Below are 55,842 nucleotides of genomic sequence, written 5' to 3' on the forward strand. Positions count from 1 at the left end.
CGATCCGCCGCGTGGCGCGCGAGCTGCCGCATGTGAGGGTGTACGCGGGTCTGGACCCGTACCGGCAGTCGTTCGCGCGGGAACGGGACTACCTGGAGCGCAAGCTGGAGGCCGGCGCGGTGGGGTTTTTCAGCCAGCCGTTCTTCGACCTGCGCCTGATGGACGCCTACGCGGACCTGATCCCGGACGGCGTGGAGATGTGGTGGGGCGCCACGTCCGTGCTGTCGGAGGGGTCCTACACCTACTGGGAGTCCCGGAACCACGCGGTGTTTCCGCGAGCGTTCCGGCCGACGCTGGAGTGGAACCGGCAGTTCGCGGCGGACCTGTTGCAGTTCGCGCGGGACCGGGGCCACCATGCGTATTTCATGCCGATCAAGACGGACGTGGTGGAGTATCTGGGCGGCATCCTCTAGCGCCCATGGCATGGAAGGCGGGCGGCGAACCTCACGATTCGCCGCCCGCACTGCTGCCCTCACTCAGGAGTTGTCGATCACCACGGTGAAGCTGCGGCTGACCTTGCCGTTCGCGGGCACGTCCACCTTCACGGTGGCGAGGGCCTGGTTCTGGGTGGCCTTGCCGGTGTCGATGGTCACGAGGCGCCCGCCGACGCGTTCGGTGATTTCGGCGCGGACCTGACGGGTCTTGCTGCTTTCCAGGGTGTACGTGACCTTGTAGGTGGTCTTCGTGACGTTGCCCTTGGCGTCCTTGGTCTGCGTGACGGTCTGCACGGCGCGGGTGTAGGCGACGTCCGGGTCGTCCCCGAGCGTGAATTCCACCTCGCCGCCCTTGCGGGTCTCGCCGATGTTCGTCTGACCCACGATGCGGTTGTCCTCGCGGACGGTGATCGGGCCGGCCGGGAGGCGGTCGTCGGCCTTGAAGCGGTAGAAGCGGTTCAGGGTGCCTTCCTGCGTGCCGGTGCTGAAGTAGGTGTTCAGGCCCACGTACCGCTCGAAGCTGGTGAGTTTCGGCGTCAGGAAGGGCAGGGTCACGACGCTGTTGGCGGGCAGCGTGAAGGGCGTGGTCAGGGCGTAGCGGTACAGGCCGCGCAGGTCCCCGGCGTTCTCGATCTTGGGGGCGGCGTCTGCGGCGCGGCCGTACGCGGATTCGGCGGTCACGGCGGCCATGGGCATGGGGGGCGGGTAGCCTCCGCCCTGGACGTTCACGTCGCCGGCGTACAGTTCGGTGTTCTTCACGTCGTACGGCAGGTCGGTGCCGTTGCGGACGTCCGCCAGGGCGCTCAGCTGCGCGCCGGCGTCGCTGGCCTTCAGGGTGTAGCGGGGCTGCCAGGTGACGCTGCGGGTCAGGTAGCTCAGGGTGCCGGTGCCCGGCGCCTTAAGGTTGAAGGTCAGGGTCTGCGAGGGGCTGAGGGGGTTGCTGGGGGGCAGCACGTCGAACTGCAGCTGCTCGTAGCGCACGCTGAAGTAGCGGCCGCTCGAGTCCTTCACGAGCAGGTCCTTGGCGCGCACCAGGGTCACGGGCTCGACCTTGCCGTCCTCCCCGCGCAGGAACACCGTCTTGCCTTCCAGGGTGCTCAGCCAGTTCGCCTCCAGTTTCTGGATGGCGCTGTTGAAGGCCAGACCTTCCAGGTCGAGGCTGCCGCCGATCACACCCGCCCAGGCTTCCTGGGGCAGGGCCACGGTCAGGGTGTTGCCGGTGCTGCTGACCGCCTCGCGCACCTCGGTGAAGCTGGGGTAAATGCGCAGGTCGGTGGCCAGGGCGGCGCTGCTGGAGAGGATGGTCAGGGCGAGCAGGCGGGCAGCGGAGGGTGTCATGGCCTCAGCTTGCGCGCGCCTGGCTGATGGAGTGTGAGAAAGGTCTGATTCTCGTGGGCGGGCTCGTCAGCTGGCGAACAGAAAAGAGCCCCGCCGGAGCGGGGCCCTGAAGTGACGCGCTTACAGGATGTCGTCGCGGATGCAGGCCTTGAAGTGGTCCGGGCCGACCTCACGCAGTTCCGGCACGATGTTCGCGCAGTCAGGAATCGCGTACCGGCAGCGGGTGCGGAACACGCAGCCGCTGGGCGGGTTGATCGGGCTGGGCACGTCCCCCTCCAGGATGATGCGCTGGCGCTTCACGCTGGGGTCCGGCACCGGCGCGGCGGACAGCAGCGCCTCGGTGTAGGGGTGCTTGGGGTTGCGGTTCAGTTCGCGGCTGGGGGCGATCTCCATGATGCGCCCGCAGTACATAACGATCATGCGGTCGCAGATGTACTCCACGACGTGCAGGTCGTGCGCAATGAACAGCACGGTCAGGCCAAGCTCCTCCTGGAGGTCCTGGATCAGGTTCACGACCTGCGCCTGGATGGAGACGTCCAGCGCGGAGACGGGCTCGTCCGCCACGATGAAGCTGGGGTCCACGGCGAGCGCGCGGGCGATCCCGATGCGCTGACGCTGACCGCCGCTGAACTCGTGCGGGTAGCGGCCCATGTGCTCGGGGCGCAGGCCCACCCGCGCGAGCAGTTCGGCGATGCGGTCGATGCGGTCCTTGCCGGGGTGCAGGTTGTGGATCTGCATGGCCTCGCCGATGATGTCCGAGACGGTCATGCGGGGGTTCAGGCTGGCGAAGGGGTCCTGGAAGATGATCTGCATCTCCCGGCGGTAGTCGCGCATCTGCGCCTTGGACAGCTTGGTGATGTCCGTGCCGTTGAAGATGACCTGCCCGCCGGTCGGTTCGATCAGGCGAAGGATGGCGCGCCCGGCGGTGGTCTTGCCGGAGCCGGACTCGCCGACCAGACCGACCACTTCGCCGCGGCCGACCTTGAAGCTGATGTCGTTGACGGCCTTGACGTTGCCGACCACGCGGGACATCAGGCCGCCGCGGATGGGGAAGAACTTCTCGAGGTGCTGCACGTCCAGCAGGGTCTCGCCGGTGGCGGCGATGCCGCTGCGGTCGCGGGCGACGGTGGGACTCATGACGGTCATACGCCCACCTCTGCGTTGGTGCGGGTCGCCTGGGGCGTCTGGGCTTCGGTGAATTCACGCCAGCGGATGCAGCGGGACATGTGGCCGCCGCCCATGTCTTCCAGGGCAGGCACGGCGTCGTTGCAGGCGGCGATGGCGAACTTGCAGCGCGGCTCGAAAGCGCAGCCGGGCGGCAGGCTCAGCGGGTTGGGCACGTTCCCGGGAATGGCTTCCAGGCGCGGCTTGGGCTGCCCGGGAATGTGCTCGTAGTCGCCGGGCTTGGGGATGCTGTTGATCAGGCCCATCGTGTAGGGGTGACGGGGGTTCTTGAAGATGGTCATCACGTCGGCCTCTTCGACCACGCGCCCGCCGTACATCACGACCACGCGGTCGGCCATCTCGGCCACGACGCCCAGGTTGTGCGTGATGAACAGAATGCTCATCCCGATGTCCTTCTGCAGCTTGCGCATCAGGTCCAGAATCTGCGCCTGGATGGTCACGTCAAGGGCCGTGGTGGGCTCGTCGGCGATCAGCAGGGCGGGGTTGCAGGAGAGCGCCATAGCGATCATGACGCGCTGGCGCATCCCGCCGGACATCTGGTGCGGGTACTCGTGCACGCGCTTTTCGGGCGCGGGAATCCCCACGAAGCGCAGCATGTCAGTGGCGACCTGCATGGCTTCCTTGCGGTTCTTGCCCTGGTGGAGCATGACCGCCTCGGCGATCTGGTCGCCGACCGTGTACACGGGGTTGAGGCTGGTCATGGGTTCCTGGAAGATCATGCTGATCTCGTTCCCGCGAATCTGGCGCATCTCCGCTTCGCTGAGGTTCACGATGTCGCGGGTCTTGCCGTCAGGGCCGGTGAACAGGATCTCCCCGCCGGCGATCTGGCCGGGCGGCATGGGAATCAGGCGCATGATGCTCAGGCTGGTGACGCTCTTGCCGGAGCCGGATTCGCCCACGACGGCGAGCGTCTCACCTTTGTTGATGCTGAAGGTCACGCCGTCGACGCTCTTCACGACGCCGTCATCGGTGTGGAAGTAGGTTTTCAGGCCGTTCACGGCCAGCATTTTTTCGCCCTGATGGGTCATGGTCTTCCCCTGTGGTGCATGAACATCATGATACAACTCCCCGTTGCTGGGGCGGCGTGGCCGGCGACAACGCCGGCCGGGGTTTGAGAGGTCACCGGCGTTTACGCGGGTCGAAGGCGTCACGCAGGCCGTCGCCAAGCAGCTGCCAGCACATCACCGTGAACACGATGCAGAAGCCGGGGATCAGCACCCAGGGCCGGTCAGTAAAGCTGGAGAAGCCCCCTTCCTGCGCCTGCGTGAGCAGGCTGCCCCAAGAAACGTACGGTTCGACCGCGCCGATGCCCAGGAAGGACAGGCCGGCCTCGGTGAGCATGGTGCCGGGGATCACCAGGCTCATGCTGGCGATCACGAAGGTCATCATGCTGGGCAGCATGTGGCGGACCATGATGCGGTTGTCGCTGGCACCCAGGCCCTTGGCGGCCGAGACGTAGTCCTGCTCCTTGACGCTGAGCAGCTGGCCGCGTGTGGCGCGCGCAATCCCGCCCCACCCGACGAATGCGAGCAGCATTAGCACCACGTACAGCGCGAAGATCGGGTTGATGTCCTGCGGGAAGATGGAGCGCAGCAGGATCAGCAGGAACAGGCCCGGAATGGCGGCGAGCACCTCGATGAGGCGCATGATCAGCACGTCCACGGTGCCGCCGAAGTAGGCGGCCATGGCGCCCATGGCCAGACCGAGGGCGAAGGTCAGCAGGGTGGCGCCCAGGCCGATGGTCAGGCTGATCTGGGACGCGTACATGATGCGGGTGAAGAGGTCGCGACCCATGGCCTCGCCGCCCACCAGGTAAACCTTGCACTCGGGGTTGCCGGTGCCGAACAGGTGAATGTTGGCCGGGATGATGCCCAGAAGTTTGTACGAGTCGCCGCGCACGCCGAAGTACACCGGGCACTTGGTGGTGGACGCCTTGTATTCGTTCTTGAAGGTTTCCATGCTGAGTTCCTGCGTGTACTGGTACACGAAGGGGCGGCCGAACTGCCCGGTCGCCGGGTCACGGAAGTGAATCGGGGTGGGCGGGTGGAACTTGGTGATATTGGTGCTGGAGTAGCTGGACAGCCCGTCGGGCGCAATGAACGGTGCGAACAGGGACAGAGTGTAGATGATGATCAGGCTGATGCCGCCGAAGCGGGCCAGCCCGTTCTTCTTCAGCTGCTTCCAGGCGACGCTGAGCTGGGATTCGCCCTTGTAGGCGCGTTTCGGGGTGGTGGGGACGGTGGTGGTCATGAAATCACGCTGCCTTCACGCGCGGATCGACGACGGCGGTCAGCAAGTCGGCCAGGATGTTGCCAACAACCAGCAGGACGGTGGTGATGACCGTGAAACCGGCGATCAGGTACAGGTCGGAGGCGGTCAGGGCGTCCAGGAGCATGGGCGTGATGCCGGGGTAGGCGAACACCACCTCGATGAACCCCGCACCGCTGATCAGGGCGGGGAGTTCACCGCCGAGGCCGGCCACGATGGGCAGGATGGCGTTACGGACGGTGTGTTTCCAGATCGCGGAGCGTTCGGAGACGCCCTTGGCGCGGGCCGTGCGCACGTAATCCGAGTGGAGCACGTCCAGCGTCAGCGCACGCAGGATGCGGGAGAAGCCGGCGGTGGAGTGAATGGCGACCAGGGAGGCCGGGATTAGCAGGTGCTTGAGCACGTCCCAGAATTTCTCCAGAGGGCCCATTTCGGAAAAGCCGTTGCTGGTCATCCCGCCGATCGGCAGGGTGATGCCGGTCTTGAACTGGAGCTGCACCAGGAAGTAGATGGCGATCAGAGCCAGGAAGAAGTTGGGGAAGCCGAGCAGGAAGTACATGACGACGTTGACGCTCTTGTCCCACAGGGTGTTCTGCTTCACGGCCCCGTACACGCCGATCGGAATGGCGATCAGGTAGTACAGGATCTGCAGCAGGATCACCAGGTACATGGAGTTCAGCACGCGCGGCCAGATGATCTGCATGACGGGCTGCTGGTAGGAGAAGGACAGGCCCAGGTCGCCCCGGAACAGCATGTTCTTCATCCACAGCAGGTACTGCTCGACCGGGTGCTTGTCCAGGCCGAAGTTACGGGCCAGATTGTCGAGCTGCTGCTGGGTGATGCCGGGGTTGAGCTTCGCCGGGGTGAGGAAGTCACCGGGCGCGAGCGAGATGATGAAAAAGATAAGAACACTGGACAGCAGCAGGGTCGGAATGGCCTGCACCAGTCGTCTGATGATGAAGATAAGCACCTTCGTTCTCCTCGGAGCTTGGGGGCGGGAGAGGGCTGAACGCCGTGAGGTTCAGCAGAAACTCCCAGAACTCAGAATGTGGGGACGGCCCGCTTGTGCGAACCGCCCCCACACGGCTGAACCTGAGCGGTTACTTGACGAAGGTCAGGTCCGTGTCACGGGACAGGTAGTAGGAGTCCATCAGGCTGCGGGGGTACTCGCCACCGAGGCGCTCGTTGAAGGTCACGTGGTAGGTGCCGCCCACCAGGTAGATGACGGCCTGGTTCTCGGCTTCGGCCTTGAGGAGCTGCTCGCCGACCTTACGGCGGGCGGCCAGGTCCAGGGTCGCGTCACCTTGGTAGTACAGCTTGCTCATCAGCTGTTCCTTACTGGTCAGGCACTTGCCGTCGGTGGGGTTGTTCCAGCTGTGCAGGTTGGTGCCACAGGGGACCACGTTCACGCCGAAGGGCCAGGTGTTGCCGCCGTTGGCGAGGCCCAGCAGGATGGCGTCGAAGGGACGGTTGTCGCCCTTGGCGGTCAGCTGGCCGACCAGGGTGTTGAAGTCGATGGGGGTGAAGTTGACCTTCACGCCGACCTTCTTCGCTTCGTCGGCGAAGATGCGGCCGAGCTGCTCGCGGGTGTTGTTGCCGGCGTTCGTGCTGAGGTTGAATTCCAGCACCTTGCCGCTCTTGTCGACGAGCCAGCCCTGGGCGTTCTTCTTCGTGAAGCCCATCTGCGCGAGCAGTTTGGTGGCGGCGGCCAGGTCGTACTTGTACTTGGGCGCGCTGTCGAAGATGTAGTTCTTGAACACGGGGTAGACGCTGTAGTACGTCTCGACGCCCAGGCCACCGAGGGCCAGCTGCACCATCGCCTGACGGTTGGCGATGTGGCTCATGGCCTGACGGAAGCGCACGTCACGGAAGAGCTTCTGCTTGAAGGGATCGCCGGCCTTGTTCCAGTTGAAGGTGATCCACTGGCTGCTGGCGGCGGGGCTCACGTTGGGGATCAGGGTGGCCTTCAGGTTGCCGCCGTCGATGGCCTTCTTGATCTGCGCCAGGTCGTCGGCGTTGCGGGGCCCGAAGGTGTCGATCTGGCCGGCGAGGTACGCGGCGAGCTGGGCGTTGATGTCCTTCACGATGCGGTAGGAGTAGCGGGCCAGGTAGGGCACGGCGTTGCCGGCGCTGTCCTTGTTCCACTCGCCGTAGCGGGGGTTGGCGCGCAGCACGGCGCGTTCACCGGCCTGGTAGCTTTCCAGGACCCAGGCACCGGGGGACACGATCTGGCTGGGGTTGGTGGACAGGGACCACAGGGCCTTCACGGCCGCCGCGCCGCCCTTGCGGTATGCGTCGCCGAAGATGTGGTCGGGCCAGGGGGTGTAGCTCATGATGCCGTAGGCGCTGGCGCTGACGTTGGGGAAGTCGAACTGCAGGGTGTACTTGTCGATCTTCTTGACGGTGATGGGCTTGTCGGACAGGAAGAAACTGTCGTAGCTGTTGCTGCCGACCTTGTCATCGGTGTGGATCTTGGCGGTGGTGACCCAGTCGTCGGCGGTGATTTCCTGGCCGTCGCTGAACTTCATACCCTGGCGGATCTTGACCACGAAGCGCTTGTTGTTGTTGCTGATGACGGGCATCGATTCAGCCATCTTGGGCAGGTAGCTGTCGTTGCGGGGGTCCTGCGTGAACAGGCTGGCACCCAGCGCCATGGTGTTGGGGATGCTGGTGGATTCCGCGCTGGTGAAGGGGTTGAAGGTCTTGAAGTCGGAGATGGTGGCGTTGCGGTATTCACCACCACGCTTGTTGGCGGTGTTGGGCTCGGCGGTCCAGGCCGCGGGGTACACGAACGGCGCGGCGAGGGAGGTGGAGGCCGCGAGGGCCGCAACGAGGAAGAGGGCTTTTTTCATCATTTGACTCCTTAGCAGAGGGTACGACCAGAGCCGTGGCGCCCGGAAGCGCGAGGCAGAGGCCGATCAATCTGAGTTTCCAGCGCGGTTACTATATGGAGACCATGTAGGCGGGTCAAGTGATTGCTTCACGATCCTCTGAGAAATTTGTGGTAGTTCCACAGGGCTCAGGGACGCTGCGGGCGTCCGAATACAAAGTTACACGTGGGCATTTCCTCCAACGAGGAAGTCGTGATTCCGCTCCAAAATCAACATGCTGGACGTCAGAGCAGCTGATTAACAGTCATACAACGGCTTGAAACGTAAAAAGGACCGCGGGGCATTGATCCCCCTGCGGTCCAGTTCCTGAAAGCTGTGTCTGCCCAGAGGCAGAGGCCATTCAGCGCGAGATGAAGCTGATCAGAAGCGCGAGCAGCATGAACAGGGCGCCCAGCACGCTCGTGACGCGCACCAGCCCGCCTTCCACGCCCCGGCCGCCCAGCAGCGATCCGCCGGAGGCCATGCTGGCCGAGAGGCCGGCCTGCTTGGGAACCTGAAGCAGCACGAAGAACACGAGGGCGAGGCAGATCAGCGCGAACAGCGCCAGGAACAGGTTCAGAATCATGGTGGACCTCGGTGGTGAAGAAGGGCGCGCTGCGCCCGGAACATGAGCAATCTGGTGCCGGTGAGGGGACTCGAACCCCTACGGTTTCCCGCTCGATTTTGAGTCGAGTGCGTCTACCAATTCCGCCACACCGGCGCGGACCGGGGGGAATGCTAGCGCGGCTGTCCCCCGGGGTCAACGAAGCCTGGGGCGTTCAGGCTGGGGAGAGACCGATGCGGAAGCCGATGTCGCGGCGCAGTTGGCCGCCGGGGAAACTGACGCGGTCCGCGTGGGCGTAGGCGAGGCGCAGTGCATCGGGGAGCGTGGGGGCGGTGGCGGTCACGGCCAGGACGCGGCCGCCACTGGATTCCAGGCCAGCGTCCCCCTGTCGGGTGCCGGCGTGAAATATCCGGATGTTGTCCTCGGCAGCGGGGAGGGCCAGCGGGACGCCCTTCTGGGGTTTGCCTGGGTAGCCGGGCGCGGCGAGGATGATGACGGCGCTGGCATCCTGGGAGAACTGCACGTCGGCAGGATCCAGTTGGCCCTGGGCGCAGGCGAGGGCGTGGGCGGCAAGGTCGGAGGTGATCAGGGGCAGCACGGCCTCGGCTTCCGGGTCACCGAAGCGGGCGTTGAATTCCACGACCTTCGGGCCGGTCGGGGTGAGCATGAGGCCGGCGTACAGCACGCCCCGGAACGGCAGGCCCTCGGCGCGCATGCCGGCCAGCGTGGGGTCGATGATCCGCTCACGGATGACCTGTAGCTCGGCGTCCGGGACCGGGAAAGGGCAGATGACGCCCATGCCGCCGGTCATGGGGCCTGTGTCGCCCTCGAAGATGGTCTTGTGGTCCTGGCTGGGCGGGGTGAGGGCGTAGCGTTCCCCGTCGGTCAGGGCGAGCACGGTGACCTCCTGGCCGGTCATGAAGTCTTCCAGAACGGCCTGGGCGTCGGGGGCGCTGAAGATGTCACGCAGGGCCGCCTCGGCCTGGGCGTGGTCGTGGGCGATGGTGACGCCCTTCCCGGCGCGCAGGCCGGCGTCCTTGACCACGATGGGCAGGGCGCGGCCGGGCAGGTCGGCGAGGGCCGCGTCCAGCGTGTCGTACGCGCGGTGCTCGGCGGTGGGGATGCCGTGGCGGGTCATGAAGGCCTTGCTCCAGGCCTTGTCGCCTTCCAGGCGGCTGGCGTCCTGGGTGGGCCCGAAGGCGGGAATGTCGAGGGCGGTGCAGGCGTCCACCACACCGGCCGCGAGGTACGCTTCCGGGCCGACGATCACGAGATCCGCGGCTTCCGCCTGCGCGAGCGCGGCGAGGGAAGGGGCGTCCTGCGCGGAGGCGAGGACGCGGGCCTGCTGCGCGATGCCGGGGTTGCCGGGCGTGCACAGGACGTCGTGTCCGGCGCGGGCGCAGGCGTCCACGATGGCGTGCTCACGGCCGCCGCCGCCGATGACGAGGACGCGCATCAGCGGTCCCCCCCGGTGGGGGCGGCGCGCGTTTCGCGGCGCGTCCAGTAGCGCATGAGGCCCTGCACGCTCATCCAGGGGGGGCAGGCGAACTCAAAGCGGGCGGGCAGGTCCGCGCCCTCCCCTTCCAGCTGCGCGAGCAGGCGCTCGGTGAACTCTGCGGTGATGCGGCTGGCGTCCTGGCCCTTCTCGCGGCCGGCCTGCACGAACTCGGCGTCGTCGGCCATGGTGGTCAGCAGCCCTTCCCAGTGCGCGGGGTCATTGGGGTAGGACCCGAAGTGCGCGAGGTGCAGGGTACGGGCGTCCAGGCGGCGCAGCCGCTCCACACTGTCCCGCCACGCTTCCAGATCGATGTCAGGTGGAGGGGTGGGGGCGCGGGGCGTCTGGGTCGGGGCGAGGCGGACGCCGCCCACGTCGCCCAGGAACAGCTCATCCCCGGCGGCGTAGGCGACGTGGTGCACGGCGTGGCCGGGGGTGTACAGCGCGCGGACCTCGGTGGACCCGAGCTTCAGGGTGCGCTCCCCTTCCAGCACCGTCAGGCGGTCGGGGTCGATGCGCTGGAGTTCGCCCCACAGGCGGTCCATCTGGTCGCCGTAGATCTGCGTGGCGCTGGCGACCAGCCGGTCCGGACGGCTGAGGTGCGGCGCGCCGCGCTCGTGCACGTATGCGCGGGCGGCCGGGACGCGCGCGAGCACCGTGCCGGCCGCGCCGGCGTGATCGAAGTGAATATGGGTGAGCAGGAGGTGACGCACGTCCCTGAGGCCAGCGCCCAGGTCGCGCAGGCCGGCTTCCAGGGCCTCCAGCGTGCTGGTGGGGCCGGTGTCCACCAGGGCGAGGCCGTCGCCGGTGTCGAAGGCGTACGAGGCGATCACGCCGGGCGTGTCCTGAAAGTGCAGGTCGATGAGGTGGACGGGGTTCATGCGCGCCCCGTCAGCCGCGCGGCGATCAGGACGAGGGCGGCGGCGTACTGCACGGCGGCGATGCCGCGCAGCAGCTGCACGTTCGAGGCGGTGCGCAGCGGGCCGTACGTGAGGTACAGGACCGCGGAGGCGCTCAGGAGGATGAAGGCAACCAGCAACCACAGCAACATGCGCGCAGGATAGCAACGCCTCTCACACTGTTCGGGGCGGCTGGTCAGAGGGGCGGCCCGGACCGGGTGGGTGTTACGGCTGGCCGGAGCGGCGGCTGAGGGCGACCAGGGCGTCCCAGTCGTCGGGCTGGTCCGGGTCGTCCAGCGCGGCACGGTTGCGACCCTCGAACCCGCATTTCGAGCAGCGGTGCAGGATCATCCAGCCTTTCTTGCCGCTCTGGTCCAGGCCCACCGGCACCATCACGCCGTGGCACGTGCAGGCTCGGTCGCCGGGCTGGATATCCACGTGCAGGCTGTGCAGGCACACCGGGCAGTGGTTGCGCACGCTGCCGTTGCGCAGCGGCCGCACCTCCGCCCCGCAGTGCGCGCAGGTGAAGGCATTGTTGGTGCCCTGCACGGTAAAGCGCCGGCCACCGGTCACGGGCGCCTCCAGCGGTCAGGGGGGGCAGGAAGGGCGTGAGGGGTGAAGCGGCAGATCACACCCCTATTTCAGCACGGGCGAGCCCGGAGGCCGCCGGGGCAAGCTGCTAGCCTGAACGCATGACCGCACAGCCCAAGGTGATCAGTGTGAACGTCGGGCAGCCCACCGCCCTGCAGGTCGGAAATCACACGGTCGTGACCGGCATCAACAAGCACGCCGTACCGGGCCGGGTGCGCGTGAGCGTGCAGGGCCTGGAAGGTGACCACGTCATGAACCGCAAGTACCACGGAGGCCCGGACCAGGCGGTGTACGTGTACACCCGCGAGGACTACGACTACTGGACGGAGCTGTTCGGCGCGGCCGAGGAGCCCGGCACGCTGGGCGAGAACCTCCTGCTGGGCGGGCTGGAATCCGCGCGGATGCGGGTCGGGGACCGGCTGGAAATCAGCGGTCCGGGTGGGCAGGAGGGCGTGCTGCTGGAGGTGACGGCGCCGCGCATTCCGTGCGGAACGCTGGGCGCGCAGATGGAGGATGCCGGGTTCGTGAAGCGGTTCGTGAAGGCCCGCCGGCCCGGCTTCTACGCCCGGGTGCTGCGCGAGGGGCAGGTGGGCCGCGGGGATCTGGTGACGTTCCTGCCGGTGGACGGGGAGGCGCCCAGTATCGGGGAACTGTTCGACCTGCACTTCGACAAGACGCCCGATCCGGAGCAGGTACGCGCGGCGCTTCAGGCGCCGCTGGCCGAACGGTTCCGGAAGGAGCTGGAAGGCATGCTGGTTCAGCAGAGCTGAAGGCATGAGTGTGAGGGCCGCCCTGCGAGTGGGCGGCCTTAGTTGATTACTGAGGTGACGGCGTAGCCGTACAGAGGCTTGACGGACCTATCTCCTTACCGTACGGTAGGTCAGGATGTTGACCGATCGGTCAGGGATCTCCTGACTGCCTCCTCCCCCCATTTAAGGAGCTGTTACCCATGGACGAAATCATGATCAAACCCGCCCTTCACTCCGCTGTCGGCGGCCTCACCCTGCTGACCGCGCTGATCGCCACCGCACTCAACTGGACGGCACTCAGGAAGGGTTCGCCCGGGCAGGGCGCCTCGCACGCCTCCCTGATCCTGCTGCAACTGCTGCTGCTCGCTCAGGCGGCAGTGGGCATCAAGCTCCTCGACCAGGGCATGGGCGTGATTCAGAAGTACGTGCACTACCTGGGCGGTCTGGGCGCCCTGGCGCTGCTACTCCTGCCCGCCTGGCTGCCGGCGCGCCTGCGCCGCCCGGCCCTGCCCGCCTGGACAGCCACCGCCAGCCTGCTGTTCATCGTGATGACCTTCTTCATCGGGCAGCTGTACGTGCGCGGTTTGCAGAACGGCTGAACCCGAACCGTCCAAGCAAGTGGGAAATGCTGTGCTGAAGCGGGATGACCGGCAGCTCTGTGATGGCCGGCGACCCGGACCGGGGCCGGGCTGTTACGCTGTGAACAGAGATGGCGACGGTCGCGGAACTTCAGGAGAAACTCAGGCGACCGCTGGCCGCGGAACTGGCCGCCGGCTGCACCGACCGCGTCGTGGCGGGCGGCGTGGAGAAACTGCTGGCCTCCCCGCTGGGCAACCCCTTCCCCAAGGTGCGGGAGGCACTGGCCGGGTACGCCGGGCTGGACCCGGCTGCGCGGGAAGCGGCCCTGACCCAGGCGCTGGAGCTCCTTTCCGGGCGGACGCGGGCCGCCCCGGCGCGAGCAGCCGTGCGCAAAGCGCCCCCGCCGGCCGAGCCGGGCACGCGACTGGCGGTGGACGCCCCGGTGGACCGCCTGGACGCCGGGCCGGGCGGCGCCCGCAAGTTGCAGAGCCTGGGCCTGCATCAGCTGCGGGACGTGCTGCACGCCTACCCGCACCGCCATGAGGACCGCCGGGCCCTGCCGGACCTGAGCGAGGTGGAAGAAGGCCAGAAGGTCACTGTGGAGGGCCGCGTGGTGAGCAAGCACCGCCGCACCCCGCGGCCCGGCATGCTGATCCTGGAAGTCGTGCTGGAAACGCCATCCGGCGGGCGGGTGAAGGCCACGTGGTTCAACCAGCCATGGGTGGAAAAGCAGCTGCGGGAGGGCGCGCGGCTGGTCCTGACGGGCCGGGCGAAGAAGTTCGGCCGCAGCGTGCAGCTGGGCGTAGAGCACCTGGAAACCGTGGAGGCAGCGCAGGAGAGCCTCAGCACCGGGCGGATCGTGGGCGTGTACGACAGCAAGGAGGGCATCTCGCAGGAGTTCCTGCGCCGCGCGGCGTACCGGGCCCTGCAGGCCGCTCCGCTGGACGATTACCTGCCCGCTCACTGGCGGCGGCAGTACGAGGTGACGGACCTGGGGGACGCGCTGTGGGGCATTCACTTCCCGGCGGACGAGACGCACCTGTCCCGCGCCGACAAGCGTCTGCGCTTCGACGAGTACCTGTTCCTGGAACTGCGGATGCTGCTGCAGGGGGAGGACGCCGTGTTGCAGGGCAAGCGCTTCGAGGCGCGCGGGGAGGACATCCACCGCTTCGAGCAGGCGCTGCCCTTCCGGTTCACGAACGCGCAGCGGCGGGTGCTGCTGGAGATCACGGACGACATGCGCAGCGACCGGCAGATGGCGCGGCTGGTGCAGGGCGACGTGGGGAGCGGCAAGACGGCCGTGGCCGCCTGCGCGCTGTACCTGGCGGTGCGGGACGGCTACCAGGGCGCCTTGATGGCCCCCACGGAGATTCTGGCGCGGCAGCATTTCACGAACCTCGTGAATTACCTGGGGCCGCTGGACGTGCGGGTGGGCCTGCTGATCGGCGCGATGACCCCGAAAGCGAAACTGGAGATGCAGACCCGCATCGCGCAGGGCGAGGTGGACGTGGTGGTGGGCACACAGGCCCTGATTCAGGAGAACGTGCAGTTCGATCACCTGGGCCTGGCGGTGGTGGACGAGGAGCACCGCTTCGGCGTGCAGCAGCGCCGCAAGCTGCTGCAAAGCCGCCCGGACGTGCTGGTCATGTCGGCCACGCCGATTCCGCGCAGCCTGGCCCTGACCGCGTACGGGGACCTGGAACTGAGCATCATCGACGAGCTGCCGCCGGGGCGCACGCCCATCGAGACGAAACTGATTCAGGACACGCACCGCACGCAGGCGTACGGGTTCGTGATGAGGCAGATCCGGGAGGGCCGGCAGGCGTTCGTGGTGACCAGCCTGATCGAGGAGAGCGACACGCTGGAACTGCTGGCCGCCACGCAGCTGGCCGACGACCTGCGCGTGATCCTGCCGGAGGCGCGCATTGACCTGTTGCACGGGAAGATGTCGGCCGCGGAGAAGGACCACGTGATGGAGCGCTTCCGCGCGAGGGAGTTCGACGTGCTGGTGTCCACGACCGTGATCGAGGTGGGCGTGGACGTGCCGAACGCGACGGTGATGGTGATCGAGAACGCCGAGCGCTTCGGGCTGGCGCAGCTGCACCAGCTGCGGGGCCGGGTGGGGCGCGGCAGCGCGCAGAGTTACTGCGTGCTGATTGCCGGGGAGCACACGCAGAAGACCCGCAAGCGCCTGAAGATCATCGAGGGGTCCACGGACGGGTTCGTGATCGCGGAAGCGGACCTGAAGCTGCGCGGGCCGGGCGAGCTGCGCGGCACGCGACAGAGCGGGATTCCGGACCTGCGGCTGGCGGATCTGGCGAACGACGCAGAGATCATCGAGCGGGCGCGCGAGCTGGCCAAGCACATCCTGGCGCACGACCCGAAGCTGGAGCATCCGCGCCTGCAGTACCTGCGCAGCGAGTTGCAGAGCCGCAGTCAGAGCGTGGCGTTCCGCGAGGTGATCTGACCCGTCCAGTCCAACTGGACGACATGATGGGCTTCGGGACGCGGCCGGGACAATGTGACGAAACGGTGACACACCACCCGCTAAACTCCCGTCATCAGCGCCAAAAATTCAAAGCGGACCGGGTGAAGTCCGTGAGCGCCGCAGGTGGCTGGACACGAGTGCGTTCAGCCACTTTCCCTTGGCCTGCGCCCGGCACGTAAGCTGGGGCGCATGAACGCAGCGAGCACGCCCCACGGGGACCTGGCCGGCCGGACCATCCTGGTCACCGGCGCCACCAACGGCATCGGGCTGATCACCGCGCGCGAACTGGCCGGCCGGGGCGCGCGGGTGGTGATCGTGGGCCGCAACGCAGAGAAGACCGCAGACGTGGCCCGCCGCGTGAACGCCACCGGCACCGTCATCGCGGACCTGTCCGAGCTCACGCAGGTGCGCCGCGCCGCGCAGGAGTACCGCGAGCGCTTCGGGGCGCTGGACGTGCTGGTGAACAACGCCGGCGCCTACTACGCCACCCGGGCGGAAACCGGGGAGGGCCGGGAACGCACCTGGGCGCTGAACCACCTCTCCCCCGCCCTGCTCACCCGGGAACTGCTGCCCCTGCTGCGTCAGGCGCGGGACCCGCGGGTGGTGATGGTGGCGTCCGAGGCGCACCGCATGGGCCGCATTCACTTTGGGGACCCGGAGCTGCGGCGCCGCTACGCCGCGCGCGGCTGGGCGGCGTACGGGCAGAGCAAGCTGGCGAACGTGCTGTACGCGCGGGAACTGGCCCGCCGGGCGCCCTGGCTGCAGGCGAACAGCCTGCACCCGGGCATGGTCGCCACGGGCTTCGCGCACAACAACGGCGGGCTGGTCGCGCGGCTGTACCGCATCGTGGACCGCTTCGCGATCACGCCGGAGGAGGGCGCGCTCACCACGCTGCACCTCGCGGCGGGAGACGTGCGCGTGAGCGGCCGGTACTTCAGCGAGGAGCGCGAGGTGACGCCCGCCCCGCAGGCGCAGGACGACGGCGCCGCGCTGCGCCTGTGGGAGCTGACCGAGCGTACCCTGGACGCCGCACTGTCCTGAACGCGCACTGACGGGCAGGGCCGTGGCTTAGCCTGTCAGGCATGCCCGACGTCCCCGCCCGGCCCGCGCCCCGCGTTCTCCTGATTCCGCCCGACACGCGGCCGCCCACCCTGGACCTGCCGGTGAGCCTGGGGCGCATGACCGGCGCGGAGATGAGCGTGCCGCCGCGGGAGGCCCTGCCGGACTTCTTCACGCCGGGCGACCCGGCCGTCCTGCGGGACTGGCTGCTGGACCGGGCGGCGCAGGCGGACGCGCTGGTGGTGTGCCTGGAAACGCTGTGCCTGGGCGGGATGATTCCGGCCCGCCGGGTGTCCGACCCGCTGGACGTAGCGCTGGCGCGGCTGCGGATGCTGGAGGAGGTGCACGCGCGGCACCCCGGACTGCGCATCTACGCGTTCGGGGTGGTGGTCCGGGTGGCGCACGACAACGATCCGCATGAGGAGAAGCCCTACTACGGCGAGTGGGGCACGGCGCTGCGGGCCTACAGCACCGCCTTCGATCGGCAGGCCCGGCACGGCGCGGCGGAACAGGAGGCGCTGGACGCCGCCCGCGCCGCAGTGCCCGCCGAGATCCTGGCGGACTGGGTGGGCACCCGGGAACGCAACCGGGCGCTGCACCTGGAGGCGCTGGACCTGCTGCACCGCGGCGTGCTCACGCACCTGTGCGTGACGCTGGACGACACCAGCGAGTACGGCCTGGCCGCCTACGACCGCCGGCTGCTGGAGGCCCGGGCGGATGAGCTGGGCGTGTGGGACCGCTTCGACACGTACCCCGGCGCGGACGAGGTTCCCTGCGCGCTGCTGACCCGCGCGCTGCGCCAGGGTCTGCCCCCGGCGAGGGCGTGGGTGCGGTACAGCGGCACGCTGGGCGAGGCCGCCGGCATGATCTACGAGGACCGGCCCGCCGGGGAGCTCGTGCGGGCGCACCTGCGCGCCGCCGGGTGCGTGCCGGCCGAGACGCCGGCCGAGGCGGACTTCATTCTGGCCGTGAACACCCCGGGGCGGCGGCAGGCGAACGTGCAGCCGGACCTCGCGACGGTGGACACCCCGGACCGGCACCTGCCGGCGTTCGTGGACGCGGTGCTGGACGACCTGAGGCGCGGCCGGGCGGTCAGCGTGGCGGACATCGCCTACCCGAACGGCGCGGAGCGGCGGCTGTGGGCGCTGCTGGACCGGGTGGCGCTGGCGGACCTCGCGGGTTTCAGCGCGTGGAACACGGCCGGGAACACGCTGGGCAGTGCCGTGGCGTTCGGGGCGCTGGCAGGGCTGGTGCAGGACCGCGCGGAGCAGGTGGGGGCGGTGTTCGCGCGGGTGGTGGACGACGTGCTGTACCAGTCGTTCGTGCGCCGCGAGGTGCGGGATGCGTTGGTGAACCCCAGTCCCTTCGACCTGGGTGAGCAGCGCGGGACGGCCGAGGCCCTCCTGGCAGCCCAGCTGTCGCCGCGGGCGGCCGATGTCTGGGAACGGCACTTCGCGCGCACCGGGCTGACTCTGGAGTGGGGCACGCCGCACCTCGCGTGGCCGCGCCTGTTCACCGGCGTGTTCCCGCTGGGTGTCTCGCTGGCCGGGCCGGCTGCCGCGGCTCCGCCGAAAGGCTGACGCCGCCCTGAGGCGCGCGTGGCAGGCTGGGGGCATGAATCCACGCACCCAGCTGCCTGCCGCGAGCGCCCTGGCTGTCCTGATGGTCGGTGCGTGGTCATACGTGCTGCTCGCGCCCGTCAGTGGGGTGCGGGTCGCCAACCATACCGGGGACATCCTGAGGAACGTGCAGGTGTGCGTGCAGGGCGGCGCCTGCCTGAACCGCGCGCGCCTGCTGCCGCACGAGTCCTGGCGGGTGCCCACGCCCGGCGAGCGCACCTGCGTGGAGGTCCGGGTCCCCGGCGAGGGCGCGCGCCAGGCCTGCGTGAACGCCGAAGACCGGCCCGGGGTGCGGCTGGTCGTCACCCGGCAGTCAGGCATCCAGACGCAGGAATAGCGAGGGCGAGCCTCCACCGTAGAACGGGCGGGAGGCTGTTCAGTTTGAATGGGTGGGCGTCATGGCTGCCCCCGGTATCGGCCCAGGGCGAACCCCGCCAGCCGGTGCCACCAGCAGCCTGGCCCCACCTTGCATTCGAAAAGCGGGCGGTGCCATTCCAGACCCGGGCGGCGCGGAGCGGTGGACGATTTTAAGCGTGCGACAGGGCGTTTCATGGCTCTGCGGGCGGCGTGTTAGCGTGCGGACGTAGAGACAATCCGTGACTGCCGGGAGACGCTGGCGGTCCGCAGGAGGCACAGCATGACCGGAACGCTGATGGAGGGTTTCCTCCGCTTTGAGCACGAGCCCTACCACAACTTCCAGGACCCCGCCACCGCGCAGGCGCAGGAAAAGGCCTTCCGCAGCGTGCGCGAGCAGTACGTGGGCCGCACCTTCCCCATGATCATCGCCGGGCGCGAGGCCACGGGCGAGAAGATGCACGACGTGCACAACCCCGCCGACACCCGCGAGGTCGTGTGGCGCTTCCCGAACGCCACGCACGCCCAGCGTGAGGAGGCCATCGCCGCCGCGAAGGCCGCGTTCGAGGACTGGCGGTTCAGTGACCCCTTCCAGCGCGCCACCATCTTCAAGCGCGCGGCGGAGCTGCTGCGGGCGCGCCGGTTCGAGTTCAACGCCGTGATGACCCTGGAAAACGGCAAGAACTGGTCCGAGGCCGACGGGGAGGTCGCCGAGAGCGTGGACCACTTCGAGGTGTTCGCGCGCGAGGCGATGCGCTGGGCGCAGGGCAAGGCCGTGTACCCCATGCCCGACGAGCACGTCACCACCGTGTACGAGCCGCTGGGCGTGGTGGCCTGCATCAACCCCTGGAACTTCCCCAGCGCGATTCCGCTCGGGATGGCCCTGGGTGCTATCGCGGCCGGGAACACCGTGATCTGGAAGCCGGCCAGCGACACCCCGCTCTCCAGTTACCTGATGGTGGAACTGCTGTTCCAGGCGGGCCTGCCGCGCGGCGTGATCCAGTTCGTGACCGGCGACCACGACGTGCTCGGCGACGACCTCGTGGACCACAAGGACATCCGCATGATCGCCTTCACCGGCAGCAAGAACATCGGCTGCCGCATCTACGAGCGGGCCAGCAAGGTCCACCCTGGGCAGCGCTGGCTCAAGCGCGTGATCGCGGAGATGGGCGGCAAGGACCCCATGGTGATCTGCGCGGACGCCGACCTGGACGAGGCCGCGGCCGGGATTGTGGCCGCCGCGTTCGGGTACGCCGGGCAGAAGTGCAGTGCGTGCAGCCGCGTGATCGCCGAGGACAGCGTGTACGACGCGCTGCTGGAGAAGGTCGTGGAGCGCGCCAAGCGCCTCAAGGTGGGGCTCCCCGAGGACAACGCGGACCTGGGCCCGGTCATTCACGAGCGCGCCGCGCGGAACATCCTGCGCTACATCGAGGGCGGCAAGAAGACCGCGAAACTCGTGCTGGGCGGTGACCAGCCGGACATGGGCGACCGCCGCGGCGGGTACGTGAACCCCACCATCTTCAGCGAGGTGGAGCCCAACGATCCGCTGTTTCAGGAGGAGATCTTCGGGCCGGTGCTGGCCTTCTCCCGCGCGCGCGACTGGCGCCACGCGATCGAACTGGCGAACGACAGCGAGTACGGCCTGACCGCCAGCTTCTACAGCCGCGACCCGCACAAGATCACCGAGGCCAGGAAGCTCATGCACTTCGGGAACCTGTACATCAACCGCAAGTGCACCGGGGCGCTGTCCGGCACGCACGCCTTTGGCGGGTACGGCATGAGCGGCACGAACGCCAAGGTCGGCGGCCCGGACTACCTGTTCTGGTTCATGCAGACCAAGACCATCGCCCAGCGGTACTGAGTCACCGGGCGGACGCCAGCCACGCGCGGGCGTCCGCCTCGTCTGGCAGGATCCGCACGTGGGGGTGCCGGGCGTGCTCGCGGGCCAGTTCCGTGAAGCGCCCGCCGTGCGCGGCCGGGACCGGCACGACCAGGGCGGTGGGCAGACGGTGATTCACCAGCGTCTGGAACAGTTCCCCGAGCAGCCCGGTGCGCAGGTCCAGGAAGGTGGGCGACAGGTCCGCCTCGTGCAGCAGCAGGGCGTCCAGGCCGTACGCGGCGCCGATCAGGTCGCGGATGTCCCCGGCCGCACGCAGCTGGAGACCGAGGTCCCGGGCAGACCGGAGGATCGGGGAGGCGGGATCACTCGTCATGCCCGCCAGCCTACCGTCCCCGCCTGCGGCCCTGAGAAGCGGAACTTCTGGGAGACTGAACCCCATGACTGAACCGGACCGAAACGAACGCGCGCAGCTGGCCTTTGCCCGGCTGCTGCCGAAACTCTTCCGTGGCGGGCAGGCCTTCGTGGGCGTGGAAGCGGCCCTGAGCGGCCTGGACGCCACGCAGGCGGTCACGCGCCCCGCCGGCCTGCCGCACAGCGTGGCGGAACTGGTCGCGCACGTGAACTGGTGGAACCGCTGGATGCTGGACATCATCGAGATGGGCGCCGCGCAGCCCTACCCGAAGTCGGCCGCGGACACCTGGCCGGCCGTGGCGGAAGGCGAGTGGCCGCGCGTGAAGAACGAGTTCTACGAGCTGCTGGCCCGCATCGACCCGCATGCCGCCCGGCCGGACCTGGCGAACCCCGTGAACCACGAGGAGACCATCGGGGAGCTGCTGGCCGACATGGCGCTGCACACCGCGCACCATTTCGGGCAGGTGGTCACGGTCCGGCAGGCGCTGGGCGCGTGGCCCCCTCCCGGGGGTGGTGACACGTGGTGAGCGGAACGCTGGGCGACACCTTCGGCAAGGCGGTCGGGAACCTGTATCAAGGGGGCGCCGCGAACGTCACCTGGGAGCGGGCGCTGGAGGACCTGAGCGCCGCCGATGCGGCGCGCGTGCCGGCCACTCTGCCGCACTCGGTGGCGCAGGTGATCGGGCACGTGCAGTTCTGGCAGGCGTACCTGCTGGCGGTGATCGCCGGTGAGAACCCCGCCGCGCCCGAGCACGCGGCCGGCGGCTGGCCGGACCCCGGCGACTGGGAGACGCTGAAGGCCGACTTCCTGCGGGACGCCGCCCGCCTGCGCGACCTCGCGCGGGACGAGGCGTTCGTGCAGACCCCGGACCGCCAGGGCCGGCCGTACGGTGTGGCCCTGACGAACTTCGCGGCACACGGCGTGTACCACCTGGGGCAGGTCGTGACCCTGCGTCAGGCCCTGGGCCTGTGGCCGCCGCCCAGCGGCGGGGACACCTGGTAAGCCGCCCCCCTTTCCCTCTTCTCCTCTTTTTCTGAACTGGAGCCTGTGCATGTCGAACGTCTTCTACCGCAGCCGCAAGTCGTACCCCGTCGCCGTCCGTGCCGAGGGGGTGTACCTGTGGGACGACACCGGAAAACGCTCCCTGGACGGCAGTTCCGGGGCGCTGGTGGCGAATGTCGGGCACGGCCGCGCCGGGGTGGCCCGGGCCATGGCGGCGCAGGCCGAGCGGCTCGCGTTCGTGCACGGGTCGCAGTACTCCAGTGACGTGCTGGAAACCTACGCCACGCGCCTCGCGGCGTTCCTGAATCTGCCCGGCGCAAGGTTCTGGGCGGTGTCCGGCGGGTCGGAGGCGAACGAGAGCGCCATCAAGCTGGCCCGGCAGTACCACGTGGAACGCGGCGAGCCGGGGCGCTTCAAGGTGATCACCCGCGTGCCCAGCTACCACGGGGCCTCCCTGGGCGCCCTGGCGGCCTCCGGGATGGGCGCGCGGCGGGAACTGTACGCGCCGCTGATGCGGGAGGACGCCTGGCCGAAAATGCCGAAACCCGACCCGGGCCTGACCGGCGAGCAGGACGCCGACCGCCTGCGCGCGGTGCTGGAGGCCGCCGGGCCGGAGTCGGTCGCGGCGTTCATGTGCGAGCCGGTGGTGGGCGCCTCGGACGCGGCGCTCGTCCCGAATGCCGGGTACCACGCGCGCGTCGCGGAGATCTGCCGGGAGTACGGAGTGCTGTTCATCTCCGACGAGGTGATGGCCGGCATGGGCCGCTGCGGCGTGCCCCTCACCGCCCGCCTGCACGGCGAGGCGGTCACGCCGGACATCGTGGTGCTCGGCAAGGGCCTCGCGGCCGGGTACGCGCCCCTGGCCGGCCTGATGGCGCAGGGGCACGTGTACGACACGGTCATGGGCGGGTCCGGGGCGTTCAAGCACGGGTTCACGTACGCCGGGCATCCGGTGAGCGTGGCGGCCGGGCTGGCGGTGCTGGACATCGTGGAGGGCGAGAACCTGGTCGCAGCCGCGCATGAGCGGGGCGCGCAGCTGCTCGCCGGTCTGGAGGCGCTGAAGGCCCGGCACCCGCAGGTGCTGGCGGTGCGGGGCACCGGCCTGCTGCTGGGCGTGGTGCTGGGCGATCCGGCGACCGGGCAGAGCGACGTAACCCCCGGCCGGGCGGAGCGGGTGGCGGCCCGCGCCCGCGAGCTGGGCCTGCTGACGTACCCGGGGTCCGGTGCGGTGGACGGCGTCCGCGGCGATCACCTGCTGCTGGGCCCGCCGCTGAGCATCACGCCGGCCGAGGTGGACGAGCTGCTGGGCCTGCTGGATCAGGCGCTGACAGACGCGTAGGTGCACAGGCAGGAAGGTGGCCGCCCCCGGTTGGAGGCGGCCACCTTCTTGAGGTCAGGCCTTCTGTTTCCGCTTCTGGGCCTCCACCAGCCGCACGAACTGCAGGAGTTTCGGCGCGCGGTTCCAGCGGCGGCGGTCGCTGGCGATGCGCCAGATGAACTCCACGCCCATGCGCCGCGTCCACTCCGGGGCGAGCTGCGCGGTGCCGCCCAGCACGTCGATCACGCCGCCGCAGCCGATCATCACAGGGGTGTTCAGCACCTGCCGCCAGTATTGGTTGAAGATCTCCTGCCGCCCGGCACCCATGCCGGTCAGGAGCAGGTGCGCGCCGCTGTCGCGGATGAGCTCCGCAACCCGCTGATCGTCCTCGGGGCCGAAGTATCCGTGGTGCACGCCGGCCACCTGAATACCGTACTGGTCGGCGGCGTTCTTCGCGGCGGTCTCGGCCACGCCGGGTTTGGCGCCCAGGAAGAACACCCGCAGGTCCCGGCCGTGGCGCTCCATCAGGCCGCGCACGATGTCCATGCCGGGCGCGCGGGGCACCTCCGTGCCGGTCAGCTGCCGGGCGGCGTACACGATCCCCACGCCGTCCGCGGTGACGAGGTCCGCCTGGTTGATCACGGTCACGAAGTCCGGCTGGGTGCGGCTCTGCACGATGAACTCGGGGTTCAGGGTGACGACCGTGTGCGGGGCGCGGGGGGTGCGGTAGATCCACTCTCCGAGCCGGTCCAGGGTCTGGTCCAGGGTGATGACGTCCAGGGGCAGGTCGAACAGGCGCAGGCGGGTCATGCTGGGCGTGATTGTACGCCCCGCCGCGCGGCAAGGTGGGCTGGGCCACGGGCGGGCGTGCGGCATACTGGCGGGCATGTTGCCCGGAGCGTTCGGTACGCTGCCCTCCGATTCCCAGGCGCTGCTGCGGTCCTCGGCGCGCACGGGCCGCTGGAGCCGCGGCGAGCTGCTGTTCCACCCGGACGACCCGGCCGACACGCTGCACGTCCTGACGCGCGGCGCAGTGCGGCTGTACCGCCTGGGGTCCGGGGCGCGCGAGGTGACCATCGACGTGCCGGGCGTGGGTGACCTGGTGGGCGTGCGCGCCCTGGTGCCCGGGGAGCAGTACGGCGTGTACGCCGAGGCCATCGACGACAGCGAGGCGCTGCTGCTGGGCCGTGAGCCCCTGACGCGCCTGATGGCCGCGCAGCCGGCCGTGGGCGTGGCCGTGACCGAGCAGGTGACGCGGCAGGCCCGCGGGGCGCAGGAGCGGCTGTCCGGGCTGGTGTTCATGGAGGTGTCGCAGCGGCTGGCGCGGGCGCTGCTGGCCCTGGCCGAACGCGAGGGCGAGTGGCATGACGGCACGCTCGCACTGCGGGAGCGGGTGTCGCACCAGGACCTGGCGCACATGGCGGGCAGCACCCGGGAGACGGTCACGAAACTGCTGGGGGATTTCCGCGGGCGGGGGCTGCTGGACCTGGGGTACCGGCGGATCATCCTGACGGACCGCGAGGGCCTGGAGCACCTCGTTCGTGAACCTGTGCGGTAGACGGGAACCCCACAGCGGGCCGCGCAGGCGGTAACGTGAGCGGCTGTGAGAGTAGGAGCCGTGCAGTGACGTGTGATGTGAACCGGGCGACGCGGGGTCCCGTGGTCGTGGGCGCCGTGCCGGGCGGGCCGGCGTGACGCGCAGCGCGGCGGCCGAGTACCGGCGCGGCGGCCTGCGGGACTTCCTGCGCCTGCCGCACGGCGCACTTGGGGACGCCCTGCAGGAGACGCGGCCCGACGTGGACCGCGCGGCCCTGGCCGCGGCGCTGGAGGCCTACCACCGCGACCTCGGCACCCTGGACGCGCACGTGCAGGCGGGCCTGGAGCGCCTGCGGCACCCCGCTGCCCGGGTGGTGGTCACCGGGCAGCAGGCCGGCGTCCTGACCGGCCCGGCGTACAGCGTGCACAAGGCCGCCGACGCCGTGCTGCTGGCGCGCGAGCTGGACCGTGATGACGCTCCCGTGGTGGCGGTGTACTGGGTGGCCAGTCAGGACCACGACGCGGCCGAGGTGGCCTCCACCACCCTGCTGGACCTGGAGGAGCGGCTGCACCGCCTGACGCTGGACCTGCCCGAGGGCGTCCCGGTGGGCCGCATTGCGTGGCAGGACGCCTGGACCGCGCAGGTGCGGGACCTGCTGGCCTCGTTCGCCGCGCCGGACGCGCACCGGACGTGGGTGGCGGGACTGGTCGAGGGCGCCGTGCGGGACGGCGGGACGGTCGCGGACGTGTTCGCGCGGCTGGTTCACGCGCTGCTCGCCCCGGCCGGCCTGATCGTGCTGGACCCCCTGCACCCGGCCCTGGCGGCCCTGATGGCCCCGGCCCTGAGGCGGGAACTGGCGGACCCACTGGCGTCGTCCCGGGTGATCGAGGACGCCGCTGCCCGTCTGGACGCGCAGGGGTTCGAGCCGCAGCTGCGCCGCCCCGCCGGCGCGACCAACGTGTTCATCGAGGAGGACGACGGGCAGCGCCGCCTGCTGCGCTGGGAGGAGGGCGGGTTCCGCACCGCGACCCGCGCGTACACCCGGGAGAACCTGGAGGCGGTCCTGAGCGCCGACCCGGCCCGCCTGACCCCGGCGGCCGGCGTGCGGCCCGTGGTGCAGGACACGCTGCTGCCCACGCTGGCGTTCGTGGTGGGGCCGGGTGAGACGGCGTACGGCGCGCAGCTGCGGGACGTGTACCCGCTGCACGGGTTAAAGCAGCCGCTGCTGTGGCTGCGCCTGAGCGTGACGTGGCTGGAACCGAACGTGACGCGGCTGCTCACGCGCCTGGGCGCCACCGCTGCCGAGGTGCAGGCCGACCCGGAGGGCGTGCTGGGCCGCGCGCTGGCGGCGCAGCGGGGCGCGGCGGCCCTGTCGCAGGCGCGGCTGGAGGCGCTGGACGCCGACCTCAACGCCCTGACGGCCGAGATCGCTGGGCTGGACCCGGTGCTTGCCAAGGCGGCGCACCGCACCGAGGTGCGCACCCTGGCGCGCATCGCGCACCTGCAGCGTCTGGCGACCGCGGCGCTGGCCCGCGCGGAGGACGAGCGCAGCGGGCAGCTCACCCGCCTGAAACGCCACCTGCTGCCGAACGGCACCCCGCAGGAACGGGAGATGAACTTCCTGACCTACCTGCTCAAGCACGGCCGGGTGCCGCTGGACCTGCTGCTGGCACTGGAGCCGGGCTGGCAGGGTGAACTCCCCATTCCCTGAGGCCCGTGCAGGTCGTCGGGATCGGGGGCGGGTCGGCGGCCGGGAAGAGCACGCTGGCCCGCCGGGTCACGGCCCGGCAATCGGGCGCGGCCCTGCTGTCGCTCGATGACTACTTCCGAACCGACCGTGAGGCCGGGCCCTTCACCGCGCCGGACGCGGCTGGCGTCCGGCACTTCGACCTGAACCACCCGGACGCCGTGGACTGGTCCCGTGTGCACGCCGCTCTGGAGGACCACCGCCGATGTGGTACGGCGCTGCTGATCGTGGAGGGCACGTTCGCACTGGTTTCCCCCGACCTGCGCGGCCGGATGACGCTGAGGGTCTTCCTGGCGGCGCCGGAGGATCTGCGGCTGGAGCGCAAGGCCGCCCGGAACCTCGCGGAGCGGGGCGTCCCGCCGGAGGTGACGCGCCGCAACCATGCGCTGAGTGCCAGGCCGGGCTTCCGGCAGTTTGTGGCGGGCAGCGCGGCGCACGCGGACCTCATCCTTAACGGCGAAGAGGACCCGGACGGGAATGCCCGGATCCTCCTGGAGCGGCTGCGCTGAGGCGGGCCTGACCGGGTCAGTCCCGGGGGATGTCCACGTCGAACAGCGCCCGCACGAACTCGTGGCTGTCGAAGGGTTGCAGGTCGTCGGCCTGCTCGCCCACGCCGATGAACTTGATGGGCACGCCCAGTTCCCGCACGATCGGCACCAGGATGCCGCCCTTGGCAGTGCCGTCCAGTTTGGTCACGATCACGCCGGTCAGGGGCGTGGCCTCGTGGAACTTCTTGGCCTGCTGCAGGCCGTTCTGGCCGGTCACGGCGTCCAGCACCAGCCACACCTCGGCCGGTTCGCCGGGGTCGGCCTTGTCGATCACGCGCCGGACCTTCTTGAGTTCCTCCATCAGGTTGTGCTTGTTGTGCAGCCGGCCGGCGGTGTCCACGAACAGCAGGTCGGTGCCGCGGGCCGCGCGGGCGCTGGCGGCGTCGAAGGCCACGGCGGCCGGGTCCCCGCCGTCCGGGCCCTGCACGACCGGGATGCCCAGGCGGTCGCCCCACACGCCCAGCTGCGCGCCGGCCGCGGCGCGGAAGGTGTCGCCGGCGGCGAACATGATGCTCTTGCCCTGGCGGACGTAGTACTGGCCGAGTTTGGCGATGGTGGTGGTCTTTCCCACCCCGTTCACGCCGATCACCATGACCACGTGGCCTTTCGGGGCGACCTTGCTGCGGCTCACGTCCGGCGCGAAGCCCAGCTTGCGGAACTCGGCGCGCCGGGCGTCCGGTTCGAGTTGCAGGACCAGGGCGTCCATCAGAGCCTGCTGGAGGTTCTTGCCCTCGGCGGCGCGGATGTCGGCGAGGATCTCCTCGGTGGCGGCCCGGCCGACGTCGGCGGCGATCAGGGCGTATTCGAGGTCCTCCAGGGTTTCCAGGCGGTTGTTCAGGACGTCCCGGACGTCGGTGCCCAGGAATCCGGCGGTGTCGTTCATCTGCTTGCGGGTTCTGCTCAGCCCGTCCCGCAGGCGCTCTAGCCAACTCATGGGGAAAGCATAGTGCATCCCGCGCAACTTTCCTGCGCGGAAGGCTGGGCGGTGGCGGCGCGGGGCGCCCCTCCGGGGTTCAGGGTGCGGCGGTGTCCGGCCCGCTCTGGCGGCGCATCAGCAGCAGCTTCAGCGTGCCCAGCCGCGTGCGGGTCAGGGCACCCTTGCCGAGCACCTCGTCCTGCGCGGGGTCGTGCGGGTCACGGCGCAGGGCCAGCACCGGGATCTCCTGCCCGTAGCGGGCCATCAGCGCGGGTGCCGATTCGATGTTCACGACCTCGAACGCGAACGCCAGCGCCTCCAGGTTCGTCTTGGCGATCTCGCAGGGCCGGCAGCCGGGTTTGGTGTACAGCGTCAGGGTGGGCAGGGCCGCGCCGCTCATGCGGGCAGCCCCGCCCGGGGAACATTGACCACGGGGCGTTCCACGACGGTGAGCGCCTGCACAGGCGCGTACATATCCGTCTGGCTGAGCAGGTCCCCGGCGGCGGAGAAGGTGCGCAGCACCTGCCCGCCCTGCCGCATGGCGAAGATCTCGCCGCCCGGCGCGACGCTGAGCAGCCAGGGCGCGTCCGTGGCCTCCCCGACCAGGGACTCCAGGGTGAAGGTGAGGCCGGGGGTGCCGTCCGCCTCGATCTTGCGCAGCTTGCGGGCCACGCTGTCGGCGATGTACACCGCGCCGCTGGCGTCCACGGCCAGGCCGTCCAGGGGCCGCAGGGTCTCGCTGGTGCGGTCCATGCGGAAGGCGTAGCGGCTGAGGTACTCGCCGTGCGGCGTGAAGCGCTGCACCTCCTGGGCGCCCATGTCCAGCACGTACACCTCGCCGCCCGGAGCGGCCGCGACCACGCGGGGTTTCTCGAAGCGGCCGTTGCCCTTGCCGATCCCGCCGAAGGCGTGCACGTACTGGCCGTCCTCGTACACCACGACCCGGCAGGCCTCGGCGTCCAGGACGTACAGGCGCCCGCCGGACAGGGTCATGGACACCGGCTTGAGCAACTCGGCCTCGCCCAGGCCGTACGCGCCGAAACTCAGCTGCTCCTGCCCGGCGGCGTCCAGTTTGCGGATCAGCGCGCCGCTGCGGCCCTGGCGGTAGTCCTGCAGCGCCACGAACAGGTGCCCGCGGGCGTCCCCGGCGATGGCGACCGGCACGCCGGGCAGGCCGTCCTCGGTGGCGCGCTGATCGCGCAGGCTGACCCGCAGCTTGCCTTTCAGGTCCAGCAGGCGCAGCGTGCCGCGCCGCTCCTGCACGCTCAGGGCCAGCGCAACCGGCTCGTTGAAGGCGTCGTCGGTCATCACGCCGGCGTCCAGGCGGGCGATCACCTCGTCGAGCGTAGGGCGCTGGGCGGGGTCTTTCTCGATCATGTGCAGGATCAGGTCGTTCAGGCGGCCCGGCACTTCCAGCCGCACCTGCTTGGGTGGCTTGGGCGACTCGAACACCTGCTGGTGCACCACGGCCTCGTAACTGCCCTTGAAGGCGGTCTGACCGGCGACCATCTCGTAGGCCAGCAGGCCCAGGGAGTACACGTCGCTGCGGGCGTCCACGCGGTTGCCCTTGGCCTGTTCGGGCGCCATGTAGATGGGCGTGCCGACCCGGGCGCCGGTCATGGTGAGGCGGGTCAGGACCTTGCCGACCGCGATGCCGAAGTCCATGAGTTTCACGCCGCCCTCGCGCAGGCGGCCGTCCACGAACGCGCCACGCAGGACCATCACGTTGGCGGGCTTGATGTCGCGGTGCACGACGTTCTGCATGTGAATGTGGCGCAGCGCGTCGGCCATGGCGCGGATCATCTGGGTGGCCTCGCTGAAGTCGAGCTTGCGTTCCTCAAGAAGCGTCTCCAGGCTCTGGCCCTCGAGGTATTCCATGGCGATGTAATGCTCGGGGTCCTGCATGCGGTAGTCGTACACCCGCACGATGTTCGGGTGGTTGAAGCGCTTGAGGACCTCCGCCTCGCGGTAGAAGCGCTTCACGAACTTCGCGTCGGCGAGGTACTTCTCCTGCGGGACCTTCAGCGCCACGATCCGGCCGTCGGTGCGGCGGCGGGCCTTGTACACGCTGCCCATCCCGCCGATCCCGATGCGTTCCAGCACGTCGTACTCCTGGAAGTCCACGTCGGTCAGCGGGGCGTTCAGGGCGCTGCGGCGCGACGCGGTGCCACTGGCGGTGCGCCGCGCGCCGGCGTTCGTCTGCGACACGGCGCGGAACGGCACGCTGAGCAGCGGGGAGGGACGGTCCAGGGACGGCGTGAGCATCCGGCCCATCAGCACCAGGCCCGAGCCGACCACGAAGCCCAGCGCGGTGAGGGGCCCCGTCAGGCGGCCACTCTGCCACCCGGCCGGGTCGGTGCCCACCTGGACCGCCAGGTACGCCAGCAGGCCCGCCGCCACGAGCCCCAGCGCGGTGAGCAGCAGGGCGAGCACGCGCTCGGGCGCGCGGACGCTGAGCAGGAACGCCACAGCGAACAGGGAAAGAAGCAGCGCCCAGCTCACGCGGCACCTCGGCCGGGGTGCGGGGGAAGTGGGAGAACCGGGCGGCGCACGCGTGCCTTCACCCGTCCTTTATACCGGCTTCCCGCTCCCGGCGACCTTACAGAACCCCGCAAACCCGGACGCGCCTCCCGGCCGCCGCGTGGGTGGACTGTGAGAGACGCGGCCGCTCAGGGCATACTTGACCTGTGACCCGCGCCCTCCTGACTGCCTCCTCCTGCCGGTCCCACCGGGCCGGGCCGGCCCCCGCCTCCCGGTTCACGCGGCCTGCCCGCCCGCAGGCGCTGGGGGTGAGGGCATGAACGCCTGGCAGGAACTCGTGGACCTGTTCGATTACAAGCTGGGCGACCTGGAAGCGGGCCGCACCCCGAAAGGCGGCCGGCACTCGGTGGCCGAGTTGCGTGAGGAGCTGCTCTCGGCGCCGCTGGACCCGAACCTGCACCGCCGCCTGATGAAGGTGGACCGCCGCTACCGCGCCATGCTGCGCGAGAAGCGCGAGGGGGCCCTGGCCGAGCCCGGCGCAGCGCCTCAGCAGGCGCCGACCAGCCTGGCGTCCATCCTGAACGACCTCGCGGCGGTGCAGCCGCGGCCCTCGGCGTGGAGTGGAGAGGCGCCGCTGGGTAAGGCGGAGAGCGAGGCGTGGACGGACCTGCTCCGCCAGGAGTGGGAAGCGGGGCTGCGGCGCGCGCTGCAGGAGCAGGGCAAGGTCTGGCAGGAGGAACGCGGGCACCTGTCGCTGCGGGTGCTGTACACCGCGCTGGAAAACGCCGAGCGGGCCGGGCGGGCGGTGCGCGAGTGGATGCACGTGCCTGGTGCGTACGACCGCCTGCTGTCCCTGCACGACGCCGAGGTGCTGCAGCGCATGATGCTGACCGTCGCGGACGCGTTGGTCAGCGAGACGGCGTGGCGGCGGCTGCGGGCGGCGCTGTCGCAGGTGCGGGAGGAACCGTTCCCGCGCAAGGAGAACGAGGGCGTCATGCAGGCCCTGCTGGAGGCCGCGCAGGGCGAGAACGTCTCCCCGCTGGCCCGGCAGGAGCTGCTGGAGGCGCTGCGCAGCCAGTACCGCGCGCCCCGCGACCCCCTGGAACGCGCCGCGATCCGTGACGCGGCCCAGGCGGTGCTGAGCCTGCTGGACGCGCTGCTGGCCGACGCGCCCACCACCGCGCCGGGCGCCGTGCCGGAGGGCAGCATCCTGTACTCCGCGTCGCCGCGCACGGCGCTGGCCTCCCCGGACGGGGCGAAGGACCCGCACCGGCTGGTGATCTTCCTGCCGGGCGGCACCGAGACCCGCTGGCAGGGCATGCACGCCCGCTGGCAGCAGATCGGCGGGCACTGGCAGCTGCTGCTGGACCGCGAGGTGGCCCTCATCCGGCCGAAACTGCCGGCGGCCGAGCGCATGGTCGTGATGCACCCGGAGCCGCACCGGGTCGAGGTGTACCTGAGCGGGTCGTACCTGATGCTGGTCCTGGACCGGCGCATGGATGAGGACATGAACATGCGCGCGGGGCTGGCGCACCTGATCGCGGTGATGATGAACCCCGAGGAGGCCTACGCCGCGCTGCGGCTCTCGCGGCTGACCGCGCAGGTGCTGCGTCACGGGCAGGGCGTGCTGGAGGATCACGACCTGGAGGGCCTCACGCCGGACTCGGCGGACAAGTTCCTGCTGGCGTCCGGGGAGGCGCTGCTGGCGTTCTGCCGCAAGGGCGCCGAGACGCTGGTCAGCCGCATCCGGGCCCGCAACGGCGAGAACACCGAGGCGGACCTGCGGGCCGCGGGCGCGGCGCTGGGCGTGGATCCGGAAATCACCTCTCGCCTGCGGCACGCGCTGCAGCTCGCGGCGTTCGGGGGGATCACGGTGCCGCCCGGCGAGTGGCGGGCCCTGCCGGACGTGCCCAGCGACGGGAATTTCGCCAGTGCCCTGATCGGCGAGGAGCCGGTGAGTTTCCGGCTGGAGGGCCGCGCCATGACGCTGCGCAAGGACTACCGCGGGCAGCTGATGGCGGTGCTGCCCGGCTACCCGGCGCAGGAACTGCACGACGTGCTGGTGCTGCGCATGCCCACCATGAGCGTGCTGGTGCTGAAACAGGGCGCGCAGGTGAGCGTGGGCACGGTCGTGGACCCCACGCCCAACTGAGGGCGGGCAACTGAGCGCGGCCGGGAGTGCGATGCTCTAGCATGCCGCTCATGAGGACCGGCTCCACTTCTGCCGCGGCCGCCGCGCCCCGCGTGGCGGTGGTGATTCCGGCGTTCAACGAGGAGCAGACCGTGGGCGCGGTGGTGCAGGCGGCCCTGACGCTCACGCCGGAGGTGATCGTCGCGTCGGACGGCAGCGGCGACGACACGGCCGGCGCGGCCCGCCGGGCCGGCGCGCAGGTGGTGGAACTGCCCGTGAACGCCGGGAAAGGCCCGGCCCTGCTGGCCGCGCTGCACGCCGCGCAGGCGGAGTTCGTGGTGATGCTGGACGCCGACCTCGTCGGCCTGACCCGCGAGCACCTGGAGCTGATGCTGCGCCCGGTGCTCGCCGGGACGCTGGACATGAGCATCGGCGTGTTCGAGGGGGGCGGCTTCGTGACGGACTGGGGCAACAAACTCACGCCGCACCTGAGCGGGCAGCGCGCCTGCCGCCGCGACTGGCTGCTGGGCGTGCCGGACCTGGCCGTGGAACGCTGGCCGGAACCGGCGATCACCGCGCACCTCAAATCGTGCGGCGCGCGGTGGGATTACGTGGAGCTGCCGCAGGTGGCGCAGGTGGTCAAGGAGAAGAAGCGCGGATTCTGGCAGGGCGCCAAGGCGCGCACGAAGATGTACGCGCACCTGATGACGTACCGCGCCCGCCGGAAGACCTGAGCGTTACTCCTGGTCGCGGCCCAGGTCGGTGCTGCGGCGGGTGGCGGCCTCCACGGCGGCCATCAGGCCCCCGCGCACGCCGGCGGATTCCAGGGCGCTGAGGCCGGCGATGGTGGTGCCGCCGGGGCTGGCGACCTCGTCCTTGAGCAGGCCGGGGTGCAGGCGGCGTTGCAGCAGTTCGCCGCTGGTGACCAGGAGTTTCGCCGCGAGTTCCTGCGCGAGCGCGCGGGGCATGCCCATGCGCACGGCGCCGTCGGCGAGGGCCTCGGCGACCACGGCGGCGTACCCGGGGCCGCTGGCGCTCATGCCGGTGAACACGTCGAACAGGTTCTCCGGGAGGTCGTAGGCGTCCCCGACTGCGTCGAACAGCTGGTGCGCGAAGGCATGGTCGCCGGCCTGCACGGCCTCCTTCGGCGCGGCGATGGCGGTCTGGCTGAGGCCGATGGTGGCGCCCAGGTTCGGCATGACCCGCACGACGCGTTTGGTGCCCAGGCGGCGCGACAGGGCGCTGAGGCTCACGCCGGCCATGGTGCTGATGTACCCGGCGTTCTCCTGCGCGAGCCACTCGGCGGCGGCCGGGAAGGCGCGGGGCTGCAGGGCGATCACGATGCGCTCGGCCCGGCCGAGCTGCGCCGGGTCGAGGAGGACGGCGCCGGTGCGTTCGGCGATCTCCGCGGTGCGTTCGGTGTGAATGTCGATCAGGCCGATGTCCTGCGGGGCGAGCACGCTGCGCCGGGTGACGCCCTCCAGCAGGGACAGGCCAAGTTTGCCGACGCCGACGATGGCGAGCTTCATGCGCGTGAGTATAGGGGCGCGGCCCGCCCGGCCCGCCGCCCCGGCATAGGGGGACGGGCAGGTAGGTAGAGTGGGCGGCATGCTGGTGTACGAGTTGCCCGGAACCTTCGAGACGCGCGAGGCGCACCTGGACCTGCTGTGGGAGGCCGGCGCGACCGGCCTGGAGGAGCGGGCCGGGGTGATCCGCGCCTACTTCGACGAGGAGACGGCGGTGCCGGCCGCGGTGGCGGACGGGGAGTGGAAGCGCGAGGCGGACCAGGACTGGCAGGCGGAGTTCAAGGCGAACCTCCGGCCCGTGCAGGCGGGCCGCGTGACCATCGTGCCGCCGTGGCTGCGCCAGGACGTCCCGGCCGGGCAGGTGGGGCTGGTGATCGAGCCGGGCATGGCGTTCGGCACCGGGCACCACGCGACGACCCGCATGGCCGTGGAGGCCCTGTCCGCCCTGGACCTGGGCGGCGTTCGGGTGCTGGACGTGGGCACCGGGAGCGGCGTGCTGGGGATCGCGGCGGCCCTGCTGGGCGCGGACCTGGCGTACGGGGTGGACATCGACCCGATCACCATTCCGATCGCGCGGGAGAACGCGGAGATCAACGGCGTGCCGGCGGGCCGTGTGCGGTTCGAGGAGGGCACGCTGGGCGAGGAACTGCCGGACGACGTGGCGCCGGGCGGGGTGTTCGGCGTGGTGGTGGCGAACCTGTACGCCGAACTGCACGACCTGCTGGCCGGGGAGTACGCGGCGCACCTGACGCCGGGCGGGCCGCTGGTCCTGACCGGGATTCTCACGTCGAAGCTGGCGCTGGTGCGCGCCGCCCTGGACCGCGAGGGGTTCACGGGCGTGCAGGTGCGGGAGGACGGGGAGTGGGCGCTGGTCACGGCGACCGCCCCGGCGTGAGGGCGCGGCTGTGAGCGGCGGCAAGCCGAGGCACCGCCTCCCGGTCCCGGAGCTGGCGGACGTGATGGTGCTGGGCCCGGCAGAGGCGCGGCACCTGAGCGTGCTGCGGCTCGCGCCGGGCGCAGCGGTGGTGGTGTTCGACGGGCGGGGCGGGGAGGCGCGGGCGACCGTGGCCGAACTGGACGACACCCGCGCCGTCCTGCACCTGGGTGAGGCGACGCAGGGCGCGCAGGAAACGCCGCAGCCGCTCACGCTGGCCGCGTCCCTGTTGAAGGGGGACAAGCTGGCGGAGGTCGTGCGCGCCGCCACGGAGCTGGGCGTGGCGCGCATTCAGCTGGTGGTGCCGCGCCGCGCGGACGCCCGCGAGATCGGCGCGCAGAAGCTGCTGCGCCTGGCGCGGGTGGCGCAGGAAGCCAGCAAGCAGTCCCGCCGCGCGGTGATTCCGGAGGTGCTCGCCCCGGTTGCCCTGGACGCGCTGGCCTGGGAGGGGACGCTGCTGGTGGCGCAGCCCGGCTCCGCGGTGCGGGTGACGGACGCGGTGGACTGGACGCGCCCGGTGACGGTCCTGACCGGCCCGGAGGGCGGCCTGACCGCCGAGGAGGTCGCCGCCCTGGTGGCGCGCGGCGCGCAGGCGGTCACGCTGGGGCCGCGGATCCTGCGGGCGGAGACGGCGCCGGTGGCCCTGCTGGGTGCCATCGCCGCCCTGGGGCAGTAGCCGTCAAAGGAAACCGGCCCGCTCCAGTGTGGACGCGGGCCGGCTGGGCTTTGAGGCTCAGACCTTAACGATCCAGCCTTCGGGCGCCTCGACGTCCCCGAACTGGATGCCGGTGAGTTCGTCGTACAGGCGGCGGGTGATCGGGCCGGGTTCGGTCTCGCTGTGGAACACATGAAAGTGCTCGCCGTGCTGGATGCCGCCGACCGGGGTGATCACGGCGGCGGTGCCGCAGGCGCCGGCCTCGGCGAACTGGTCGAGTTCGTCCACGCGCACGTCGCCCTCCACGACCTTCAGGCCCAGGCGGTGCTCGGCGAGCCACAGCAGGCTGTACTTGGTGATGCTGGGCAGGATGCTGGGGGATTTCGGGGTGACGAAGGTCGTGCCGTCCCTGGTGATGGCGAAGAAGTTGGCGGCGCCCACCTCCTCGATTTTGGTGTGCGTGGCGGGGTCGAGGTAGATCGCGTCGGCGAACTTGCGTTCCTTGGCCTCGTGGCCGGGCATCAGGCTGGCGGCGTAGTTCCCGCCGACCTTGGCGGCGCCGGTGCCGTGCGGCGCGGCGCGGTCGAAGCTGGTCGTGATGAAGTTCATGGGGGTCAGGCCGCCCTTGAAGTACGGGCCGACCGGCACGCCAAACACGCTGAACAGGAATTCGGGCGCGGTGCGCACGCCGAGGTTGTCGCCCACGCCGATCAGGAAGGGCCGCAGGTAGAAGCTGCCGCCCGTGCCGTAGGGGGGGATGAAGTGCTCGTTGGCGCGCACGACCTGCCGGCAGGCCTCGATGAACTGCTCGGTGCTGATTTCGGGCATCAGCAGGCGGCGGCAGCTGTCCTGCATGCGCGCGGCGTTGCGGTCCGGGCGGAACAGGTTGATGCTGCCGTCCTTGCAGCGGTAGGCCTTGAGGCCCTCGAAGCACTGCTGGCCGTAGTGCAGGGCGGTGGCGCCCTCGGCGATGTGGATCTGGTTGTCCTCGGTGAGGTGCCCTTCGTCCCAGTGGCCGTCACGCCAGTGGGCAAGGTACCGCTGGTCGGTGCGGATGTAACTGAACCCGAGGTTCGCCCAGTCGATGTCCACGGTCTTCTTCACCTGCGGGTCCTGCGTGGCCTGCCTTTCCTGCGTGGTCATGTTCCCAGGGTACCGTGCCGGGCGGGGCGCGGCCGGGCTCTGTCCAGCGTTCCGGTGGCTTTCCTAGCTCAGCCGTTCAGGACGTGCTGCCGGAAGCGGTTCAGGATGCCCAGGCCCACCGCGCCGCTCTTCTCCGGGTGGAACTGCGTGGCGTGCAGGTTCCCGGCGCTGAAGGCCGCCCAGAACGGCACGCCGAAGGTGGTCAGGGCGCCGTCCGTGACCGGCACGTCCTCCGGCACGTAGTAGGAGTGCACGAAGTACGCGTGTGCCGGCGTGGGCAGGCCGCGCAGCAGCGGCGAGTCCCCGCGGGGTTCCAGGGCGTTCCAGCCCATCTGCGGCACCTTGCGTTCCGGGGCGGGCGTGAAGCGCCGCACCTGTCCGGACACGAGGTCCAGGCCGGGCACGCCGGGCGCCTCCTCGCTGCCGGTCAGCAGGAGCTGCATCCCCACGCAGATGCCCAGGATCGGCTGGCCCGCGCGGGCGGCGGCCAGGACCGGGTCGCGCAGCCCGGCGGCGTCGAAGGCCTCCATCACCTGCCGGAAGTGCCCCTGCCCGGGTATGACGATGCCGGCAGCATTCTCCAGGCCGTCGGGGGTGGCGGTCAGGCGCACGCGCATCCCGGCGCGTTCCAGGGCGCGGGCGGCGCTGCGGACGTTCCCGGCGCCGTAGTCGAGCAGCGCGACTTCCGGGGCGCTCACAGGCTGCCCTTGGTGCTGGGCAGCGCCTCGCCGGTGACCTGCACGGCGTCGCGCAGGGCGCGGGCCAGGGCCTTGACGACCGCCTCGATGACGTGGTGCGCCTCGCGACCCGCGAGGAGCCGCACGTGCAGGGTGACGCCGGCGTGGTTGCACAGGCCGCGCAGGAACTCGCGCAGGTGGTAGTGGTTCATGCCGCCCGCGTCGCCGTACACGTCGAGCCGTTCGGGTTCGAAGGCGAGGTGCGCCCGGCCGGAGAGGTCCACGACCACGTGCGCCAGGGTCTCGTCCATGGGCACGAAGGCGCTGCCGTAGCGTTCAATGCCGCGCCGGTCTCCGAGCGCCTGGTGCAGGGCCTGCCCGAGGGTGATGCCGGTGTCCTCGATCAGGTGATGCGGGTCGATGTGCAGGTCCCCCCGGGCCTCCACGGTGAGGTGCAGGCGGCTGTGGCGGGCCAGCGCGTCGAGCATGTGGTCCAGGAAGCCGTGGCCGGTGCGCGGGGCGGTCGCGGGGGCGGCGGCGTCGAGGTCGAGCTGGACGCGAATGTCGGTTTCGCTGGTCTGGCGGTGCACGGTGGCCGTACGGCTCATGCCCGGCATGATAGGAGCCGCGCCGCGCCCAGGTGGGGGGCGTGTCTGGATGGTGGCGGGGTCCTTGCCAGGAAAGCCTTGAAGGCTGCCATTCCTGAACTGACATTTTTCTTACATTGCATGGGCAGAGCCGTCGATCTCTCATGGCCTGCTCATTGAACTTGAAATTTGATTGCGAAAGAGGGGTCTTTCACGCAACTTAGAGGCCACCCATTTGGGGGATTCGGACTTCCAGTCACCTGTCTAGACAGATTTAAAATCGGCTTTTTCTCATGCATGGTACAACCCTAGGCGTCGGAAAAACCCATCCTGCTCGCAGTTCATGCAGAATTTCTCACGTCCACCTTGGAGGTTCGGATGAAGGCACGTCTTACGCTCGGCACCATCGGTCTCACGCTTCTTCTCGCCGCCTGCGGTCAGCCGCAGGGCGCCACGGACGCCCCCACCGCCAGCCGCTCGGCCCGCACCGAGGCCCCGCTGCTCGGCACCCAGAACCCCGACGCCATCGCCGGCCAGTACGTCGTGGTGTTCAGCGAAGGCGCCATGGGCAACGACCTCAGCGCCCAGGACGCCGGCAGCCTCATCCGCAGCCTGAACCTCAACGCCCAGGGCGTCGAAATCCAGAACATCTACGCCGCCGCCCTGCACGGCTTCAGCGCCAAGCTCAGCAGCGAGAACCTCGCCATCCTGCGCAGCGACCCCCGCGTGAAGTACGTCGAGCAGGACGCCATCATGCGCATGAGCGCCACCCAGACCGGCGCCACCTGGGGCCTGGACCGCATCGACCAGCGCAACCTGCCCCTGGACGGCAGCTACACCTACAACTCCACCGCCAGCGGCGTGAAGGTGTACATCATCGACACCGGCATCAACACCGCCCACAGCAACTTCGGCGGGCGCGCCATCTGGGGCACCAACACCACCGGCGACGGCAACAACAGCGACTGCCAGGGCCACGGCACCCACGTCGCTGGCACCGTCGGCAGCAGCACCTACGGCGTCGCCAAGGGCGCGACCCTGGTCGCCGTCAAGGTCCTGAACTGCCAGGGCAGCGGCACCAACAGCGGCGTCATCGCCGGCGTGAACTGGGCCGTGAGCAACAAGGGCAGCGCCACCGCCGTCGCCAACATGAGCCTGGGCGGCGGAGCCAGCCAGGCCGTGGACGACGCCGTGAACAACGCCGCCAGCAAGAACCTGATCATGGCCGTGGCCGCCGGGAACGAGAACCAGAACGCCTGCAACGTCTCCCCCGCCCGCGCCGCCAGCGCCATCACCGTCGGCAGCACCACCAATACCGACGCCCGCAGCAGCTTCAGCAACTACGGCACCTGCGTGGACATCTTCGCACCAGGCAGCAACATCACCAGCACCTGGATCGGCAGCACCAGCGCCACCAACACCATCAGCGGCACCAGCATGGCCTCCCCCCACGTCGCGGGCGCCGCCGCGCTGCTCGTCGCCGCCGGGAACTCCACCAACAGCGCCGTGACCAGCGCCATGATCAACAACTCCACGCCCAACAAGGTCACCAGCGCCGGCACCGGCAGCCCCAACCGCCTGCTGTACACCGGCACGGGCACCACCACCCCCACCCCCGGCACCACCACGACCTACACCGGCTCCGTCAGTCAGGGCACCAGCAGCTACAAGCCCGGCAGCACCGGCTTCAGCTACGCCGGCGGCACCCTGAAGGCCACCCTCAGCGGCCCCAGCGGCACGGACTTCGACCTGTACCTGCAGAAGTACAACGGCAGCACCTGGGCTGACGTCGCGGCCAGCGAGAGCGGCACCAGCAGCGAGAGCATCAACTACGCAGCCGCCAGCGGCACCTACCGCTGGGAAGTCTACGGCTACTCCGGCAGCGGCTCCTACACCCTCACCGAAACCAAGTAAGGCCCCAGGCTCCCCACCGCCCGCGCACCATCAGGCGGTGGGGCCTTCTTGAGCCCCGAACCGTCCTCTCTCCTTCTTTCCCCGAGGTGTTCCATGAAACGCACCCTGCTCTGCCTGCCCCTGACCGCCGCCCTCGCCCTGACCGCCTGCGGCAACACCCCCCCCACCGTGGCCACCGACCCCGCCGCCGCGCCGGCCGCGCAGCGCAGCGACAAGGCCCAGAGCGTCACGCTGCAGCCGCTGATCGTGGGCGGCACCATCAGCGCCCGTGGCGCCCGGCCATACCAGGTCGCCATGACCAACACCAGCGGGTTCCAGTACTGCGGCGGCACCCTGATCTCCAGCACCTGGGTGCTGACGGCGGCGCACTGCGTGAAGGGCACCGCGGCGTCCAGCATCCGCATCCGGGCGGGCGTGAACAAGCTCAGTGACAGCACCCAGGGCCAGACGGTCGGGGTGAGCACCGTGACCATCCACCCCAGCTACCGCGACGCCAGCTACGGCTACGACATCGCGCTGCTGAAACTCAGCACGGCCGTGAACAACCCCTACGCCGCGCCGGCCAAGCTCCCCAACAACACGGTGGAAGGCATTCTGGACGTGAAGGGCAAGTTCGCGGTGGTGAGCGGCTGGGGCCTGACGCAGGGCAACAACAACAGCAGCGCCAGCGACGACCTGCGCGAGGTGAGCATCCCGATCAGCCCCAACCCCGGCACCTGCGGCGGCAGCACGGTGCCCGGCAACACCATCTGCGGCGAGTACTACCAGGGCAAGGACAGCTGCAACGGCGACAGCGGCGGCCCCCTGGCGCAGGCCTACAACGGCAACAACTACGTGCTGGGCATCGTGAGCTACGGCCCCAGCGCGTGCACCGGGAACGGCGTGTACACCCGCGTGAACGGCTACCTGAGCTGGATCGCGCAGGTGAGCGGCATCACCGCCGACGGCAACGACACCACCCTGCCCGTCACCTACACCGGTTCGGTCAGCCAGGGCACGAGCAGCTACAGGCCCGGCAGCACCGGCTTCAGCTACGCCGGCGGCACGCTGCAGGCCACCCTCAGCGGCCCCAGCGGCACGGACTTCGACCTGTACCTGCAGAAGTACAACGGCAGCACCTGGGCCGACGTCGCCTCCAGCGAGAGCGGCACCAGCACGGAGAGCATCAACTACGCGGCCACCAGCGGCACCTACCGCTGGGAGGTCTACGCCTACTCCGGCAGCGGCTCCTACACGCTGAAGGCCACCAAGTAAACCGGAAATGCACGTGCGGGAGGGCCTCCAGTTGGAGGCCTTTCTGCGGTCGGGCCGGGCTGAGGGGCGATCCGCGCTGGGGGGATTCTGTCTTGACCGAAATTCAATTCTGTTATAAACTAAATCCATGAAGCTGAGCGATGTTCAGAAACGACTGCAAGCCCCGTTTCCCGCTCACGCGGTCGCGTGGAAACCCGGCGTGATTACCAAAGACCGCAGCCGCGCGCTGATGCTCGCCCACATTGACGCCCGCAACGTCCAGGACCGCCTGGACGCCATCTGCCCCGACGCCTGGGAATTCCACGTGGACGTCATCCCCGGCACCCGCCAGCCCACCGTCAAGGGCCGCCTGACCGTGCTCGGCGTGAGCCGCGAGGACATCGGTGAGGCCCCCGAAGGCGACCTGGGCACGCTGAAGGCCGCCGCCAGCGACGCCCTGAAACGCTGCGCGGTGCAGTTCGGCATCGGCCGCTACCTGTACGACCTGCCCAAGCAGTGGGTGGACTGGAACGACGCCAAACGCGAACCTGTCCGCACGCCCGAGCTGCCCGACTGGGCCAAACCGGACCACGAACGCAGTGCCGGCGGCGCCCACATCGTGCAGGCCATGGATCAGCTGAAGTACGAACTGCCGGACGACGTGGACCTGCAGCGCGAGGTGTACAAGCACCTGAAAGCCGCCCTGGGCAGCCTTCACCCCATGCAGAACTCCGGACGGGCCGCGTGACCGTCCGCACGGCGCCCCGCCGCGCCGCTGAGGCCTCCGCGCGCGTCCACCTGCTCCGCCAGGACCGCTCCGAGCCGCAGGACAGCGAGTGGACCGCGCCTGACCTGCCCCCCGCCCGCCGGGTGGGACTGGTGGCGGCCGGCGTGGCGGCCCTGGTGGTCGTCGGCAGCTGGCTGGCCCAGCTTCTGTAACCGTTCAGCACTGAATAACCGCCCTTCGGGGCGGTTTTTTGTAGCATGGCATCGCTTTGTTACCACTACGGTACGGACAAGTTGTCGTGCGCGGGTCTACCCTGAATGTATGACCTGGAACCCCGACCTGTACCACCGCTTCCAGGGCGCCCGCAGCGCCCCCGCCCGCGACCTGCAGGCCATGCTCCCAGACCTCCCCTACCGCCGGATCGTGGACCTCGGCTGCGGCACCGGCGAACAGACCCTGACCCTCGCCGAACGCTTCCCGCACGCCGAGGTGACCGGGGTGGACAGCAGTGCCGAAATGCTGAGCCGCGCCCGCGCCCATTCGGCCCCCAATCTCGCCTTCCGGCAGGCCGACCTGCGCGACCTGGACGGCGAGTATGACCTGATCTACTCGAACGCCGCGCTGCAATGGCTGCCCGACCACCCCACCCTGCTGGCCGCCCTGTGGGCGCACCTCGCCCCGGGCGGCATCCTGGCCGTGCAGGTGCCCGCCAACCACGACCACCCCAGCCACCGCCTCCTGACCGACACCGCCCGCGAGTTCGAGGGCGAGCTGGGCGGTTTTACCCGCTTCGGCACCGCGCACGGGGTCTCCCCCGTCCTCACGCCCGCCGGGTACGCCGAGACGCTGGACGCCCTGGGGGCCGTGGACATCACCGCCCTGAGCCGGGTGTACCCGGTCGAGCTCAGCGGCGCGGAAGGCATCGTGGAGTGGACGCGCGGCACCGCCCTCGTCCCCTACCTGTCCCGCCTGACCCCAGCGGACGCCGCGCGCTTCACCGAGCGGTACCTGGAGAAACTGCGCGACGTGTACCCCGGCGAGCGGGTGTACTACGCGTTCACGCGCGTGCTGTTCACCGCCCGCAGGCCCTGAGGCGCACCCTTCAGGACAGGCGGCGTTTCACGTGACGGGTCGGCGCGTGCGTCCACGGGTCGTCCGGCCAGGGGTGTTTCGGGTAGCGGCCGCGCAGGTCCTTGCGGACCTCGAAGTACGACGAGTTCCAGAACGACCGCAGGTCCTGCGTCACCTGCACCGGCCGGCCCGCCGGGGAGAGCAGGTGCAGCAGCACCGGCGTGCGCCCCCCGTTCACGGCGGGCGTGTCGGCCAGCCCGAAGAGTTCCTGCAACTTCACCGCCAGGATGGGCGGGCTGCCGTCCGCGCGGTACTCCAGCCGCACCCGGCTGCCGCTGGGCACCGTGAGGTGCGTGGGCGCCAGCTCGTCCAGCTGCGGCGGCAGCGGCCAGGGCAGCAGCGCCTGCAGGGCCGGCAGCAGCGGCACACGCGCCAGGTCCGCACGGGACCGCACGCCGCCCAGGTGCGGGGCGAGCCACCCCTCCAGGGTGTCCAGCAGCGCCTGACCAGACAGGTCCGGCCAGTTCTCGCCGGGGCGCCAGGCGCGCAGGGCCTGCACCCGGGCCCGCCAGCCCTCCACGTCCGCCGTCCAGGACAGCACGCCCAGCCCCTCAGCCCGCACCGCGCCGATCAGGGCCGCCTCGCGCAGCGCGGCAGGCACCTCCGCGAGTGGCGCGGTCTCCAGCACCAGCGCCCCCACCCGCTTCTCCCGCTGCGCGACCAGGACCCCGGCCCGGCTGTCCCAGCGCACCACGTCCGCCCACACCGCGCGGGCCTCCAGGGCCGCCGGGTCCAGGGGGGCGGCCAGGAACACCCGGCCCTCGGCGCCCGACGCGTCCAGGTGCGCGACCGCCAGCGTCCGCTCATGGGCCAGCGGGTCGCCGTCCGGGACCACGACGCCCTGCCCGCCGGACAGCAGGAAGCGGCCCGGGAGCCGGGCGGCGCCGCCGGAGCCGCGGGCGAGCGCCACTCGCTCCGGGTAGGCGCGCGCGACCAGTTCGCCCACGTCCGCGTGAACGGGAGCGTCCGGCCCGGCCGGCACGTCCAGCAGGCGCCGCCACTGCCGGCTGAGGCGTTCCGCACGCTCCAGCACCCCCAGGTCCGCCCCAGCCCGGCGGGCCGCGTCCCGCCCGCCCGCCCGCCACGCGCGCAGCGCGGCCACGCGGTCGGTCAGGTCCGCGCCGGCCTCGCGGGGCAGCGGATCGCGTTCCTCCAGCAGCGCCGCCACGTCCGCCGCCAGGGCCCCCAGTCCGGGCGCGGTCAGCAAGTGCGCCAGCCGGGGGTGCGTGGGGAAGCGCAGGAGGGAGGCGCCCTCCGGGGTGATCCGCCCCGCGTCGTCCAGCGCGGCCAGGGAGCGCAGCAGCGTCCGCGCGGAGTCCAGGCGGTGCGCGGGCGGCGCGTCCAGCCAGGGGAGCGCCGCGTCCACCGCGCCCCACTGCGCGAGTTCCAGGGTCAGGGGCGTAAGGTCCGCCTCCAGGATTTCCGGGGCGCGCGCGGCCGGCAGCAGGGCGTGCGTGCGCTCGGACCACAGGCGGTACGCCACGCCGGGCGCCGTGCGGCCCGCCCGTCCGGCCCGCTGCGTGGCGGCGTCCCGCGTGACGCGGCCCGTCACCATGCGCCCCAGGCCGCTCACCGGGTCGAACACCTGCGTGCGGGTCAGCCCGCCGTCCACGACCGCCCGCACGCCCTGGATGGTGAGGGACGTCTCGGCGATGGCGGTGGACAGCACCACCTTGCGCCGCCCGGCCGGGTCGGGCCGCAGCGCCCGCGCCTGCTCCGGCAGCGGCAGGTCCCCGTACAGGGGCAGCACCACGGCGTCCACGTCCTCCAGCAGGTCGGCCGTCCCGCGGATTTCCCGCACGCCCGGCAGGAACACCAGCGCGTCCCCCTCCTGCTCCGCGAGCGCCTGCCGGACCGCGCGGGCCGCCACCGGCTCGATGCGGCCGGCCGGGTCCTGCGGCAGGTACCGCACGTCCACCGGGTAACTGCGGCCCGCGCTCTCCACCAGAGGCGCGCCCAGCCGTTCCGGCAGCGCCGGGTCCAGCGTGGCCGACATGACCAGGACCCGCAGGTCGTCGCGCAGCGCGCCCTGCACCTCGCGCAGCAGCGCCAGCGCGAGGTCGGCGTTCAGGCTGCGTTCGTGAAATTCGTCCAGGATGACCAGGCCCACGCCCGCCAGTTCCGGGTCGCGCTGGAGCCGGCGGGTGAGGATGCCCTCGGTTACCACCTCCAGCCGCGTGGCCGCCGACACGCGGGACTCGAAGCGCACCCGCGACCCGACGGTCCCGCCGACCTCCTCGCCCAGCGCCTCAGCCAGCCGCGCGGCCACGGCGCGCGCCGCGACCCGCCGGGGTTGCAGCATGATCACCCGCTGCCCCGCCAGCCAGGGTTCCTGAAGCAGGTCCAGCGGCAGCGCCGTGCTCTTGCCCGCCCCGGGGGGCGCCTGCACGACCACCAGCGGGTGGGTGGCGAGCGCCGCGCGGAGCGGCTCGACGATCTCCCGCACGGGCAGCGCTTCACTGAACAACACGCCCCCGATCCTACCGCGGTCGGACTGAGGAGGCCCACCTCCCGGACCCTCCGGCACCGGGTCGGCCCCCAGGGCGCCCCAGCACGCCGCTACTGCACGTTGACCGGCTGGGTGTCGCCGGCCTCGTCATCACTTTTCGTGAAGGCCGCGCCGAGGTTCCGCACCGCCGCGTGAATCAGGGTGGTGTTCAGGCTGATGCCGGCGATCAGGCCCGTGCTGGCCGCGCTCATCACGTACTGCGGCGCGCCGGTCATGTCGCCCGCCGCCCACACGCCACGGACGCTGGTCATGCCGTGCTCGTTCACGACGACACGGCCCTTGTCGTTCATGGCGCAGCCGAGCAGTTCCGGCAGCAGGCTGTTCTGCCGCTGCGCCGGGTTGAGGAACAGCGCGTCCAGGGTGTGGCGGTCCCCACCGCGGAAGTGCAGGGTGACGGAGTCCCGGCCGCTGACGCGCAGGATGGGCATGTCGACGACCGGCACGCCAACGCGCCGCAGGTCCTCCCGCTGCTCGTCGCTGAGTTCGTCCGGGCCGTCCGTGAACAGGACGACGTGATCCGTCCAGGCGCGGACGGTCAGGGCGAGGTGGTGGCCCTCCTGGTGCCGGCCGAGAATGCCGAGGGGCGCGTCACGGTTGGGCCAGCCGTCGCAGTACGGGCAGTGGTGGACGGTGTGCCCCCAGCGTTCCCGCAGGCCTGGAATGCGCGGCAGGATGTCCTGCACGCCGGTGGCGAACAGCAGCCGGGGCGCCACGCTCCAGGTGTGCTCGTGCCGGACGTGAAAGTCGTCCCCGATGGCCCGGATCTCACGGGCCGGCGTGTCCAGGACGGTGACGTCGTAGCGGCCCAGGTCACGCAGGCCGATGTCCTTGAGCTGCACGGGCACGATGCCGTCGCGGGTGAACACGCCGTGGGCCTCCTCCGCGCGGGCGTTGCGGGGAGGGCCGCCGTCCAGCAGCAGGACGCGGCGGGTGGCGCCGCCCAGCGCGAGCGCGGCGTTCAGGCCTGCGGGCCCGGCGCCCAGCACGATGGCGTCGAAGGTCCGGTCGGCCGGGGCGCTCACGTGACGTGCCCGGGCCGGACGGTGACGTCCGTGAACGTGGCGTCGCGCGGGGCATTCAGGATGAACGCGATGGTCGCCGCGACGGACGGCGGGGCGATGTAATTCGCCGGGTCGTACGCGGCGCCTTCCTGCGCGCGGACACTCTGCTGCATCGGCGTGGCCGTGCGGCTGGGGTACACGGTGCTGACCCGCAGGCCGTCGGGGGCTTCCTCGGCGCGCAGGGCGTCCGCCAGGGCGCGCAGCCCGAACTTGCTGGCGGCGTAGCTGGCCCAGCCGGCACTCGCGGCCAGCCCGGCGGTGCTGTTCACGAACACGACGGTGCCCCGCTCGGCTCGCAGGGCGGGCAGCAGCAGGCGGGTGAGTTCCGCCGGCCCGGCGAGGTTCACGTTCAGGGTCGCCTGCCACACGGCGGTCTCCTGCTCGGCCACGGCGCCCAGCTGCACCATGCCGGCGTTGTGCACGAGGTTCGTCACGCGCCCCACGCCCGCGACCGCCCCAGCCAGGCTGGCCGGCTGGCCGAGGTCCAGGGGCAGGACGCGGCCGCCCACCTCGGCTGCCAGGGCGTGCAGGGGGGCGGGGGTGCGCCCGGCGAGGATCAGGTCGTGCGTGCCGGCCAGCGTATGGGCCAGCGCGGAGCCGATTCCGCCGGCCGCGCCGGTGATCAGGGTGACAGGGCGGGACATGCCGCGCAGCCTAGCGCGCGCCCGGCCGGCGCCAGAGGGTGGGCACCCTGAGAAAACGTTGGGGGGCGCCCCTTACGGCTGTCGGGCCTGCGCGGCGTAGTAGTCGCCGATGCCGGCGGCGATGGCCTGCGCGATGCGTTCACGCCCGGCGGGGCTCATCAAAATTCGCAGATTCCCGGCGTCCGTGAGGTACCCGGTCTCGATCAGCAGGCTGGGCTGCGTGCCGGGGCGGGTCAGGGCCAGGTCCGCGCCCGGCATCAGTCCCTTGCCGGGGCCCAGGTCCGGGAGCCGCTGGCGGAGCTGCGCGAGGATGCGGGCAGAAACCCCCTGCGCCTGCGGGTGCGTGAAGTACACCTCCGGTCCGCGAATGCCACGCGGATCCCGGCCGTCCGGGAGGGCGTTGGCGTGAATGCTGACCAGCAGGTCGCTGGCGGTGGTCTCGGCGGTCAGGCCGCGCTCGTACAGGCCGAGGGTGAGGTCCGTGTCGCGGGTGAGGTGCACGGTGGCGCCCTGCGCGCGCAGCAGTTCGGCCACGCGCAGGGCGATGGGCAGGTTCAGGTCCTTTTCCGGCACGCGCAGGCTGCCCGCCCCGCCCCGCTGGCTGCCGCCGTGCCCGGGGTCCAGGGTGACGGCGCGGCCCAGCAGGGGCTGCGCGGCGTCCAGGGGCGGGGGGCGCCGCACGGCGACGCGCAGGTCCGGGCCGTCGTAGTTCACGGTGAAGCCCCAGGCCTGCGGCGCGGTGGTCAGCACACTCACCCGCGTGACGCCCGGCCCGGCGGGCGTGACCTCCACAGCGCGCAGGAGCGGGTCGCGGCCGGCGGGTGGCAGCAGCGGCGCGGCCAGGGTGCCGTACAGCAGGATGTCCAGCCGGCGCCCGCCGTCGGTCTGCGTGACGGTGAAGGGCAGGCGCGCCCCGCCCAGCGGCAGGCGCAGAACCAGTTCCGGGTGCGCCGGTGCACTGCTCATCGGGGCCAGCGGGGGGGTGGGCACCGGTGGGGGCACCTCCGGCGTGCCCGCCGGGCCGGGCAGGAACGACAGCGCGGGACCGGGCGGCCCGTCCCCCTCCAGCGTGACCGGGCCACCGGCGACCGGAAGGGGCAGGCCGGGCGTGACCTCCAGTTGCTTCGCGGTGATCAGCAGGGACGTCCCGGGCGCGATGCGGGCCCGCACGTCGTCGCCCACGCGGCCCACCAGCGGGAAGGTCATGCCCGCGCGGGGGTACAGGGCGGGGCGGCCGGTCAGGTCGGTGGCGACCCAGGTGGCCTCGTTCAGGCCCAGGCCCTGCACCGTGCCGGGGCGCTGCGTGCCGGTGCGGGGGGCGCGCACGCTGCTGAGGCGCCCGGGGGTGGGGGCGGTGACGGTGCGGCCGTCGCGGCCGGTGAGGCTCACCTCGAACGCCGCGGCGGGCAGGGTCGCGCCGGCCGGGAGGGTGTAGGTGCCCCGGTACTGTCCGGCCGCGACCTCGCGCAGGGGCAGGACCGTCACGCCGGGTAGGCGGGCGCTGGCCTTCCCACCCGGCGAACCGCGGAAGGCCACGGTGACCTGCCGCTCGGCGTCGGTGTCGCCGCCGGCGTCCCAGTACTCGATGTTCACGCGGGGTTCGAGGCTGGCCCGGTCGAGGCTGGTGGGCGTGGCAGGCAGCGGCCGGACCACCGGGCGGATCACCCGCAGGATCTGCGTGGCGGTCTGCCCCGCCCGGGTGGACACGAGCTTCAGGTCGTTCGTGCCGGCCCGGAGCGGCCACCACTCCATGAACAGGCCGTCCGGACCGACATTCACGGCCTTGCCGGAGACGCTCAGGCTGCTGCCGGGGGTCACGCTGCCCTGCAGGATCACGTGGTCGAAGGCCACGCGGGCGCCGGATTCCGGGTACGCGACGAAGATGGCCGGTGCGGCCCGGGCGGCGCCCGTGAGGACGGCGCCGGTGAGGACCGCCGTGAAGCCCGCGCGCGTCAGGCGCGGAAGCGGCGTTGAACGCATGAGGGCGGGTGTATCACGTCCGGCGGCCGGGCAGGTGTGCGGCGCAGCGTGAACGCTCACGAAAGCAGCCGGGGCCCGGCTGGACACCGGGGGCGGCTATGCTGCGGGCATTCATGACTGACCCGCTGGTGAAGGAGTACGCCTCGGTCCTGCCGGAGTACGAACGGCAGCGGGTCGCGTGCGCGCATTACGTCACGAATCTGCTGCACAACGCCGGCCTGAAAATCCATCACGTCGCCAGCCGCGTGAAACGCCCGGGCAGTCTGGAGGACAAGCTGCGCCGCAAACCGGGCCGCTACCACCGCCTGGAGGACGTCACGGACCTGCTCGGGGTGCGCGTGATCACGTACTTCGAGTCGGACGTGGGCGTGGTGGGGCGGCTGCTGGAGGAGAACCTGACCGTGGACTGGCTGAACTCCGTGGACAAGGGCATGATGCAGGACCCGGACCGCTTCGGGTACCGCGGCGTGCACTACGTGGTGCGCCTGCCTGCCAGCGCGGAGGGCCCCAGCACGCCGTGGTTCGAGGTGCAGATCCGCAGCATCCTGCAGCACGCCTGGGCGGAGATGGAACACGACCTGGGGTACAAGAGCCGCGACGCCGTGCCGCGCGAGGTGCGCCGGCGCTTCAACCGCCTGTCCGGCCTGCTGGAGATGGCGGACGAGGAATTCATGGCGCTGCACCGCCTGTCCCGGGATTACGCCGCGAACCTGCCGGCGCGGGTGCAGGAGGCGCCGGACAGCGTGTTCGTGGACGCGCAGAGCATGACGCACCTGCTCTCCACGTCCCCGGTGCGGGACATCGACGCGGAGGTCGCCGACGCCCTGCACGTGAAACTGCTGGTCGGCTGGCCGGACTCCGAGCGGCCGCAGCGTCTGGCGGGCCTGCTGCAGTACGTGGGCGTGCACTCGGTGGGCACCCTGGACAAGGAACTGCGCCGCAACGCGCAGAGCATCGTGCGCTTCGCGACGGTGCTGCTGCCACGCCTGAGGTCGGCGTGGCTGCCGGCGGGCGGCGCGCGGCCCGGGGTGAGCGTGGTGCATTACGTGCTGCTGCGGGTGTGCGCCAACCCCAGCCTGGACCCGGCCGAGGTGATGGCGATGCTGGACCTGAACCACCCGGACGGCCTGCCGCGCCTGACGGAGATCGTGATGGACGCCTACCGTGAGATTCAGGAGTCCGGTCCGGCGGCCCTGCCCGCCCCGGGCACGCCGCTGTCCTCCTGAGCCGCCCCGCCGGCCGGTCCGGCGCGGAAGCCCTGAAAGGTCGCCCGGAGCAGCCGGGCCGCCTCGCGGGCCAGCAGGCCGCCCTGCACCGCGGGCCGCGGACCCCAGTGGTGGGCGAGCAGGTCCGTCACGCCGCCCAGCGCGCCGGCGCGGGGGTTGTGGGCGCCGTACACGATCCGCCCGATCCGGGCCTCCAGGGCGGCGCCCAGGCACATCGGGCAGGGTTCCAGCGTGACCACCAGCGTGCACGCGCCCAGGTACGCGCCGGCCGTGAGGGTGGCCTCGCGCAGCGCGTGCAGTTCGGCGTGGCGGGTCATGTCGCCGTGCTCGCGGCTGGTGTTGCGGCCCCGGCCGATCACCTGCCCGGCGGCGTCCAGCACGACCGCGCCCACCGGCACCTCGCCGTGCCCGGCGGCCTCGCGGGCCAGGGCCAGGGCCTCGCGCATGCCCGCCTGCTCAGGCGTGAGGGACACACCGGCCTCCTCGCGGGCGTGCTCGGCCCACACGGGGTCCGGCGTGCCCAGCCACTTCACGCTCTGCCCGGCGGCCAGGACCGGCACCCGCGGCCGGTCCTCCCGGGGCACGTGCCGGTCGGTGAGCACGTCGCTGACCTTGCGGGTGCCGCCGGGCAGGCGGATGCGGTCCCCGGGCCGCGGCGTGCGCAGGTTCCAGCCGGGCGGTACGGGAAAGTCCGGGCCCGGCAGGGCCAGGGGCCGCAGGTGCAGGTGCCCGCCGGTGACCGTGGCGTTCTGTCCGCCGGGCAGCGTGACGTGCCGGGTCCCGCCGGCTCCGAGGGCGTCAGCGAGGGCCTGGACGTGGTCCATGTGGTAGCCCAGCCCTTCCCCGCCGAGTTGCGCGGTGACCCAGCGGCGCAGCACGGCCGGCGGCTGGGTGTTCAGAGGAGCGTGCGCGGTCAGGGCGGCTGCCTGGGCGTGCAGGGCCGCGTCGTCCTCCCGGGAGAGGCGGGCCAGCCGGGCCAGGGCCGCCTCCACCGCCGGGAAGCGCGCCCGCAACGCAGGCAGCACCTGCTGCCGCAGCCACACGCGGGTGTAGTGCGGGTCGGCGTTCATCGGGTCGTCCAGCCAGGATTCATTCAGGCCGCGCAAGTAGGCTTCCAGTGCTTCGCGCGGCACGTCCAGCCAGGGGCGCCGCACGCGGCCGTGCACCGGGGGGATGCCGGTCAGGACCGCCTCGCCCCGCAGCAGCTGCATCAGGACCGTCTCGGCCTGGTCGCGGCGGGTGTGGGCGGTCAGGATCACGGTCAGGCCATGCTTTCTGGCGGTGCGGGTCAGGAACTCGTAGCGGAGGCGGCGGGCGGCGTCCTCCAGGTTCCAGCCGCGCCGGGCGGCGACGGCGGCCACGTCCACCCGCGCGGTCTCGAAGGGCACGCCCAGGCGCTCGGCCAGCGCCTCCACCCAGTGGGCGTCCCCGGCGGAGTCCGGGCGCAGGGCGTGGTCCAGGTGCGCCGCCACCGGCTGCGCGCCTGCGGCGTGCAGGGCGTGCAGCAGCGCCACGGAATCCGCGCCGCCCGACACGCCCACCAGCACGCGCTGGCCGGCGTACGGGCGCAGGGCGGCGGCGAGGTCGGTCACGGGCGCATTGTAGGGGCCCTGGCCCCCGCCGGCCCGGATTGCACGCGGGCTTCCTGAGCGGCGCGGGGCCGGGCCGGTACAGTGCGGGCATGAGTGTTCAGGTCGGCCAGCCTGCCCCCGAGTTCCGCGCCCGCACCGAGGACGGGCAGCACCTGGCGCTGGCGGACCTGCGCGGGCAGTGGGTGGTGCTGTACTTCTACCCGCGCGCCAACACGCCCGGCTGCTCCCTGGAAGCGCAGGCGTTTCAGGCCAGCCTGGAGGACTTCGGCGCCCGGAACGCGGCCGTGGTGGGCGTGAGCACCGACACGGAGGCGCGGCAGGCGGCGTTCCGGGACCGCTGCGGGCTGGCGTTCCCGCTGATTCCGGACGGGGAGAAGGTCCTGGCGCGGCAGTACGGCGTGCTTGGGGGCCTGTCCGGGCTGCTGGGCGTGGCGTCCCGGCAGACCTTCCTGATCGACCCGGAGGGCGTGCTGCGCTGGCACTGGCGCTTCGTGAACCCGGCCGGGCACGCGCGGGAGGTGCTGGGTCAGCTGACGGCGTTGCAGGCGGCCGGCGCCGCCCCCGCGTCCTGACCCTCGGGGTCAGTCCGGCAGGGTCAGGAGGTCCATGCTGGGCGTGGCCGGCGACACCCAGGGGCTCCCGCGCACGTGGAAACGCCAGGGCAGGTTCCGGCCCTCCCGCAGGCCGATCCGGGCGGTCGTGACGACGTCCGCGTCCGGCAGGGCGGGGGCGCGCTCCAGGTGCAGGCCAGCGCTGTCCACCGGCGTGCGGCTCACCTGCGCAGGGTGCAGCCCCAGGGCGGCCACGAGTTTGGCGGGGCCGTTCGTCAGGTCGCGTTCGCGGATGACGGGCCGGTGGTCCAGCATCACCTCGCGGCCCTCCAGGGGTTCCAGCGCGCGGATCAGCACGCTGGCCGACACGCCCGCCTCCCGGCACGCCACCTGCAGCAGCGGGTGCCCGTGCGCCGTCCAGAACAGCCAGTGCCCGGGCGGGATCGCCATCTCGGCGCTGCGGGCGGCGTGGAAGCGCCCGGCGGTGCAGGCGGGGTCGCGCGGGCAGTCGTAGGCCTCGGCCTCCACGATCCGCCCGGCGAGCCGCACGCCGCCGGGCAGGGTGCGCACCAGCGTGCTGCCCAGCAGGCGCCGGGCGGTGAGGACCGGGTCGCCGGCGAAGTCGGCCGGGTGCCAGCGGGAGGGGAACTCGGCCCGGGTCATGCGCTCACTATGCCGCGCTCAGCTGCGGGGCTGGCCGGGCGGGCTTTTTCTGGATTTCCTGAAGAGGCGATCCCGGCGGGCGGGGCTACCCTGAACGGACGCCCCCAACCCGCGCGCCCCCGGCCAGAGCAGGCCGGTTCCCGGGGTGGCGCGGGCCGTTCATTCAAGGAGGACCCAGTCATGATGGACATCTTCAACATGCTCGGCGGCATGAACCGCACCGGGCAGACGATCGGCCAGCAGCTCGGCACCAGCCCCCACCAGACGGAAGCGGCCGTGGAGGCCGCCGTGCCCCTGCTGCTGGGTGCCCTGACCCGCAACGCCGCGCAGCCGGGCGGCGCCGCCGCACTGGAGGGTGCGCTGTCCCGCCACGACGGGCAGGCGCTGGAGCTCTTCGGGCAGGGCCGGATGCCCGACACGGCCGACGGCCAGAAGATCCTGGGGCACATCTTCGGCCCCCAGCAGTCCGCGGCTGCGAACGCGGTGGGGCAGCGCGCGGGAATCGACCCGCAGCTGGCGATGCAGGTGCTGTCCATGCTGGCGCCCCTGGTGCTCGCGTACCTGAGCCGGCAGCGGCAGGGCGGGAGTGGCGGGATGGGAACCAACGCTGGCACGGGTGGCGTGGACATCGGCAGCATCCTGGGCGGCATTCTCGGCGGCGGAATGGGGGGCGGCCTGGGCGACGTGCTCGGCGGCCGGACCGGCAGCGCCGGCACGGGCGGGGCCGGGGGCGTGCTGGGGGGTGGCCCCGTGATTCCCGGGCTGCCGGGTCAGAATGCGGGCCTAAGCCCCAGCCCCGGCGCGCCGGGCATGGAGAGTGCCGGGGCGCCCGGCAGCCGCGGCGGGCTGATGGACACGCTGAACAACGTGCTGGACCGCAACGGGAACGGCAACGCGCTGGACGACCTGATCGGGATGTTCGGCGGACGCCGCTAGCGATCCATGGGGAGGGGCCACCGGACTTAGCGGTGGCCCCTCCCCTGTTCTGGCCTGTGGCAGCAGCCTACTCCGGGCGGTCGTCCGGACCGGGCTCCGCGGCCGGGCGGTCACCCTGGATACGGTTCACGGTGCTGCTGTAGGCGCGGCTCACGCTGGCGGTCGTGGCGGCGGTGATCAGCGCCGCGAGCAGGCCGTCGGCCTCGGCACGGTCCGCGTGCGCGGGCGTGATCGTCTCGCCCTGGCGGATCAGGACGTCCCCGTCGGGCAGGTTCACGTCGTACCCGACGGTGCGGCCGGTCACGTACTCCTTCTGCCGCACGCGGCTGGCCTGCGACAGGTCCTCCAGGTTCTCGCGAAGGTTGCTGCCGGCGGTCTGCAGGCCCTGGCGGGCGGTGTCGGCCGCGTCGCGGTACGCGCCGGCCACCGCGCCGCCCGTCGCGGCGGCGCCCAACGCGCCGAGCTTGCCGTGCCATTCGGCGACCTCGGCGTGCAGGGGCGTGATGGTCTCGCCGGCGCGGACGATCACGGTGCCGTCCTCGGCGACGATTTCGTGGCTGGCCTGTTTGCCGACCACGTACGCCTGGCCCTGCCCGGTCACCTGTTCGCGCACGGCCGCGCCGAGTCCGGTCACGCCTTCCCTCACGTCCTGGGCGGCGTGCTCGTAGCTGCCCTTCACGGCGCCGGCGGCGTCCTGAACGCTGTCGCGCACGTTGTCCCGGGCGTCCTGGAAGGCGCCGACGATGCCGCCCTTGCGCTGGGCGTTCATGGCGGCGACCACGTGGGTGGGCACGATGGCGGCGTCCGTGCCGATCTGGATGTCGGCGGGGCCGGGAATGAAGGTGCGGCCCTGGCTGAGGTCGCTGAGGAATCCGCCGGTCGCCTCGTAGCCTTCCACGCGGCCGGTGCGTTCGTCGAAGTACACGTCCACGATCCGGCCGAGCTTCTGCCCGCTCTCGGTCAGGAGGGTCAGGCCTATGAGGTTCAGGTCGGCGTCCATCACGCGGGCGAGCCGGTCGTCGTCCTTCGCGCGGATGATGGCGCTGTGGTCGGCGATCATGATGGCGTCCTCGCCGAAGGAGCGCACGCTCTCGAAGCGGACGGCCTTCGCGGCGCGGAACCAGCCGCCTTCTTCCACGATCAGGCCCAGCAGCTGGTTGGCCTGCGGGTCGAACACGAGGTCGTGGACGGTCTCGACGCGCTGGCCGGTGTCGATGGTGACGATGTTCTTGCCCAGGAGCTCCTTGCCCTTGATCATGCCCTCTCCTCTGCGCCCGGCCGGGCGGCGGGGCGTGCGTTCCGGCTCTCCGGAGTTGCGTCCCCCGGAGTCTAGGAGCGCGCGGCGGGGCGTGGGCTGCCTGGACAGCCGGTCACCTTGACGCAACCTTCAGGATGCCCGCGTGACCTACCCTGACGGGGATGTGTGCCGCCCTGTCCGGTCTGCGCCGTGCCCCGCCCGGCCCGCCCCCTGCCCCCGACGCCCGCGAGGTGCGGCTGGGCGACCTGCCGCTGGTGGTGCTGGTGGGGGTGACCGGCGTGGGCAAGAGCACTGCTCTGGACGCCGTGCGGCGGGTCCGGCCGGACTGGCGGGTGCTGCCGGACCGCCGGGTGGTGACGGACGCCGTGATGATTGAGCCGCTGGCGGGCCGCGCGGTGACCGACCGGGAGGAACGCTTCCGGCTGACCGCGCAGTACCGCGAGACTCACCCGGGCGGTATGGCGCAGGCG

The 55,842-nt window shown here is 71.2% G+C and carries 53 protein-coding genes, 1 tRNA gene and 2 pseudogenes (2 of these 56 running past the window's edge); 28 read left to right on the forward strand and 28 right to left on the reverse strand.

From position 1 onward, the window contains the following. A protein-coding gene (locus DFI_RS07760; RefSeq protein WP_027461668.1) for a methylenetetrahydrofolate reductase crosses the window boundary here: on the forward strand, positions 1–413 show its 3' portion. The gene continues 337 nt to the left of window position 1, outside the view; 413 of the gene's 750 nt are visible here — the last part of the coding sequence; its start codon lies beyond the left edge, outside the window; its stop codon occupies positions 411–413. Positions 414–476: 63 nt separating this feature from the next. On the opposite strand, the gene DFI_RS07765 is transcribed toward DFI_RS07760, so the two are convergent. The 12 genes from DFI_RS07765 to DFI_RS07815 form a co-directional block, all read right to left on the reverse strand. After that, a complete protein-coding gene (locus tag DFI_RS07765) occupies positions 477–1,772 on the reverse strand; it encodes a DUF4139 domain-containing protein (protein ID WP_027461669.1) in 1,296 nt (431 codons plus the stop codon). A gap of 120 nt (positions 1,773–1,892) precedes the next feature. Continuing rightward, the gene (locus DFI_RS07770; RefSeq protein WP_022801877.1) at positions 1,893–2,909 is read right to left on the reverse strand and encodes an ABC transporter ATP-binding protein; all 1,017 of its coding nucleotides are present in this window, start codon (positions 2,907–2,909) and stop codon (positions 1,893–1,895) included. 5 nt (positions 2,910–2,914) lie between these two features. After that, positions 2,915–3,985: an ABC transporter ATP-binding protein gene (locus DFI_RS07775; protein WP_022801876.1), complete on the reverse strand. Its 1,071-nt coding sequence runs from the start codon at positions 3,983–3,985 to the stop codon at positions 2,915–2,917. Positions 3,986–4,076: 91 nt separating this feature from the next. Further along, a complete protein-coding gene (locus DFI_RS07780; protein ID WP_027461671.1) occupies positions 4,077–5,207 on the reverse strand; it encodes an ABC transporter permease in 1,131 nt (376 codons plus the stop codon). Between the two features lie 4 nt (positions 5,208–5,211). Further along, the gene (locus DFI_RS07785; protein ID WP_027461672.1) at positions 5,212–6,195 is read right to left on the reverse strand and encodes an ABC transporter permease; all 984 of its coding nucleotides are present in this window, start codon (positions 6,193–6,195) and stop codon (positions 5,212–5,214) included. 130 nt (positions 6,196–6,325) lie between these two features. Then, positions 6,326–8,077 (reverse strand): ABC transporter substrate-binding protein, encoded by a 1,752-nt coding sequence (locus tag DFI_RS07790; protein WP_027461673.1) that lies wholly within the window; start codon positions 8,075–8,077, stop codon positions 6,326–6,328. A 379-nt stretch (positions 8,078–8,456) separates the two neighbouring features. Further along, a complete protein-coding gene (gene secG / locus DFI_RS07795) occupies positions 8,457–8,681 on the reverse strand; it encodes a preprotein translocase subunit SecG (RefSeq protein ID WP_022801872.1) in 225 nt (74 codons plus the stop codon). A 52-nt stretch (positions 8,682–8,733) separates the two neighbouring features. Further along, a tRNA-Leu gene (locus tag DFI_RS07800) sits at positions 8,734–8,816 on the reverse strand. 58 nt (positions 8,817–8,874) lie between these two features. Continuing rightward, on the reverse strand, positions 8,875–10,116 hold the full coding sequence (gene purD, locus DFI_RS07805) for a phosphoribosylamine--glycine ligase (protein ID WP_027461674.1): 1,242 nt from the start codon (positions 10,114–10,116) through the stop codon (positions 8,875–8,877). Next, positions 10,116–11,036: an MBL fold metallo-hydrolase gene (locus DFI_RS07810; RefSeq protein ID WP_027461675.1), complete on the reverse strand. Its 921-nt coding sequence runs from the start codon at positions 11,034–11,036 to the stop codon at positions 10,116–10,118. The genes purD and DFI_RS07810 overlap by 1 nt, the downstream gene beginning before the upstream one ends. After that, entirely contained in the window at positions 11,033–11,206 is a 174-nt protein-coding gene (locus DFI_RS20155) for a hypothetical protein (protein ID WP_162899074.1), read from the reverse strand. The genes DFI_RS07810 and DFI_RS20155 overlap by 4 nt, the downstream gene beginning before the upstream one ends. A 73-nt stretch (positions 11,207–11,279) precedes the next feature. Beyond that, positions 11,280–11,627: an RNHCP domain-containing protein gene (locus DFI_RS07815; protein ID WP_027461676.1), complete on the reverse strand. Its 348-nt coding sequence runs from the start codon at positions 11,625–11,627 to the stop codon at positions 11,280–11,282. A gap of 119 nt (positions 11,628–11,746) precedes the next feature. On the opposite strand from DFI_RS07815, the gene DFI_RS07820 reads away from it, so the two are divergent. The 7 genes from DFI_RS07820 (at position 11,747) to DFI_RS07850 (ending at position 20,354) form a co-directional block, all read left to right on the forward strand. Next, entirely contained in the window at positions 11,747–12,415 is a 669-nt protein-coding gene (locus DFI_RS07820; RefSeq protein ID WP_027461677.1) for an MOSC domain-containing protein, read from the forward strand. 179 nt (positions 12,416–12,594) lie between these two features. Further along, positions 12,595–12,993 (forward strand): hypothetical protein, encoded by a 399-nt coding sequence (locus DFI_RS07825; RefSeq protein WP_027461678.1) that lies wholly within the window; start codon positions 12,595–12,597, stop codon positions 12,991–12,993. Between the two features lie 110 nt (positions 12,994–13,103). After that, the gene (gene recG, locus DFI_RS07830) at positions 13,104–15,440 is read left to right on the forward strand and encodes an ATP-dependent DNA helicase RecG (RefSeq protein WP_027461679.1); all 2,337 of its coding nucleotides are present in this window, start codon (positions 13,104–13,106) and stop codon (positions 15,438–15,440) included. Between the two features lie 210 nt (positions 15,441–15,650). Next, on the forward strand, positions 15,651–16,502 hold the full coding sequence (locus DFI_RS07835) for an SDR family NAD(P)-dependent oxidoreductase (protein WP_027461680.1): 852 nt from the start codon (positions 15,651–15,653) through the stop codon (positions 16,500–16,502). Between the two features lie 41 nt (positions 16,503–16,543). After that, positions 16,544–18,100 (forward strand): DUF4127 family protein, encoded by a 1,557-nt coding sequence (locus tag DFI_RS07840; protein WP_027461681.1) that lies wholly within the window; start codon positions 16,544–16,546, stop codon positions 18,098–18,100. A 34-nt stretch (positions 18,101–18,134) separates the two neighbouring features. Then, on the forward strand, positions 18,135–18,476 hold the full coding sequence (locus DFI_RS07845; protein WP_022801862.1) for a hypothetical protein: 342 nt from the start codon (positions 18,135–18,137) through the stop codon (positions 18,474–18,476). A gap of 300 nt (positions 18,477–18,776) precedes the next feature. After that, positions 18,777–20,354 (forward strand): L-glutamate gamma-semialdehyde dehydrogenase, encoded by a 1,578-nt coding sequence (locus DFI_RS07850; protein ID WP_027461682.1) that lies wholly within the window; start codon positions 18,777–18,779, stop codon positions 20,352–20,354. Between the two features lies 1 nt (position 20,355). On the opposite strand, the gene DFI_RS07855 is transcribed toward DFI_RS07850, so the two are convergent. Further along, positions 20,356–20,706: a DUF4180 domain-containing protein gene (locus DFI_RS07855; protein WP_043776678.1), complete on the reverse strand. Its 351-nt coding sequence runs from the start codon at positions 20,704–20,706 to the stop codon at positions 20,356–20,358. Positions 20,707–20,770: 64 nt separating this feature from the next. Here DFI_RS07855 and DFI_RS07860 point away from each other — a divergent pair, with 64 nt between their 5' ends. The 3 genes from DFI_RS07860 to DFI_RS07870 are packed head-to-tail and all read left to right on the forward strand — an operon-like array spanning position 20,771 to position 23,086. Further along, the gene (locus DFI_RS07860; RefSeq protein ID WP_022801859.1) at positions 20,771–21,271 is read left to right on the forward strand and encodes a DinB family protein; all 501 of its coding nucleotides are present in this window, start codon (positions 20,771–20,773) and stop codon (positions 21,269–21,271) included. Continuing rightward, a complete protein-coding gene (locus DFI_RS07865; protein ID WP_051307431.1) occupies positions 21,268–21,747 on the forward strand; it encodes a DinB family protein in 480 nt (159 codons plus the stop codon). Before DFI_RS07860 ends, DFI_RS07865 begins: the two co-directional genes overlap by 4 nt. A gap of 49 nt (positions 21,748–21,796) precedes the next feature. Continuing rightward, positions 21,797–23,086, forward strand: coding sequence for an aminotransferase family protein (locus tag DFI_RS07870; protein ID WP_027461685.1), 1,290 nt, complete (start codon positions 21,797–21,799; stop codon positions 23,084–23,086). Between the two features lie 54 nt (positions 23,087–23,140). On the opposite strand, the gene DFI_RS07875 is transcribed toward DFI_RS07870, so the two are convergent. Next, entirely contained in the window at positions 23,141–23,875 is a 735-nt protein-coding gene (locus DFI_RS07875) for a WecB/TagA/CpsF family glycosyltransferase (protein ID WP_043776680.1), read from the reverse strand. Between the two features lie 76 nt (positions 23,876–23,951). Here DFI_RS07875 and DFI_RS07880 point away from each other — a divergent pair, with 76 nt between their 5' ends. The 3 genes from DFI_RS07880 (at position 23,952) to DFI_RS07890 (ending at position 26,858) form a co-directional block, all read left to right on the forward strand. Next, positions 23,952–24,623, forward strand: a complete 672-nt coding sequence (locus tag DFI_RS07880) for a Crp/Fnr family transcriptional regulator (RefSeq protein WP_027461687.1) — start codon at positions 23,952–23,954, stop codon at positions 24,621–24,623. Positions 24,624–24,756: 133 nt separating this feature from the next. Further along, positions 24,757–26,313 (forward strand): bacillithiol biosynthesis cysteine-adding enzyme BshC, encoded by a 1,557-nt coding sequence (bshC, locus tag DFI_RS07885; RefSeq protein ID WP_027461688.1) that lies wholly within the window; start codon positions 24,757–24,759, stop codon positions 26,311–26,313. A 5-nt stretch (positions 26,314–26,318) separates the two neighbouring features. After that, on the forward strand, positions 26,319–26,858 hold the full coding sequence (locus DFI_RS07890) for a uridine kinase family protein (protein ID WP_051307391.1): 540 nt from the start codon (positions 26,319–26,321) through the stop codon (positions 26,856–26,858). A gap of 16 nt (positions 26,859–26,874) precedes the next feature. On the opposite strand, the gene ftsY is transcribed toward DFI_RS07890, so the two are convergent. The 3 genes from ftsY to DFI_RS07905 all read right to left on the reverse strand — a co-directional run bounded on the left by ftsY (position 26,875) and on the right by DFI_RS07905 (position 30,315). Next, entirely contained in the window at positions 26,875–27,831 is a 957-nt protein-coding gene (gene ftsY / locus DFI_RS07895; RefSeq protein WP_022801852.1) for a signal recognition particle-docking protein FtsY, read from the reverse strand. A gap of 79 nt (positions 27,832–27,910) precedes the next feature. Then, complete coding sequence (locus tag DFI_RS07900; RefSeq protein ID WP_043776682.1) at positions 27,911–28,213, reverse strand: glutaredoxin family protein; 303 nt, start codon at positions 28,211–28,213, stop codon at positions 27,911–27,913. Further along, positions 28,210–30,315, reverse strand: a complete 2,106-nt coding sequence (locus tag DFI_RS07905; protein ID WP_043776684.1) for a protein kinase domain-containing protein — start codon at positions 30,313–30,315, stop codon at positions 28,210–28,212. Before DFI_RS07905 ends, DFI_RS07900 begins: the two co-directional genes overlap by 4 nt. A 295-nt stretch (positions 30,316–30,610) precedes the next feature. On the opposite strand from DFI_RS07905, the gene DFI_RS07910 reads away from it, so the two are divergent. Both DFI_RS07910 and DFI_RS07915 read left to right on the forward strand, forming a co-directional pair. Continuing rightward, a complete protein-coding gene (locus tag DFI_RS07910; protein WP_051307392.1) occupies positions 30,611–32,446 on the forward strand; it encodes a hypothetical protein in 1,836 nt (611 codons plus the stop codon). 50 nt (positions 32,447–32,496) lie between these two features. After that, positions 32,497–33,159, forward strand: coding sequence for a glycosyltransferase family 2 protein (locus tag DFI_RS07915; protein ID WP_051307393.1), 663 nt, complete (start codon positions 32,497–32,499; stop codon positions 33,157–33,159). 3 nt (positions 33,160–33,162) lie between these two features. Here the strand turns inward: DFI_RS07915 and proC are convergent, their stop codons facing one another. Continuing rightward, positions 33,163–33,954, reverse strand: coding sequence for a pyrroline-5-carboxylate reductase (gene proC, locus DFI_RS07920; protein WP_027461690.1), 792 nt, complete (start codon positions 33,952–33,954; stop codon positions 33,163–33,165). Between the two features lie 79 nt (positions 33,955–34,033). Between proC and DFI_RS07925 the strand changes: the two genes are divergently transcribed. Together DFI_RS07925 and DFI_RS07930 are read left to right on the forward strand one after the other, a co-directional pair. Further along, a complete protein-coding gene (locus DFI_RS07925; protein WP_027461691.1) occupies positions 34,034–34,846 on the forward strand; it encodes a 50S ribosomal protein L11 methyltransferase in 813 nt (270 codons plus the stop codon). A gap of 64 nt (positions 34,847–34,910) precedes the next feature. Then, complete coding sequence (locus DFI_RS07930) at positions 34,911–35,561, forward strand: 16S rRNA (uracil(1498)-N(3))-methyltransferase (RefSeq protein ID WP_051307432.1); 651 nt, start codon at positions 34,911–34,913, stop codon at positions 35,559–35,561. Between the two features lie 57 nt (positions 35,562–35,618). Here DFI_RS07930 and DFI_RS07935 read toward each other — a convergent pair whose 3' ends face one another. The 3 genes from DFI_RS07935 to hisB all read right to left on the reverse strand — a co-directional run bounded on the left by DFI_RS07935 (position 35,619) and on the right by hisB (position 37,968). Then, positions 35,619–36,683 carry a branched-chain amino acid aminotransferase gene (locus tag DFI_RS07935; RefSeq protein WP_022801844.1) on the reverse strand — a complete coding sequence of 355 codons (1,065 nt, stop codon included), beginning with the start codon at positions 36,681–36,683 and terminating at the stop codon, positions 35,619–35,621. Between the two features lie 68 nt (positions 36,684–36,751). Continuing rightward, the gene (gene hisH / locus DFI_RS07940; protein WP_027461694.1) at positions 36,752–37,381 is read right to left on the reverse strand and encodes an imidazole glycerol phosphate synthase subunit HisH; all 630 of its coding nucleotides are present in this window, start codon (positions 37,379–37,381) and stop codon (positions 36,752–36,754) included. After that, positions 37,378–37,968 (reverse strand): imidazoleglycerol-phosphate dehydratase HisB, encoded by a 591-nt coding sequence (hisB, locus tag DFI_RS07945; protein ID WP_027461695.1) that lies wholly within the window; start codon positions 37,966–37,968, stop codon positions 37,378–37,380. Before hisB ends, hisH begins: the two co-directional genes overlap by 4 nt. A gap of 357 nt (positions 37,969–38,325) precedes the next feature. Here hisB and DFI_RS07950 point away from each other — a divergent pair, with 357 nt between their 5' ends. From DFI_RS07950 to DFI_RS07970, 6 genes and pseudogenes are all read left to right on the forward strand, one after another. After that, the gene (locus DFI_RS07950) at positions 38,326–39,861 is read left to right on the forward strand and encodes a S8 family peptidase (RefSeq protein ID WP_027461696.1); all 1,536 of its coding nucleotides are present in this window, start codon (positions 38,326–38,328) and stop codon (positions 39,859–39,861) included. A 294-nt stretch (positions 39,862–40,155) separates the two neighbouring features. Next, positions 40,156–40,719: pseudogene (locus tag DFI_RS21105) on the forward strand (serine protease); the annotation flags it as partial. A gap of 108 nt (positions 40,720–40,827) precedes the next feature. Then, a pseudogene (locus tag DFI_RS21110) lies at positions 40,828–41,115 on the forward strand (pre-peptidase C-terminal domain-containing protein); the annotation flags it as partial. Positions 41,116–41,242: 127 nt separating this feature from the next. After that, positions 41,243–41,842 (forward strand): Rad52/Rad22 family DNA repair protein, encoded by a 600-nt coding sequence (locus tag DFI_RS07960; RefSeq protein WP_027461697.1) that lies wholly within the window; start codon positions 41,243–41,245, stop codon positions 41,840–41,842. Beyond that, positions 41,839–42,033 (forward strand): hypothetical protein, encoded by a 195-nt coding sequence (locus DFI_RS07965; RefSeq protein WP_027461698.1) that lies wholly within the window; start codon positions 41,839–41,841, stop codon positions 42,031–42,033. Before DFI_RS07960 ends, DFI_RS07965 begins: the two co-directional genes overlap by 4 nt. A gap of 109 nt (positions 42,034–42,142) precedes the next feature. Continuing rightward, positions 42,143–42,913: a methyltransferase domain-containing protein gene (locus tag DFI_RS07970; protein ID WP_027461699.1), complete on the forward strand. Its 771-nt coding sequence runs from the start codon at positions 42,143–42,145 to the stop codon at positions 42,911–42,913. 10 nt (positions 42,914–42,923) lie between these two features. Here the strand turns inward: DFI_RS07970 and hrpB are convergent, their stop codons facing one another. From hrpB to DFI_RS07990, 4 genes are all read right to left on the reverse strand, one after another. Beyond that, positions 42,924–45,422 (reverse strand): ATP-dependent helicase HrpB, encoded by a 2,499-nt coding sequence (gene hrpB, locus DFI_RS07975; protein WP_081425663.1) that lies wholly within the window; start codon positions 45,420–45,422, stop codon positions 42,924–42,926. 89 nt (positions 45,423–45,511) lie between these two features. Then, a complete protein-coding gene (locus DFI_RS07980) occupies positions 45,512–46,483 on the reverse strand; it encodes an NAD(P)/FAD-dependent oxidoreductase (RefSeq protein WP_027461701.1) in 972 nt (323 codons plus the stop codon). After that, the gene (locus DFI_RS07985; RefSeq protein WP_027461702.1) at positions 46,480–47,166 is read right to left on the reverse strand and encodes an SDR family oxidoreductase; all 687 of its coding nucleotides are present in this window, start codon (positions 47,164–47,166) and stop codon (positions 46,480–46,482) included. The genes DFI_RS07980 and DFI_RS07985 overlap by 4 nt, the downstream gene beginning before the upstream one ends. 72 nt (positions 47,167–47,238) lie before the next feature. Then, on the reverse strand, positions 47,239–49,146 hold the full coding sequence (locus tag DFI_RS07990; RefSeq protein WP_043776687.1) for an N-acetylmuramoyl-L-alanine amidase: 1,908 nt from the start codon (positions 49,144–49,146) through the stop codon (positions 47,239–47,241). Positions 49,147–49,259: 113 nt separating this feature from the next. Here DFI_RS07990 and DFI_RS07995 point away from each other — a divergent pair, with 113 nt between their 5' ends. Further along, entirely contained in the window at positions 49,260–50,372 is a 1,113-nt protein-coding gene (locus DFI_RS07995; protein WP_027461704.1) for a GTP pyrophosphokinase, read from the forward strand. Here DFI_RS07995 and tilS read toward each other — a convergent pair. After that, positions 50,318–51,964 (reverse strand): tRNA lysidine(34) synthetase TilS, encoded by a 1,647-nt coding sequence (tilS, locus tag DFI_RS08000; RefSeq protein ID WP_081425664.1) that lies wholly within the window; start codon positions 51,962–51,964, stop codon positions 50,318–50,320. The two genes, DFI_RS07995 and tilS, sit on opposite strands and share 55 nt — an antisense overlap. An 89-nt stretch (positions 51,965–52,053) precedes the next feature. Between tilS and DFI_RS08005 the strand changes: the two genes are divergently transcribed. Then, positions 52,054–52,536, forward strand: coding sequence for a peroxiredoxin (locus DFI_RS08005; protein ID WP_027461705.1), 483 nt, complete (start codon positions 52,054–52,056; stop codon positions 52,534–52,536). 9 nt (positions 52,537–52,545) lie between these two features. On the opposite strand, the gene DFI_RS08010 is transcribed toward DFI_RS08005, so the two are convergent. Next, positions 52,546–53,178, reverse strand: coding sequence for a DNA-3-methyladenine glycosylase (locus DFI_RS08010; protein ID WP_027461706.1), 633 nt, complete (start codon positions 53,176–53,178; stop codon positions 52,546–52,548). 180 nt (positions 53,179–53,358) lie between these two features. On the opposite strand from DFI_RS08010, the gene DFI_RS08015 reads away from it, so the two are divergent. Next, positions 53,359–54,114: a DUF937 domain-containing protein gene (locus tag DFI_RS08015; protein WP_027461707.1), complete on the forward strand. Its 756-nt coding sequence runs from the start codon at positions 53,359–53,361 to the stop codon at positions 54,112–54,114. Between the two features lie 67 nt (positions 54,115–54,181). Here DFI_RS08015 and DFI_RS08020 read toward each other — a convergent pair whose 3' ends face one another. Continuing rightward, the gene (locus tag DFI_RS08020) at positions 54,182–55,372 is read right to left on the reverse strand and encodes a PRC-barrel domain-containing protein (protein ID WP_051307394.1); all 1,191 of its coding nucleotides are present in this window, start codon (positions 55,370–55,372) and stop codon (positions 54,182–54,184) included. A 161-nt stretch (positions 55,373–55,533) separates the two neighbouring features. Between DFI_RS08020 and DFI_RS08025 the strand changes: the two genes are divergently transcribed. Next, on the forward strand, positions 55,534–55,842 hold the beginning of the coding sequence (locus DFI_RS08025; protein WP_043776689.1) for a nucleoside/nucleotide kinase family protein. 483 nt of this gene lie beyond the right edge of the window; 309 of the gene's 792 nt are visible here — the first part of the coding sequence; the start codon lies at positions 55,534–55,536; its stop codon lies off the right edge, out of view.

Source organism: Deinococcus ficus (genome assembly GCF_003444775.1).
In the GTDB taxonomy this organism is placed as follows: domain Bacteria; phylum Deinococcota; class Deinococci; order Deinococcales; family Deinococcaceae; genus Deinococcus; species Deinococcus ficus.

Coding starts and splice junctions, on each gene's coding strand:
- DFI_RS07765 (WP_027461669.1), bottom strand. CDS start 1,772: ATGACACCCTCCGCTGCCCGCCTGCTCGCCCTGACCATCCTCTCCAGC.
- DFI_RS07770 (WP_022801877.1), bottom strand. CDS start 2,909: ATGAGTCCCACCGTCGCCCGCGACCGCAGCGGCATCGCCGCCACCGGC.
- DFI_RS07775 (WP_022801876.1), bottom strand. CDS start 3,985: ATGACCCATCAGGGCGAAAAAATGCTGGCCGTGAACGGCCTGAAAACC.
- DFI_RS07780 (WP_027461671.1), bottom strand. CDS start 5,207: ATGACCACCACCGTCCCCACCACCCCGAAACGCGCCTACAAGGGCGAA.
- DFI_RS07790 (WP_027461673.1), bottom strand. CDS start 8,077: ATGAAAAAAGCCCTCTTCCTCGTTGCGGCCCTCGCGGCCTCCACCTCC.
- secG (WP_022801872.1), bottom strand. CDS start 8,681: ATGATTCTGAACCTGTTCCTGGCGCTGTTCGCGCTGATCTGCCTCGCC.
- purD (WP_027461674.1), bottom strand. CDS start 10,116: ATGCGCGTCCTCGTCATCGGCGGCGGCGGCCGTGAGCACGCCATCGTG.
- DFI_RS07810 (WP_027461675.1), bottom strand. CDS start 11,036: ATGAACCCCGTCCACCTCATCGACCTGCACTTTCAGGACACGCCCGGC.
- DFI_RS20155 (WP_162899074.1), bottom strand. CDS start 11,206: ATGTTGCTGTGGTTGCTGGTTGCCTTCATCCTCCTGAGCGCCTCCGCG.
- DFI_RS07820 (WP_027461677.1), top strand. CDS start 11,747: ATGACCGCACAGCCCAAGGTGATCAGTGTGAACGTCGGGCAGCCCACC.
- DFI_RS07825 (WP_027461678.1), top strand. CDS start 12,595: ATGGACGAAATCATGATCAAACCCGCCCTTCACTCCGCTGTCGGCGGC.
- recG (WP_027461679.1), top strand. CDS start 13,104: ATGGCGACGGTCGCGGAACTTCAGGAGAAACTCAGGCGACCGCTGGCC.
- DFI_RS07835 (WP_027461680.1), top strand. CDS start 15,651: ATGAACGCAGCGAGCACGCCCCACGGGGACCTGGCCGGCCGGACCATC.
- DFI_RS07840 (WP_027461681.1), top strand. CDS start 16,544: ATGCCCGACGTCCCCGCCCGGCCCGCGCCCCGCGTTCTCCTGATTCCG.
- DFI_RS07845 (WP_022801862.1), top strand. CDS start 18,135: ATGAATCCACGCACCCAGCTGCCTGCCGCGAGCGCCCTGGCTGTCCTG.
- DFI_RS07850 (WP_027461682.1), top strand. CDS start 18,777: ATGACCGGAACGCTGATGGAGGGTTTCCTCCGCTTTGAGCACGAGCCC.
- DFI_RS07855 (WP_043776678.1), bottom strand. CDS start 20,706: ATGACGAGTGATCCCGCCTCCCCGATCCTCCGGTCTGCCCGGGACCTC.
- DFI_RS07860 (WP_022801859.1), top strand. CDS start 20,771: ATGACTGAACCGGACCGAAACGAACGCGCGCAGCTGGCCTTTGCCCGG.
- DFI_RS07870 (WP_027461685.1), top strand. CDS start 21,797: ATGTCGAACGTCTTCTACCGCAGCCGCAAGTCGTACCCCGTCGCCGTC.
- DFI_RS07875 (WP_043776680.1), bottom strand. CDS start 23,875: ATGACCCGCCTGCGCCTGTTCGACCTGCCCCTGGACGTCATCACCCTG.
- DFI_RS07880 (WP_027461687.1), top strand. CDS start 23,952: ATGTTGCCCGGAGCGTTCGGTACGCTGCCCTCCGATTCCCAGGCGCTG.
- ftsY (WP_022801852.1), bottom strand. CDS start 27,831: ATGAGTTGGCTAGAGCGCCTGCGGGACGGGCTGAGCAGAACCCGCAAG.
- DFI_RS07900 (WP_043776682.1), bottom strand. CDS start 28,213: ATGAGCGGCGCGGCCCTGCCCACCCTGACGCTGTACACCAAACCCGGC.
- DFI_RS07910 (WP_051307392.1), top strand. CDS start 30,611: ATGAACGCCTGGCAGGAACTCGTGGACCTGTTCGATTACAAGCTGGGC.
- DFI_RS07915 (WP_051307393.1), top strand. CDS start 32,497: ATGAGGACCGGCTCCACTTCTGCCGCGGCCGCCGCGCCCCGCGTGGCG.
- proC (WP_027461690.1), bottom strand. CDS start 33,954: ATGAAGCTCGCCATCGTCGGCGTCGGCAAACTTGGCCTGTCCCTGCTG.
- DFI_RS07925 (WP_027461691.1), top strand. CDS start 34,034: ATGCTGGTGTACGAGTTGCCCGGAACCTTCGAGACGCGCGAGGCGCAC.
- DFI_RS07930 (WP_051307432.1), top strand. CDS start 34,911: ATGGTGCTGGGCCCGGCAGAGGCGCGGCACCTGAGCGTGCTGCGGCTC.
- DFI_RS07935 (WP_022801844.1), bottom strand. CDS start 36,683: ATGACCACGCAGGAAAGGCAGGCCACGCAGGACCCGCAGGTGAAGAAG.
- hisB (WP_027461695.1), bottom strand. CDS start 37,968: ATGAGCCGTACGGCCACCGTGCACCGCCAGACCAGCGAAACCGACATT.
- DFI_RS07950 (WP_027461696.1), top strand. CDS start 38,326: ATGAAGGCACGTCTTACGCTCGGCACCATCGGTCTCACGCTTCTTCTC.
- DFI_RS07960 (WP_027461697.1), top strand. CDS start 41,243: ATGAAGCTGAGCGATGTTCAGAAACGACTGCAAGCCCCGTTTCCCGCT.
- DFI_RS07970 (WP_027461699.1), top strand. CDS start 42,143: ATGACCTGGAACCCCGACCTGTACCACCGCTTCCAGGGCGCCCGCAGC.
- DFI_RS07985 (WP_027461702.1), bottom strand. CDS start 47,166: ATGTCCCGCCCTGTCACCCTGATCACCGGCGCGGCCGGCGGAATCGGC.
- DFI_RS07990 (WP_043776687.1), bottom strand. CDS start 49,146: ATGCGTTCAACGCCGCTTCCGCGCCTGACGCGCGCGGGCTTCACGGCG.
- DFI_RS07995 (WP_027461704.1), top strand. CDS start 49,260: ATGACTGACCCGCTGGTGAAGGAGTACGCCTCGGTCCTGCCGGAGTAC.
- DFI_RS08005 (WP_027461705.1), top strand. CDS start 52,054: ATGAGTGTTCAGGTCGGCCAGCCTGCCCCCGAGTTCCGCGCCCGCACC.
- DFI_RS08010 (WP_027461706.1), bottom strand. CDS start 53,178: ATGACCCGGGCCGAGTTCCCCTCCCGCTGGCACCCGGCCGACTTCGCC.
- DFI_RS08015 (WP_027461707.1), top strand. CDS start 53,359: ATGATGGACATCTTCAACATGCTCGGCGGCATGAACCGCACCGGGCAG.
- DFI_RS08020 (WP_051307394.1), bottom strand. CDS start 55,372: ATGATCAAGGGCAAGGAGCTCCTGGGCAAGAACATCGTCACCATCGAC.